This is a genomic window from Pseudoclavibacter sp. Z016 (assembly GCF_002931215.1).
GTDB lineage: Bacteria > Actinomycetota > Actinomycetes > Actinomycetales > Microbacteriaceae > Pseudoclavibacter.
The window spans coordinates 1-55,814 of the sequence record NZ_PSTU01000013.1 but is presented as its reverse complement, the minus strand read 5'-3'; the positions used below and the strand labels follow the sequence as shown (position 1 = coordinate 55,814).

Sequence of the window (55,814 nt, the reverse complement as noted above, 5' to 3'; positions counted from 1 at the left end):
AGGAAGTGCTCTCGGACAAGTGGGGGGTCTTCTACCCGCATGCCTGAGCACCGCGGAGTGCCGTGGAGTTTGTTGCCGTCGACTCGAGGGCATCGTGTGATCTTGTCTTCGTGTTGAGATCAGTCTGACCACGGCCTGCGAAGGCGAGCGAGCCTCGAGGAGCATTGCTGATGCTCCTCGAGGCTCGCTCGCCTTTGTCTCGTTCTCCGGCCTCGCACACCCCCACCGCGACGTGAACGAAGCAGGCTGTGGCCAAAAAGTCGCAACCCTGAGTCCGGGCCGTGCGCCGTCATTACGTTTGTGAGCTATCAGTAACTTCCCCGGGAAGTGCAACGTGAACCAAAGGAACATGAAACCGATGTCGCCAGTCGAACGCAGGACTTTGCAGACGGGAGCCGCGAGGACGTCGCCCGTCTTTGCCAGACCCATCACCGAACCGCTCTCAGCCGCGTCAATGAGAGTCGTCGACGGTGCGTCTGCGTCCAGCAACCGGCCACTCGGAGCGCCTGAGGAGACCAATTCGGCTGAGTCGGGACGAACATGTGCCCTCGCGGACGACCACGCGAGTACCGCGAGCGGCATCGCAACGGGACTCACCTTCGACATCCCGGGCGCCGCATAGGAAGACTGGAGAAGCTGGCGGACCGACGCGATGATCGCCCCTGTCCCAGCGGGCGACGAGGGGTGTGCGGCTCGAGACTTCTTGGCTGACGCCCGCACCTCGCCAAGCCACTCACCGCGACCAGCGTGGTGTCGAGCTCTCGCTCGTGTGCCCCACGGTTGTTCGGAGCGGCCCGCGCGGAACGCTCACGCACGTGACTGGTCCCCAGCGATCTGAGCAGGCTCATCGTCATGCTCACGTGGCCGCACAACTCGGTCGGATAACCACACGACAAGGGCTCGACTCTCGCACGTCGATGAGCGGGGCGGGCCATTTCACGTCGTGCCGCAGTCAGAGTACCGAACCCGGCAGCTGGTTCTGTGCTCCCTCAGGCATGACCGCAGTTCTCGTCGCTGAACGTGATCTGCAGGAGAAGCGATAGGGGTGACGCTGATATGAGTGAGCGCTCATATTTTTCAGAGATTCACGGCTGGCAAGCCTTGCCAGGGCTACGTGGGTACGAGAATACGTTCGTGGGAACACTGCCCGAAGATGCATTTGAATCTTCCGGAGTTTTTGTCCGCGAATATTACGAACCGGCCCACTCGGAGGTGCAGCTTCTCCGGTTCAACAATTTCCTCGTGACGAGGCTCCGAACGCGTCCCGTCGTTCTGGAATGGCCTCGCACACGTCTGCCCGCAAGACGGCGATTCGCATTCGTCCTCGTCAACCAAGGCGAAGTCGCGTTCGCTGGTGACAGCCTGAAGGGCACCCCAAGCGCCACAGGTGTTGGCATGGCGCTCCCGGGGCACGAGCCACTCACCATTGAGGTGGTCGGCGTCACGGAGATGATCCTCTTCACGTTCGACCAGGACGAGATCTCGCCGTTGCAGGCGAATCGGGTTCCCAATGTGACGGACGTTTCCAGTTCACCACTCTTCACGGCGACCTATCACTTCCTGAGCAGGCTCCTCAGCCAGTCTCCCGACGCCGACCAGATGACAGCGAACTCCATTCGCGAGCTGCTTCGCTCCTTCGCCCGCGCACTTGTTGTGGAGTCGACCCGAGAGAACATCGAGGAACCGGATGATCTCTTCGAGCGCGTCAAGGAGCTGGTCAGCTCTCGGTCCTCCAACCTCGACTTCGGACCCCCGGAAATCGCGAGGGAGCTTGGCGTCTCGACGAGGTCGCTTCAGCGAGCCGCGGAAAGGCACGGAGCGAGCGTCGCCAAGATGCTGAGGTCAGCGCGAGCAGACCGGGCTCGGCATCTGCTCCTCACTCGACCGCAACTCAACCTCGATGTGGTCAGCAAGATGAGCGGGTTCAACTCCGTCGGATCGATGCGTCGTGCCCTGCTCAGCACCCACGGGATGACTCCGAAGGATGTGCGAGCGCCTGATGTCAGCGCACCTTCAGCTGATCCGCCTTCGGACCCGCCTGCTGACTTCGTGCTCTGACCGCGGGGCGGCGTGAGGCCGCCGGCTCCCTGCTCCGCGTGGTGACGGAGCAGGGAGCCGGCGGAAGAGGCTACTCCCAGCTGATCGTGACGACACCCGGGAGGCCGTAACCGCCGCTTGCGGTTGCTGATCCGGAACTGATGGTCGAGGTGAGCACGGCCGCGCCAGTGGTGCCGCCAACGTAGTTCGAGCCTGCGCCGCCGCCGCCGCCGGTTCCGGCCGGCCCCTGCGGGGAACTGGAGCCGTAATAGATGGCTCCGCCGCCGCCGCCGCCGAAGTAACCGCCACCACCCCCTCCGCCGGAGGCCCCGTCTCCGGTGCCGTAGGCGTCGCCGCCAGCGGAGCCGTTGCCGGGGTTCCCTGTGCCGAATCGGGTGGGGCTTCCGCCAGAGGGTGTCCCTCCCGCGCCACCGGCGGTGGCATTGCCCGCACCGCCGCCTTCCGCCGCGGCCCCGCCTCCACGCGTTCCGCGTGTGCCGGCTGCAGGTGGATTTCCGCCACTGCCGCCAGCGCCAGCAACTGCCGTCTGCGCACCCGAGGCTATTTCGGAGCCGGCTCCACCACCACCGCCGGCGACGACCACGGGGCGCCCACTCAGCACGATCGCCGAGCTCCCGCCACCGTTTCCGCCATCGTTGTTCGGGTCTCCTGTGCGGGCTCCGCCGTAGGATCCGACGCTCCAGCCGTCAGTCCGGTTGCCCCTGAGGGTGCCCCGCCCTGCGCCCCCGCCTCCGGCGACAAGGGTGAGCGTTGTGGCGACACCACCGAGGTTTAGTGTCCCGGTGATGACTGCGCCTCCACCGCCGGACTTCGAGGTAGGCCCGCCAGCGCCGCCTCGAATGGTGTACGTGACGTTGCGGGCACCCGCAGGAATGCTGACCGTGAGGCGGCCTGCAGACGCTGCCGTTGCGTTGACAGTCGCCGTTCCAGGGTTTCCGGACGCTGCGCTGATTGGGGCAGCGACTGCGCCCAGGATCACGGGTGCCGACCATGCGGCCCCTGCCAGGAGCCCGCGGCGATCAAGCCCCGCTTTCTCCGCATCCTTCTCGTTGTCCATTTCTTCAATCCTCCAGGGGTGCGCTGATGATCGTTAGATTCCGTGACGAATCACTCGAGGGCGATCACAAGGTCGTGACCAGAAACTTCTGGCTTTTCGGGGGTCATCTGGTTTGTCAGGGTCAAAGAGCGCGAGTTCACGTCGCGCGGTTCCGGAACGCGTGGTTTCGGCGTCATGCGTCGTCTGCTGAAAAGGGGTCACCAGTCGTCGCATGTCGACATCAAGCTAGGTCCTGCCCAGTAATCACGCCCTGGCTGTCGCCACATGGAACAGCATTGTCGTGATATGGCTCAAGGTCGGACATCGATCATTTTCTCGGAGCAGCAGAGCGCGTTCCGAGATGGAAGAGCATCGCAACTGAGACGACCAAAGGATGGAGCGCGAGGGACGCCAGCAGGAATGAGAGCCCGCTTCGGAAATGTGCGGCGCGGTGACCCCAGATCACCGCGCCGCACGGTGGGGTGCCGTGCACGCCATCCCCCGATAGCTCAGTCATCAGCACCCACATCGCTCACTGTAAGAGCACAATTCGCCGACCGAAGGCCCTGACGGAATCTAGAGCGAAACTGTCGCATTTCGAGACGTGAAGGTACTGGGTTGCCGGAGACTCCACGGATCCTCGTCGGGCCGCTTGGTCCAGTCGGTCATGACGGTCATGATGGTCACCACCAAGATCAACTCGTCATCCGTCGCGGAGTGTGGGTACACTTGCCCGTCTTCAGCCCCATTGAGCCCCCGGGGATATCTGCCACCGAGGTGCGCGCGTCAAACCCGCGGTCGAGATGACTGCGCGTCACGAGTAGTTTTCGCGACGCTCCGTATCCCGGTCACGCGCCCATTCCATCGGAGGAGCGGCAGCCCACGGTGCTCACTGGCGTCTGATTTCTCTTAGCGGATTCGGCCGATTGGCCCGACTCGAACGATCGGAGCAGCATTGGATTCCGCACATGTTGTGGGTCTCGAGAACGATGAGGCACTGCAGTGGCTGCAAGAGCAGGGGTGGGAAGTTCGAGTTGTCGGCACGAAGGTCCGTGTCCACGCGGACATCATCGGGACCCCAGCCTTCACTCTGGGACGCATCTGGCAAACCGCGACGGGAGTTGACCCGGGATCTGGCTCCTACAATCCGGATCTTGTTTATGTGAATTTCGTCCTGACGGGTCATCTCATGGTTCAGAGCGCTGGCGGGCCGATGAGGAAGGTCGCTGCACCGCACTTCTACACGCATTCAGCACGTCGGCCGGCGAGCGTCTCGTCGACGGAGCCTCATTCGTGCCTGTTCATCGCGATTCCCAGGGAGCGCCTCGCGGAACTTCCATGGGTCGAGAGTCAGGCGCCAGGCCCGTTCGTGACGGAAAATGCTTTCCGGAGAGTCTTCATCGCGGCGGCAAACGCTTCGCTGGACGCGAAGATTCAAGAGCAGCAGCATGGCTTCAGCTACTGGAGGCGTGGAGTCGAAGAGCTGCTGCTCGCTGCGCTCACGGAGACCAGAGTTCATGAGGATGTGAAAGTCAGTTCACCGCGAGACCAGCATCTCGCGCGTGCTCACCTGCTGATCGAGGAAAACTACCGGGATGCGGGCTTCTCGACCCAAGAGCTCGCGCGCGCTCTGAATATCTCCATCTCGCAGTTGCACCGCATATTCGCGGCCGAGGGGAAAACGGCAGGGGCAACTCTTCGAGCCAGGCGGGTGCATCGGGCCCGCACTCTTCTCGGTATGAGTGCGAACTCGAAATCCGAACTTCTCGGAATCGCACAGGAAAGTGGATTCCGATCCGTGCGAACCATGCGTCGACTCCTGAGAGAGGAAGATGCGGAGCGGTCGTCTGGTGACGCCTGATTCCAGAAAGGCGGACGACGGGCCAAAGGCCCGACGTCGGTTGCTCAGACCAGCTTCCTGATCTCGGTGACCGTCCGCAGCAGATGCGGCACGATGTCCTGGATCTTCTCCGGCGTCATCTCGTGCTCGAGGCCCGAGGTGCTGACGCCTCCGATGACGGAGCCATCCGCGGATCGGAGGGCTGCGCCGACGCATCGGATCCCGAGCTCGTTCTCCTGGTCGTCGATCGCCCATCCGCGCTCGGAGACGACGCGAAGCTGCGCCTGGAGCTCCCGCTTCGACACGATGGAGTGGACCGTCCGTCTCGTGAGCTCAGCTGACATCAGCAGTTCGGAACTCAGCTCGGGGGAGAGGGCGGCGAGGATCGATTTGCCGATGGCTGTGGACCACAGCGGGATGGTGTCTCCGACGCGTGAGCGCATCTGGTAAGCAGCCGGTCCGTCGATCTTGGCGACGTACATGAGCGTCGTCTGCCGGAACCGCGCCATGTGCACCGTGCAGCCCACCTCGTCGCGAAGTCGCTGGAGCAGCGGGAGGGCTTTCTGCGTCGCGCGTTCGTCGCGCTGCACGCTCGCAGCGAAGAGGTGCGTGCGGGCTCCCGGGCGGTAGGTGCGGTCTGCGCCGTGCTCGATCCAGTCATGCTCGACGAGGTCGCTGAGCACTCGGTGCACGGTGCTGACGGAGAGACCTGTCGCGGTCGCGAGGTCGGAGATGCGATGGTGCTCGGAGACGGCCTCCATGAGCGTGAGGCCCTTCATCAGGGCAGAGAGCGGGGGCTCCGAGTTCTCGGGCGATGGTGTCATGTCCTCATCCAATCGCGGCCGCTTGAGATTCCGCACTCCATCGAGTGGGCGACGGCGGCCGGGACGCGCTGTCGATTCGACTCTTCCTTGAGTCAGGTCAGTAGTTCGCACCCTAGCCTAGTTTCCGCTCTACAGAAAGTGCTTTCCATAGAGCCGAAAACTTGTAGTATCGCCACCATCGACGCAGAGAGGCGTCGGCTCCCCGGGTCGGGGGATTGACATCAAGGAGGATGTAATGACTACGAGAAGGCACAACGCAAAGGTGGCGCTCGCGCTAGCCGTCGGCGTCACCGTTGGCCTCACGGGGTGCGCCCCCGGAGAGGTCGTCAGCGGCGACGGCGGTGCAAGCGGGCCGTTGGAAGTCCAGGAGATCAACCCGGCAGACTTCGCCGGCGAGTCGCTGAGCTACGTCTACTTCACCGACGGTCCCGACGAGGCGGCAACACGCGACCTCATCGCATCGTTCGAGGAAGAATACGACGTCACCGTGAACCTCGAGATCCTCCCGTACGCGGACCTCGTCACGTCCGTGCAGGCGCGGCTCTCGGGAGGCAACGCGCCCGACGTCGTGCGCCTCACGGGCCTCGGCGACTTCCAGAACGACCTCCTCGATCTGCGCACGTACCTCGGCGAGGACTACGCGTCCGAGTTCGTCGACGGCCCGGTCTCCGGTGCCACGACCGACGACGGGCAGCTCATCGCGGTCCCATCCGACCTCACCCTCAACGGTCCGTTCATCAACACCGACCTCTTCGAGCAGGCCGGCGTCCCGCTCCCCGATTCGAACGATCCATGGACCTGGGACGAGATGATCGACGCGGCCACGAAGGTCCAGACGGCGACAGGCACCGAGTACGCGTTCGCCATGGACAAGTCGGGGCACCGACTCTCCACTGTGCTCAGCCAGTACGGCACCGCACTCGTCGGCGACGGCGAGGTCGTCCTCGACGAGGCGAAGGCCGAAGCCGCCTTGCAGCCGCTCGTCGACATGATGGCCGACGGCCGCATGCCCCGAGACTTCTGGCTCGGCTCAGGCACTCGATACGAGGGTGCGAACGAGATCTTCCTCGCGCAGGACACCCCCGTCTACCTGTCCGGCAACTGGCAGGTCGGCCAGTTCGCCGCCAACGCGGACTTCAACTGGGCAGCAGCCCCCAATCCCTGCGCTGAAGAGTGCGGCGGATTCCCCGGCGGCAAGTACATGGCTGCGCTGAAGGAAGGCCCCAACCCGGCGCTCGCCGCGTTCTTCGTCCAGTACATGAACACCGCGGAGTCGCAGGAGAAGTTCGTTGCAGCAGGCGGGTTCCTCCCCACCCGCGCGGACCTCACGGAGCAGGGCGTCACCTACCCGGACCGTCAGGCCGACATGGATACGTTCCAGGCTGACCTCGCCCGCACTCCGGACCTCGGCTACGCCGCGAACGGCGACGTCGCCTTCAACGGCAGCGCCCTCGAGCTCGTCGACCAGCTCTCCCGAGTCGTCGCCGGCGAGAAGGATCTCAAGACCGCGGTCGCAGACGTCAAGTCCAACGCGCAGTCGCTCGTGGAGGAGCTGCACAAATGACGTCAGAGCGCACGGTCGCTCGGCGGAAGGTGATCGGGGGCAAGTCTCGGAAGCCCTTCAGCCTCCGCTCGGCGCCGTACCTGTTCCTCCTGCCCAACATGGCGATCTTCGGGCTGTTCACGATCTGGCCCGCCATCAACGGCTTCAACATCTCGATGTACTCGTCGTCGAACGGACGCACCTTCGCGTGGGAGGGGCTCGGCAACTACCAGACGATCCTCTCCGACACGGAGTTCTGGGGGATCGTCTGGCAGACCGTGGTCTACGCGGTGGCCTTCGTGCTCCTCTCCGTCGTCCTCGGCACGCTGCTCGCCGTCCTCGTCGAGCAGCAGCGGAGGGGGCGCTCCTTCTTCCGGGCGGTCTTCTTCATCCCGGTCCTCATCTCACCTGTGGTCGCGGGCCTCGTGTGGAACTGGATGCTGGAGCGTCAGGGGGGAATCGTCAACGCGTTCCTCGGCCTCTTCGGCGTCGCCCCGGTCCCGTGGCTCGTCGAGGGCCCCCTGGCCATGCTCTCGGTGATCGTCGTGGGGACCTGGATGCAGGTGGGCTTCTACATGCTCATCCTGCTCGCAGGCCTCCAGAGCATCGACCCGTCGCTGTACGAGGCGGCGCAGCTCGATGGCGCCTCCAGATGGAAGCAGTTCACGAACGTCACGCTGCCCCTGCTGCAGCCGAGCATCCTGGTCGTCGTCGTGCTCGCCACGATCCACGGCTTCCAGGCGTTCGACTTCATCTACACCCTCACGGGCGGTGGACCGGTCGGCGCGACCACCCTCATCGTCCAGTACATCTACGAGAACGGCTTCGTGTCGCCGATCCGCTACGGGCTCGCCTCTGCGGGGAGCGTGCTGCTCTTCATCGTCATCTTCACGATCACCATCGTGAATTACCTGATCGGACGAAAGCGGGACGCGGTATGACCACCGAGACGGCAAGCAATTTCATCGCCACGCAGGAACCGCGCCGGAGCTGGACCTCCACTGGGTCGAAGAAAGTCACCTCGACGGACGCACTGCGCGTCGTCATCCTGGTCACGGCGACGCTCGTGGCGCTCATCCCGATCGTCTGGCTCGTCCTCGGCTCGTTCAAGTCGCCCGCCGAACTGGCGATGCGGCCACCCGCGCTGCTGCCAGAGACCTGGGGGTTCGGCAACTACACGGAAGCCCTCTCGCGGTTCAACTTCGCCGGGTACTTCCTGAACAGCGTCGTGGTCACGATCGGGGCGACCGTGCTCACGCTTTCCGTCAACTCGATGGCGGCGTACGCACTCGCGAAGTACAACTTCCGGGGGAAGAACTTCCTGTTCATCCTCACCCTGGCGACCATCATGATCCCGCTGCAGGTGATCCTGATCCCCGTCTACCAGGTCGTCGCATCCATGGGGCTCGTGAACACGCTCTGGGGCCTCATCATCCCGGCAGCAGCGACGCCGACGGGGGTGTTCATCCTCCGCCAGTACATGCTGTCGATCCCCGACGAGCTCATCGAGGCGGCGCGGATGGACGGCGCGGGCGAGTTCCGCATCTTCGCCACCATCGTGCTGCCGATGTGCCGGCCCGCGCTCGCGGTCGTCGCGATCCTGTCGGTCATGTGGCGGTGGAACGACTTCCTGTGGCCGCTCGTCGTGGCGCAGAGCGAATCGGTCTACACGCTGCCGGTGGCACTCGCCCGATTCACGGCGGAGGAGACGGTCCCGTTCAACCTCATCATCGCGATGAGCGTGGTCAGCATCGTCCCCGTCATCATCCTCTTCCTGTTCTTCCAGAAGCAGGTCACGACGGGTATCGCGAACACGGGCCTCAAGTAGCCCGTCACTCACCATCGATCTTGGACAAGGAAACACACGGAGCATGAGTTCTTCACTCACAGTCACCAACCGGACCGTTCACCTCGCCGACGCAGACGGCACGATCAGGGATTGGCTGGTCTCACCGGCCTGGGCAAGCAGCTGCGACGACCTCGACGCGTTTCTCTCCGAAGACGGGGAACCGTGGGGAGACGGCAGATGGGTGCTGACGAACGGACCAGACGTCGGCGAGCTGAAGCAGCGGCTGTACGCCGCGCACCAGCTCGACGATGCACAGGACCTCCCGGAGGTCATTGAGGGCGGCCCGGTCAGCTGGGCCGCCAACGGGCAGAGCTCGAGCGCCGAGTGGGCGCGCGTGCACACCCCGGCCGACGGCTTCGTCGACTGGTCGGCGTTCTGCTTCACCCCGGAGTACCGGGCGTCCCTCGCGGCCACGGCGGTGGAGGTCGACCAGAGCGAGTGGCGGACGATCGAGGTGCACACGACGGGCCCGTTCGTCCTCTGGGTGGGAGGCGAAGTCGTCCTGCGGGGCGATCAGGTCTCCTACATGGAGCCGCTCACCTCCTCGGTACGGGTGCGTCTGCCATCGGGGGTCACGCCGCTGCACCTGGCGACCTGGCAGGTCGCATTCCGGGAGTGCAGGCACATCGTGCGCGTCCGGGTCGAGGGGCTGCCGGTTCGCGTGGTCATCCCCTCGCCCGGTGCCGACGAGCACGCCGGCCGTCTCGCAGAGCAGGTGCTGAATCGGGTCGCGTCCACGAGCTGGGCACTGGAGGGGCCGGTCGCCGCCTTCTCCGCGCCGCGCGGTGTGCGGTTCCGCGTCCGAACGAGCGACCACGAGGACTGGCAGCTCGTGGAAGCGGACGAGCAGGGCAAGGTCCGCTTCCGCGTCGGCGGGGTCGCCGAGGAAGACGCCTTCGCGGAAGGCGACGCAGCCTCAGCAGGCGCCTCCATGCTGAGCACGGGGGAGAGCATCGTGCAGATCGGCCTCGATGACCCCCGGTGCCCGCAGCTTCGTCGCATCCGAGTCGCCGTCGTTCCGCCGGACAGCAGGGAACAACCCCACGGCGATCCTGCGCTGTGGCGTGACGAGGTGCTCCGCTTCGTAGCTGGCCTCGAGGACGACACCCCCACCGAGGCCGGGCTCGCCGGCCTCCTCGCTCGCCACGAGCTGCTCGGCGACGTGCGCGTCGAGCCTTCTGACCTCGCGTCTGCGCTGCACCGGGTCGAGACGCGCGGCGACTGCGCCGACTTCGAGGTGCTCTCGATGCTGCTCGCCTGGCACCGGGTGCCGAGCGATGCCTGGTCCGTCGGGCTGCGCGACCGAGTGCAGGGCGCCGTGACGGGCATGAAGTACTGGATCACCCAACCCGGCCTCGACGCCATGTGCTACTTCACGGAGAACCACCAGTTCGTCTGGCACGTCGCAGAGCTGCTCGCCGGGGAGACCTTCCCGGACGAGGTCTTCTCCGTCGACGGGCGAACGGGTGCCGAGCATGCGGACGAGGCGCGCATCCGCGCCGCCGGATGGCTCGACCGCAAGCTGTCCGGCGGGTTCAGCGAGTTCGACTCGAACGCGTACCTCGCCATCGACAGCTACGCCCTCTGCATGCTGATCGAGCTCGGGGTCGACGACCGTCTCACCGAGGCCTCGCGGGTGCTCCTCGACAAGGTGCTCTTCACACTCGCCTGCAACTCGTGGCGCGGCACGCACGGAGCGGCGCACGGGCGCTCGTACGTGCACACGCTGCGCAGCTCGCGCTTCGAGGAGACCTCGCCCATCCTGCGCCTGCTCGCCGGAGTCGGCAGCCTCAACGACGCCGTGCTGCCGGTGACCACGCTCGCGATCTCGCGGAAGTACGCCGTGCCGGCCATCATCCGCAAGCTCGCCGGGGAGCCGCCCCGCGATTGGTGGGGCACCCAGGTCTACCGCGGGAAGCTGGCGTTCGAACGGGACCTCCTCAGCAGGCCGTACCGCTCAGACCTCCGCGTCTGGAAGACCCCGGACGTGATGCTCTCGAGCGTGCAGGACTACCGAGCCGGGCTGCCCGGCCTCCAGGAGCACATCTGGGGAGCCACGCTCGCCCGCGAGTTCCAGATCTTCGTCACGCATCCCGCGAACGCGGATACGGGGTCGTCGGCGAGGCCCAACGCGTGGGCCGGCCACCGAGTCCTCCCGCGCGTGCATCAGCACCGGAACGTGGTCGTCCATCTCCAGCGATTCACGAGCAGCGACCCCATCACGAGAACGCACCTCTGGCTGCCGTCCGAGCAGGCGGACGAGCTCGTCGTCGGCGGCGAGTGGATCGCCGTCCGGCGCGGGGACGGATACGTCGCCATCGCGACTCCCGGCGGCGTGCGCCCCATCGCGACCGGTGAAACCGCTCAGCAGGAGTGGATACCGGCCGAACACGGCGCGGTCTGGGTCGCCGTCGCCGGACGAAAGGAGTCGGACGGCGACTTCCAGACGTGGGCCGCCGGCCTGCGATCCGCGACCCTCGACTGGAACCCGAGCGGCGCCGACGACCCCGGCGTCCGGTTCCAGCTGGGATCCGGACCGAAACTGGACGTGACCTTCTCGAGCGCGCTGCTCGTCGACGACGTGCCAGAGGGCTTCAGCGATGGCAGCATCGTCGAGGAACAGCACCTCCAGAACCCGGCGACGAGCAGCGCGTTCGGTGACGCCGAGATCATCGCAGAATGGGACGGCGAGAGGCTCCAGCTGCCCGTCGAGCGCGTCCGTCAGGGACTCGCGCAGATCGGCGGTGACGCACATGGCCGGTGAGGACACCTCCTCGGCGGACCTCGCTCCGCCGCCGCTGCCGCCATTGGCGAAGGCCGCGGCCGGAACCGGATTCGCCGAGCTCGAGGGCGATCTCCTGCGCGGCACCCTCGCCATGGGCGTCGACAGATGGTTCTGGGGCGAGGGGGTCTGCCTCCTTGCGACGTGGCGCGCCGCCGAAGCTCGCGGGGCGACACCCCCGCAGCTCGTGCTCGACTACATGGGACGCCACGCGACGCGTCTCCCCGTGCTCGAGCACGTCAACAACATGGCACCGGCCGCCACGGCAGCCGAACTGCTGCGCGCATCCGGTGATCCAGGTGCTCGACGCCTCGTCGATGCCTGCCTGGCCTGGTACCAGGACGCACCGGAAGCGACCAGGGCCTCGAACGGCGCGCTCGAGCACTGGCCGGGCGGAGTCTGGGCTGACACCGTGTACATGGCTGGCGAGTTCCTCCTGCGGGCCGGGCGCGCGCTCGAACGCCCCGAGCTCACGCGGGAGGCGGTTCAGCAGTGGCTCGCCCATGCCGAGCAGCTGCAGGACACGAGCACGGGCCTCTTCGCCCACGGCACCAACCAGGGAACACGGATCGACTGCTTCTGGGGGCGCGCCAACGCGTGGATCGCGCTCGCGGGTGCGGACCTGCTGCACCTCGCGGGCGACGATCCGGCCATCGGCGAGGTCCGGGAACGACTCGCCGTGCAGCTCCAGACCCTCGCTGCGCTCCAACCGGACCACGGCGTCTGGGACGTCCTCGTGGACGGCCCCATCGAGACCAGAGGAATCCTCGAGACGTCCGCGGCAGCCGGGATCGGGGCCGCGCTGCTCCGTGGAAGCGCGCTCCTCGAGCAACAGCTGCCAGTCGCCGACCGGCCCCTGCGGCGAGCCGGTGAGCGCGCTGTCCTCGGTTCGCTGGCGTACGTCGACGACGGTCGACTCACCCGAGTGAGCGCTGGAACCGTGCTCCAGCTCATCCCCTTCGGCTACTCCGTGATCCGAGACGACCGCGTCCAGCCGTGGGGACAGGGCCTCGCCCTGGAAGCGATCGCCGCCTGGAACGAGACGACAGCACCATCATCATCAGCCCCCGAACCAGAGGAGCACTCATGACCATCACCAAGTACGCCCACAGCCCCAACGCCGTCGCGGCGATGAAGACCGACGAGCTGCGTTCCTCGTTCCTCATGGAGGAGCTGTTCGCCGCGGGTGAGGCGCGAAGCGTCTACCTGCACCACGATCGGATCCTCGCGTTCGGCGTCGTGCCGCTCGACGAACCGCTCGAGCTGCCCACGCCCGACCAGGTGCGTGCCGAGTTCGTCCTGCAGCGCCGCGAGGCCGGTGTCATCAACGTCGGCGGACCGGGCACCGTGCACGTCGGCGGCGAGGCCCACGAGCTCGCGCACGTCGGCACGATGTATCTCGGACGCGGGGAACGCGAAGTGCGGTTCTCCTCGGCCGACCCAGCGAACCCGGCCGCGTTCTACGTGTTCACCGCGACCTCGCACCAGGACCTCCCGACGACCAAGATCACGCCGGACATGACCAACGTCGTCGAGCTCGGCGACCCCGAGAACGCCAACCGCCGCACACTGAACCAGTGCATCTACGAGGGCGGGACCCGCAGCTCGCAGATCGCGTTCGGGTTCACGCAGGTTCACTCGGGCAGCGCCTGGAACACCCTCCCAGCGCACACGCACGACCGACGAACGGAGTGCTACCTGTACTTCGATCTCGCGCCGGAGCACCGGGTCTTCCACGTCATGGGGGAGCCGCAGGAGACCAGGCACCTCGTCGTGTCGAACCGTCAGCTCGTGGTCTCGCCGAGCTGGTCGGTGCACTTCGGTGCGGGTACCGGCCCGTACACGTTCGTGTGGGCGACCGCGGGCGAGAACACCACCTACAACGACATGGACCCCGTCGACACCACGCTGGTGCGGTGAGCAGAGCGAGCCCTGCCGTCGGATGACGGCAGGGCTCGCTGCCCTGGTGAGACAGGATCGACGTGTCCCTCTCGCCTGATCGTCTAGGTTTATCCGGATGATGATGATGTCGAGGTGGGCAGCGAGTGTGCTCCTCGTGTCGGTTCTCGCGGGGATCCTCGCGGCAGTGTTCGCCGCCATGCGGTCCGACTGGGCGACTGGGCTCGCAGCGCTCATCGCGCTCGCGGCCGCATGGGCCTCGATCTGGCTGGTGCTGCGCGAGCATGCGCGCGACCGTGCGCGGCTCGAGGAGGTCACCGAGCTCAGCACGAGGCGGGCTGACCAGGCATCGGTGCTGAGCCACGAGCTCCGCACGCCGCTCGCAGTCATCCAGGGGGCCGGGGAGCTCCTCGCGGAGGAGAAGGCTGGCCCGCTCACGGAGAAGCAGGCCGTGTTCGTGCATCGCATCGTCGACAACGCCGTTCGGATGCACAACTTCTCGGAGCAACTGCTCACGAGGGCCCGCCTCGAGGCCGGCCTCGTGTCGATCGAGCGCTCTCGGGTCGACCTGAGAGTGCTGTTCAGGGGCGTCGTCGAGGAGCTGTCGGAGATCTCCGATGTCACGGTCGTGCTGGATGCCCCTGGCGCCCCGGTCAGCGCATTCGTCGACCCGCAGCTCACGAGGCAGGTCATCACGAACCTCGTGAACAACGCGGCGAGGAGCGAGTCGGCGGGCGGTCGCGTGGAAGTGCGTATCGTTCCTGGGGACGACGAGGTCATGATCTCGGTCAGCGACGGAGGGACGGGGATGACGGAGACGCAGCGGGAACGCCTGTTCAGCCGGTTCTCGAGCGGCCGCCCGCTCGGCAACGGCACCGGCATCGGGCTCTTCATCTCGCAGCAGTTCGTGGAGCTGCAGGGTGGCCGCATCCACGTCGACACGATCTCGGGAAAAGGGACGACGATGATGTTCACGCTGCCGCTTGCCGACCCAGCCGTCGCGAGGCGTCGACGATGACGGCGCCCCACAGTCTCGCGTTCGTCGTCGACGACGAACCGGCGATGCTCGACATCGTCACGTTCGCGCTGGAGACGCAGGGGTTCACGACGGAGTCGTTCCGCTCGGCAGAGACCGCGTGGACGGCCCTCGAACGCTCACGCCCGGACCTCGTGGTGCTCGACATCATGCTGCCGGGCATCTCGGGCATCTCGCTGTGCCAGCGCATCAAGTCCCGCTGGGACCTGCCGGTGATCCTCGTGACCGCGAAGGGCGAGGTCTCCGACCGGATCGCGGGGCTGGAGGCGGAGGCCGACGACTACGTCGCGAAGCCGTTCCACCCGCGCGAGCTGGCACTCAGGGCGCAGCGGCTCGTGCGGCGGCCGGAGTCGTCGCGTGCCGTCGTGACCTCGGGGGTCCGCCTCGAGCTCGACCCCGCGAGCCACGATGTCATCGTCGCCGCGGAGCGGGTCTCGCTCACCAACACCGAGTACAAGCTCCTCGCCGCCCTCATGGCGCATCCGAACTCACCGCTCGACTTCTCGCAGCTCCTCCTCATGTGCTGGGGCGAGTACGACCGCCACGGGGACCGGGAGATGATCAAGGCCGCGGTCTATCGGATGCGGCACAAGCTCGAGGCGGCCGTCACGGGAAGCGCGGCGGCGATCGAGAGCGTGCGGGGCACCGGCTACCTGCTCCGCGCCGACCGCACCTGAGCCTCGTCCGTCACCAGGGTTCCCGCCCAACTCGGTGACAGAGCTGTCACCGAGCATCACCGAGCTGTCACGGGCGCGCCCGCATCCCGCTCGTAGCGTTGGCAACGTCGCGCACAGCTCGCTGATGCTCGGCAGTTCGAAGACCAGGACAAAGGAGTTCTCCCGCATGCAACGCACACTGCTTCCCTTCGCGGTCGCGGCAACAGCCGCCACCGCTCTCCTCGCCGGCTGCTCGGCGGGTGCGGGCACCGAGGCGGGCGCCTCGAGCGAACCGGTCACGTTCATCTGCACCCCGCAGGAGGACTGGTGCCAGGTCATCGCCGCCGAGTTCACGGCGGCCTCCGGCATCCCGGCGAACTACGTGCGGCTGAGCGGCGGCGAGGCCGTCGCACGCCTCAGCGCGACAGGAGACACCCCGGAGTTCGACGCCTGGTTCGGCGGCGGCGCCGAGGGGCATCTCGCGGCCGACGAGTCCGGCTTCCTCGAGCCGTACACCTCACCGAACGCCGAGCAGATCCCGTCGGAGTACAAGGACGCGGATGGGCGCTGGACCGGTGTCTACGTCGGCGCGCTGAGCTTCTGCTCGAACACCGACGTGCTCGAGGAGATCGGTGCCGAGGCGCCGACCTCCTGGGCGGACCTGCTCGACCCGAAGTTCAAGGGGAACATCGCCATGGCGCACCCCGGCACCTCCGGCACGGCGTACCAGGCGCTCTGGACCGAGGTCGAGCTCAACGACGGCGACCAGGATGCGGCCATCGGCTTCTTCGGCAAGCTGCACTCGAACATCCTCCAGTACTCGAAGAGCGGCAGCGCGCCGGGCCAGATGGCAGGCCGCGGTGAGGTCGCCACCGGCGTGATCTTCGCCCAGGACTGCCAGAAGTTCGTGAACGAGGGCTTCACGAACCTCGAGACGACCTTCCCCTCCGAGGGAACCGGCTACGAGGTCGGGGCCGTCTCGCTCATCAAGAACGCGAAGAACCCAGAGGGCGCCAAGGCGTTCATCGACTGGACCCTCACGGCAGAGGCGCAGGATCTCGCCGCGACCGTCGGCAGCTACAGCGTGCCGACGAACCCGGACGCGGTCGTCACGGAGGACATGGTCGACTTCGACACCGTGAAGCTCGTGCACGCCGACATCGACGCCGCGGGGCAGGCGCGCAACGAGCTCACCGGACGGTTCGACTCGGAGGTGGCGCCTGCTCCCAAGGAGTAGAAGCGCGGACGAACAATGACCTCAACACTCGAAGCAGTCGCTGGCGGCGCCACGCCGCCAGCGGCCCCCGCCCCCGTACGAGGACGCGGTTCGCGCTCGGCGCCGCGGTCACGAGCCCGCGCCGACCGCAGCGTCGTGATCCTCGGCACGGCCGTCGCCGTCATCCTCCTGCTCCTCATCGGCTACCCGGTGATGAGCCTCCTCTCCGCAGCGTTCGCCCCGGATGGGCTCGCGGTGCTCGCGAGCATCGTGACCGACCCCGTCAATCATCGGATCGTGCTCAACACACTGGTCCTCGGGCTCATCGTCGGGGTCCTGGGCACCATCATCGGCTTCCTGTTCGCCTTCGCCCAGGTCCGCATCGCGTTCCGCGGCAAACGAGCGCTGCACCTGCTCGCGATGGTCCCGATCGTGGCGCCCCCGTTCGCGGTCGCCACCGCCGTCATCACGCTCTTCGGCCGCAACGGCGCCATCAGCAACGGCATCTTCGGCATCAAGGGCGACATCTACGGGCTCTCCGGCCTGGTGCTCGTCCTCGCCCTGTCCTTCTTCCCCGTCGCCTACATGAACTTCAAGGGCATGCTCGAGTCGCTCGACCCGAGCCTCGACGAGGCCGCAGCTGGCCTCGGGGCGAGCAAGCTCAAGGTGTTCTTCTCCGTCACCATCCCCATGCTCGTCCCCGGCTTCGCCGGGTCCTTCCTCCTGCTGTTCGTGGAGTCCATCGCCGACCTCGCGAACCCGCTGGTCCTCGGTGGCGACTACACGGTCCTCGCGAGCCGGGCCTACCTCGCCGTCACCGGCGACTACAACACGAGCGCGGGCGCTGCCTACTCGCTCACAATCCTCGTGCCCGCCCTCCTCGTGTTCCTCGTGCAGCGCTACTGGGTCTCGAAGCGCAGCGTCGTGACCGTGACGGGCAAGCCGACGGGACGATCCGAGCAGATCACCGCACCGAGCATCAGGGTGCCCATCCTCCTGCTCGTCGGCTCGATCAGCGCGCTCATCGTCACGATCTACGTGACCGTCCTGACCGGTGGCTTCATGAAGGTGCCAGGGGTCAACAACGAGTTCACGCTCGACCACTTCACCTTCGTCCTCACGGGCATCGGCTCGAAGGCCATGATCGACACGGCCACCCTGGCCCTCATCGCGGCCCCGATCGCCGGCGTGCTCGGGATGCTCATCGCCTGGCTCGTCGTTCGGAAGCTGCGTCGCACCTCCGGGCTGCTCGACTTCGTCGGCATGCTGGGGCTGGCCGTACCCGGCACCGTCCTCGGCATCGGCTACGCGCTCAGCTACATCACGCCGACCACGATCTTCGGCGTGCAGATCCTGCCGGCCCTCGCCGGTGGAAGCGCGGCGTTCTCCGGCGGCATCGCGATCGTGATGGTCTACATCACCCGCTCGCTGCCATCCGGCCAGCGCTCGGGCATCGCGGCGCTCAACCAGATCCATCCCGCCATCGAGGAAGCCTCCACGTCGCTCGGCGCCGGGTCGGGGACGACGTTCCGCAAGGTGACGCTGCCGCTCATCCAGTCGGCCCTCCTCACCGGCCTGACCTTCGCGTTCGCCAGGTCCATGACGACGCTGTCGCCCATCGTGTTCCTCACCACCCCAGGCATCAAGATCATGACCTCGCAGATCCTCGCCGAGGTCGACTCGGGGCGCTTCGGGAACGCGTTCGCGTACTGCACGGTGCTCATCCTCATCGTGCTGACGCTCATCCTCATCATCAACTTCCTCGTCCGAAAGGTGATCTTCCGTGGTCGCACACACCGTCGTTGACTCCGTCGATGGCCTCGCCGAGGCTGTCGGCATCGACCCTGAGGCCGCACTCGGCCGCATCACCCTCCGCAAGCTGACGAAGCGATACGGAGGCAAGGCCGACGACCCGCTGGCCGTCGACTCCGTCGATCTCGAGATCGAACCTGGCGAGTTCATCACCCTCCTCGGCCCCTCCGGCTGCGGCAAGACCTCGACGCTGCGGATGATCGCCGGGTTCGAGGAGCCGACCTCGGGGGAGCTCGAACTCGACGGGGCCGACATGATCCGCGTCGCCCCGAACCAGCGGCCCATGTCGATGGTCTTTCAGTCATACGCGCTCTTCCCGCACCTGTCGGTGCGCGAGAACGTCTCGTACGGGTTGAAGCTCAAGAAAATGCCGGCGGCGCGGATGCGCGAGGAGGTCGACACGGTCCTGACGATCATGAACCTCATGAACTTCGCCGACCGGGCGCCCCACCAGCTGTCCGGAGGTCAGCAGCAGCGCGTCGCCCTCGCCCGTGCGCTGGTCATGCGACCGAAGGTGCTGCTCTTCGACGAGCCCCTCGAACCTCGACGCGAAGCTGCGCGTCCTGATGCGCAACGAGATCCGCCGCCTGCAGCGTCGACTCGGCATCACGAGCATCTTCGTCACCCACGACCAGGACGAGGCGATGACGCTCTCCGACCGCATCGTCGTCATGAACCGCGGCCGGATCGAGCAGGTCGATGTCCCGGACACCGTGTACCGGCGCCCGGAGTCGGTGTTCGTCGCCGACTTCATCGGCCGCGCGACGTTCCTCGACGCCACCCTCCTCGCCGAGCCGGCGAATGGGCGGGCCCGGGTCGTGGCGCTCGGCCGGGAGTTCGAGACGGACTGTCAGGACGGCGTCACGATCGACACGGAGGTGCTCCTCATGATCAGGCCGGAGTCGGTGCGACTCTCCGGTCGAGTGGAGGCCGCGGAGGTCCACGGGGACGTCGGACGGGTCCTCACGACCATCTTCCACGGCGACAGCGTCGAGTACGAGATCGAGACCGACACCGGGACGATCGTGGCGCAGGTCTCGGACCCATCCGTCGAGGACATCCTGCGCCCCATGGACTGCGTTCGCGTTGGCATCGCCCCGGAACGCGGATGGCTGCTGCCCAAGACGGGCGACGAAGGCGACGACACGGCGGCTCACTAGGCGCCTGAGCGGTGTGCGGTCCCGGGTCACTTCCTTCTCGAAGGCGGTGGCCCGAATCGTGCGGCGGGGAAGAACTCCGACGCCGTCGGCCTAGGCCGATGGCCCTCGTGATCGGACTGCCAGCGACATCCGGAATCCTCGAAGCACGAGCCTGCCAGCGTCTCGAGGCGCCTATTCTCGCTTCCGTTGCGAGTAGGCGACGGCGGCTGCGGCAGCGAGGGAGCCGCCGATAGCGACGAGCACACCGCCGCCTCCTGTGATCGGAGTGAGGAGCCCGGCCCCGGCGGGAATGACGGACTGTGCGAGCCTGTTGCCGACGAGCCGGAGTGAGAGAGCGAGGCCGCGCTGGTCGACCGGCGCGACATCCGTGAGCCAGGCCATCGTGATGGGCTGGGTGACGCCGATGGCGAAGCCGTACAGCACGGCCGAGATCACGAGCCAGACGGGACCGATAGGGAGCCCGGTGAGCGCGAGCGTGACGGCGGCGACCCCCAGCGAGATGAGGAGGAGCAACCGTCGCGACAGCCGTCGGCTGAGTGCGGGGAGGGCCGCTCGCGATGCAAGCGTGGCGAGCGCGCGGCTCGTCAGCATGAGACTCACGAGGGCGGCCGAGACGCCTGGCTGCGTGCTCAGCGCAGGCCAGAAGGCGAGCGTCACATCGACGGATGCGATGGCGATGCCACCCGCGACGACGGCGCGGAAGGCACCGGGCTCCTGCAGGATGCGTCGGCTCGAGTCGAGCGATCCCGGCCGCTTGGACGTCGTCTCTCCGCGTGAGCTGCTCCCCAGGAAGACGCTGGCGATGCCGAGCAGGACGGCCGCCACCATCGCCGACCCGAAGACGAGGGGGAGGTTCGGGCCAGGACCAGAGGGGCTCGGGACGGCGAGGAGCAGCGGGCCGAGGGTCTGGCCGATGGACGCGGAGAGCGTGTAGAGGCCGAACGCCGACTCTCTTGAGCCGCTCTTCGAGCGATTCGCGACTGCGGTCTGCTCGCTGATGATGCTCAGCAGGTGGCCGACGCCGAGCACGAGCGCCGCGATCATGAGCCCGCTGACACTCTGCACGGAGACAAGGGCGATGCCGATCGCGGCGATCAGGAGGACACTGCCCAGCAGTGCGATGGTTCGCTCGCCGCGTCCGTCGGTGAGCCTGCCTGCGGGGAGGGCGAGGAAGAGCGCCGGGAGCGCGAACGAGGTCGCGAGCAGGCCGATGACCGCTTCCTGCCCGCCCGCTTCGAGGACCGCGAACGAGAGCCCGGGCCGGACTGCGTACGTCAGGACCTGGATGAGCACGGCGTGGATGATGATCCACGGCCACTTCGAACCGTTCGCGCCGGCCATTCAGCCGAGCCCCGCCAGGTGGGTCACTCCGCGGTTCCGCTGCGTGGCGCTGTGCTCGTCTCGAGGGCACCGATCGCGCGGCGCGCGAGGCTGTGCGTGATGTGGGCGTGGGAGAGCTCGCGGGCTCGCTCGGCGTCGCCCGCCACGATCGCATCTCGGAGTGCGCTGTGCTGGCGGTGCACCCTGGCGCGGTCCTCAGGTGTGGGAGTCCAAGCTCGAAGGGCCCGTTGGCGGTAGAGGTCGGTCTTGTCCCAGAGTCCATCGAGGATGCCGAGGAGCGTGGGGTTCGCTGCTGCCCGGTAGATCGAGCGGTGGAAGCGACGATGGGCGTCGAGCGCTTCTGCGGAGGCAACGCCGGTGAGCGGCTCCAGCTCGCCGAGCGCTGCCTCGATGCGGGTGAGGTCGGAGTCGTCGCGACGTTCGGCCGCCAGGGCGCAGGCGAGGGGGTCGGCGGCGGCGCGGACCTCGTAGAGGTTCTGGGCCTCCGCCTGGGAGAGCGGGATGACTCGAGCGTCCCGGTGCGTGCCGAGGTCGACGAGCCCCTCGGTCGAGAGGCGCTTGAGTGCTTCTCGAAGTGGTGTGGTGCTCAGGCCGAGCTCTGCGGCGAGCTTCGTCTGGCCGATGACGTCACCTGGTGCGTAGATGCCGGTCAGGATGCGGCGGCGGAGTTCCTCGTAGGCGAGCTCGCTCTTGCTTCTGAAGAGCGGCCGCGCTGGGGAGGCAGGGGCTGGCATGCACTGATCGTAGCAAGCGTCCCGGCATCGTGTAGCATCGAGCCTATAACCTACAGAGCAGTAGGAGACGGAGGAAGCATGCTGACGGACACCGGAGCGACGACGAGGGTTCTCGCCACCGCCTACGGCGACCTCGAGATCTGGCCCATCGGAGCCGTCCCCGGGGCGGAACGGCTGCCGTTCGCGCACCGCATCATCCTCGAGAACCTGTTGAGACATCACGACGGTGAGGTCGTCACCCGGAGAGACATCGACGCGCTCGTCTCCGGGGGTGCTGGCACACACGACATCGCGTTCCATCCCGCTCGCGTCTTCCTGCACGACACGAACGGCGTGCCCGTGCTCACCGATCTCGCGGCCATGCGCGATGCCTTCGCTGCACGCGGCATCGATCCAGCGCTCCTCGATACTGAAGTTCCCGCTCAGCTCACCGTCGACCACTCGGTGGTCACGGACTTCTTCGCGAGGCCGGACGCCCCCGCCCTCAACGTCCGCCGCGAGTACGAGCGCAACGCCGAGCGGTACCGGTTCATCAAGTGGGGGCGTGAAGCGTTCTCCGGGCTTGAGGTCGTGCCGCCCGGTGCCGGGATCATGCACCAGGTCAACGTCGAGTACCTCGCCGACGTCGTGACGGTGCGCGACGGCTGCGCGTTCCCCGACACCGTCGCCGGCACCGACTCGCACACCACGATGGTCAACGGCCTCTCCGTCCTGGCATGGGGCGTGGGCGGCATCGAGGCGGAGGCCGCCATGCTCGGCGAACCCGTCACGATGCTGATTCCGCCCGTCGTGGGTGTCGAGCTCATCGGACGCCTCCGACCAGGCGTGACGGCGACGGACCTGGTGCTGACACTCACCGAGCGGATGCGGGCCCTCGGTGTCGTCGGCAACATCGTCGAGTTCCACGGTCCAGGAGTCGCCGAGGTCTCGCTCGCGACACGATGCACGATCGCCAACATGAGCCCCGAGTTCGGCTCGACATCCGCGATCTTCCCGATCGACGAGGCGACGATCGAGTTCCTGCTCATGACGGGGCGAAGCGAGCAGCAGGCGAGCCTCGTGGAGACCTACGCGCGAGCCCAGGGGCTCTGGAGCGACCCAGGCAACCCGGCCGAGTACGACCGTCGGGTCGTCGTCGACCTCGACGGCATCACGCCGAGCCTGGCCGGCCCGCGGCGGCCACAGGACCGCATCGAACTGGCGGATGCGCCCGCCGCGAGCGCGCGAGCCCTCGCGGAGGCGCACCAGGTCGCGCCGCTCGCCTCCGGCGAGGGGGAGCGTGCCGTTCCCGATGGCGCCGTCGCGATCGCGTCCATCACCTCCTGCACCAACACGTCGAACCCCGCGGTCATGATGGCGGCCGGGCTGCTCGCGCGAAACGCCAGGGCGCGCGGCCTGCGGTCCAAGTCGTGGGTGAAGACGAGCCTCGCCCCCGGGTCTCGAGTCGTCACCGACTACCTCGCGAAGGCCGGGCTCATGTCGCCGCTCGAGGAGCTCGGCTTCGGGCTCGTCGGGTTCGGGTGCATGACCTGCATCGGCAACTCGGGCGACCTCCTCCCCGAGGTGCTCGCCGGCATCGAGCAGGATGGCATCGTCGTCGCCTCCGTGCTGTCGGGCAACCGCAACTTCGACGGCCGCATCAACAACGACGTCGGCATGAACTTCCTGACCTCGCCCCCGCTCGTCGTCGCCTATGCGCTCGCCGGCACGATGCACGTCGACCTGACCCGCGACCCAGTCGGGCACGACGCGGCGGGTGCCCCGGTCCACCTCGCCGACATCTGGCCGAGCGACCAGGAGATCCAGCAGGCCGTCTCGAGTTCCATCGACCCCGAGATGTACACCGACGCCTACTCGACCATCTTCGACGGCGACGAGAACTGGCAGGGGCTGGATGCTCCCGGCGGCGACGGCTTCGCCTGGGAGGCGGCCTCGACCTACCTGCAGCGGCCGCCCTTCCTCGAGCTCGACGCCGCGGCAGGCAGTGCCGACGTCGAGGGCGCGAGAGTGCTCATGTTCCTCGAGGACTCGGTGACGACCGACCACATCTGCCCCGCCGGCCGCATCCCGGCCGCCAGCGCGGCGGGCAGGCACCTGACCGAGCTCGGGGTCGGTGCCCGCGACCTGAGCAGCTACGCCTCGCGGCGCGGCAACTGGCGGGTCATGAAGCTCGGCGGGTTCACGAACACCCGCCTCGTCAACCGCCTGGTGCCAGCGGGCAACGGCGGGAGCACCCGCGACTTCCTCGCGGGGGAGCCCGCGGTGATGGCGCCCATCCGCGAGATCCACGCCGTCGCAGACGCCGCGGCCGACGCGGGGGTACCGCTCATCGTGCTCGCAGGGCGTGAGTACGGAACCGGGTCGTCCCGGGACTGGGCCGCGAAGGTCACCCGCCTGCTGGGAGTCCGGGCCGTGATCGCGCAGTCCTTCGAGCGCATCCACCGCTCCAACCTGGTCGGCATGGGCGTGCTCCCGCTGCAGTTCGAGGACGGGGCGAACGCCGACACGCTCGGGCTCGACGGCACCGAGAGCTTCAGCATCCGCGGCCTCGCGGCCGACACCGACGTGCCCGACCGCCTCGAGGTGGTCGCGGTGCATCCCGAGACCGGCAGCACCACTTCGTTCGTCGTGCGCGCACGCGTCGACACCTCGCTCGAGCAGCGCTACCTCCGTTCGGGCGGCGTGCTGCCGTACGCGCTCGACCGCGCCGCTGCGAGACACCAGCAGAAGCCGACAACCTCCGAGAAAGGCGAATGAAGATGGCAGGCAGCACCCACGTGAGCACAACCGATCTCGTCGACCAGTACGAGGACAGCATCCAGTCGTGCGACCTCCAGCTCCGCGACCTCGGCGGGTTCCTCCGATTCTCCGGGCGCATCGCGACCTTCCGCTCTCCCGTCGACAACCTCCAGCTCAAGGCCATCGTCGAGGAGCCTGGCGACGGCCGCGTCCTGGTCGTCGACGCCGGCGGCTCGCTGCACGCGGCCATGGCCGGCGGGAACATGGTCGCGAGGGCCGCGGCCAACGGCTGGGCGGGGCTCGTCGTCAACGGCGTCGTCCGAGACGCCGAGGAGCTCGCCGCGCTGCCCATCGGCGTCAAGGCGATCGGCACCAACCCGCGGCGGTCGACGAAGGACGGCCTCGGTGAGCGCGATGTCGCTGTCGAGTTCGGCTCGGTCGTCTTCCGTCCGGGCGAGTTCCTCGCCGCCGACGAGGACGGCGTCGTCGTCCTCGCCACCTCAACGGGCTGAACCGCCCACGCCACCTCCCTCACAGGAAACAACGGAGTTTCATGTCAAAGACACCCAGATCAACGCTCCGACGCGTCGTGAACGTCGTCGTCGGAGTCTGCGCAGTGGCGATCGTCGCCTCGGCAACGGCGCTGTCCATCAGCCGCTCATCGGCGGCCGAGGACGTGAGCGCGAACCTCACGCTCATCGCTCCCGCTGGCCCCGGCGGCGGCTGGGACGGGTTCGCCCGCGAGCAGCAGCAGGCGCTGCGCGCGACGGGCCTCGTCGGCAACGTGCAGGTCGTCAACATCCCGGGCGCCGCCGGAACCATCGGACTCGGCACCTTCACGACCATGACGGGTCGCAGCGACACCCTCCTCGTGACCGGGTCGGGCATGACCGGCGGAATCGCGCTCAACGACTCACCGGTCGGCTTCGACGACGTGCGACCCGTCGCGAAGTTCGCGGAAGACTACGACGTCATCATCGTGCCAGCCGACTCCCCGCACACGACCCTCCAGGAGCTCGTGGATGCGTGGGCCGCCGACCCGAAGTCCATCCCATGGTCGGGCGGCTCCGCAGGCACCATCGACCACCTGCTCATCGCCGAGCTCGCGCAGGCCGCAGGCATCCCGCCAGCCGAGCTGACCTACATCCCGAAGTCGGGCGGCGGCGAGGCGATCCAGGCGCTCCTGAACGGCACGGTGGATGCGGTCGCGACCGGCTACAACGACGTCTCCGACCAGATCGAAGCTGGCAGAGTCCGCGCCCTCGCGGTGAGCGGGGCTGAAGAGCTGGAAGGCGTCGACATCCCGAAGATCATGTCGCAGGGCTACGACGTCGAGGTCGCCAACTGGCGCGGACTCCTCGCAGCCCCCGGGGTGAGCGACGAGGCCTTCCAGCAGCAGCTCGAGATCTTCAGCGAGCTCCGGGAGAGCGACGAGTGGCAGGAAGTGCTGACTCGTCTGAGCTGGGAGGACTCCTGGCTGACGGGACCGGAGCTCGACGCGTTCCTCGTCGAGGACATGGCCCGCACCGAGGCACTACTTGAGGAGCTGGGACTGTGACCGCACACACCGAGACGCATCTCGACGACTTCGACACCGGGGAAGCCCAGCCGAGCTGGTGGACCGGACGATCCGGGCTCATCTTCCCCGCCATCCTGGTGGCCTTCGCGAGCTACCTGCTCTACGGCCAGGTCACGATGGACGTCGCCCCGGACACGGATCCCCCCGGACCAGGGTTCTTCCCCGGTGTGATCATCGCGCTCCTCTACCTGTTCGCGGTGCTGCTGGCCATCGGCATCATCCGCAAGCCGCAGCTGCCGGAGGACGTGCACAGCGATCTGCGCACGGCCGAGATCAGCGTGCGCGGCCAGGGCGGTCCGCGCTGGTACAGCGACTGGTCTCGCGTCGCGTGGGCGGTCGGCGGGTTCGTCGCCTTCATCTTGTTGCTCCAGCCGCTCGGCTGGATCCTCGCGGCCGGCCTGCTGTTCTGGACCATGGCGCGTGCGTTCGCGTCGCCCAGCCCCGTGCGGGACATCCTCGTCTCGCTCACCTTCTCATCAGTGCTGTACCTGCTGTTCGCCGGGCTCCTCTCGGTGAACCTGCCAGCCGGAGCGATCTTCGGCGGAGGGATCTGACATGGACATCATCAACAGCCTTCTCGGCGGCTTCGAAGGGGCACTGACCCCGATCAACCTCATGTGGGTGTTCATCGGCTGCCTTCTCGGCACCGCTGTCGGCGTGCTTCCCGGTCTCGGCTCATCGATGGCAGTCGCGCTGCTGCTGCCGATGACGTTCGCACTCGACCCGACCGGGGCGTTCATCCTGTTCGCCGGCGTCTACTTCGGCGGCCTCTTCGGCGACTCGACGATGGCCATCCTCATGAACACGCCGGGCTCGTCGTCGGCGATCGCCTCGACCTTCGAGGGGCATGCGATGGCGAAGGCCGGACGCGCGCCGCAGGCGCTCGCGACGGCGGCCATCGGCGCGTTCATCGGCGGGTTCGTGTCCTCCATCGCGGTCGTCTTCCTCGCGCCGGCGCTCGCGGAGCTCTCGTCGAACTTCGGGCCCGCCGAGTACGTGGCGCTTGCGCTCTTCGCCTTTATCGCGACCTCGTCGATCGTCGCCGACTCGGTGGTGGCCGGACTCGCGAGCCTCACGCTTGGCCTCGGCATCTCGGTCATCGGCATCGACTCGGTGACGGGCACGGAGCGCTTCACAGCTGGCGTGCCCGAGCTGTTCGACGGCATCTCGCTGGTCACGGTGACCGTCGCCGTGCTCGCGCTCGGCGAGGTCTTCCGTGTGGCGTCCCGGGCCCGCCGCGAGCCGGCGAGCGTCTCGATGATGTCGAGCCGCACGCCTCGCCTGTCTCGCGTCGAGTTCTTCAACGCACTCCCCGCGTGGATCCGAGGCACGGGCATCGGCCTGCCCTTCGGTGTCATCCCCGTCGGCGGCTCTGAGGTGCCGACGTTCATGGCGTACAGCCTGGAGAAGAAGATCGACGGGCGCCGCAAGGATCCGGAGTTCGGCAAGGGCGCCATCCGCGGTCTCGCCGCGCCGGAAGCGGCGGGCAACGCGACGACGGGCACCGCCATGGCATCGCTGCTCGCTCTCGGGCTCCCGGTGTCCTCGACTGCCGCGATCATGCTCGCCGCCTTCCAGCAGTACGGCATCCAGCCTGGGCCGCTGCTCTTCGAGCGTGCGCCCGACCTCGTCTGGGGCCTGCTCGCGAGCTTCTTCATCGCCATGGTCGTGCTGCTGCTGCTCAACCTGCCGCTCGCCCCGCTCTGGGCGAAGCTCGCAGACATCCCGAAGCAGTACCTCTACCCGGGCATCGCCGTGTTCTGCGCGATGGGCATCTTCGCGACGTCCGCCTCGATCTTCGACCTGTGGATGCTGCTGCTCCTCGCCCTGCTCGGGTTCGCCATGCGCCGTTTCGGGATCCCGCTCGCTCCGCTCATGATCGGCATGGTGCTCGGGCCCCTCATGGAGACCAACGTCCGTGACGCCCTGCTGAGCTCGGGCGGTGACTACTCGGTGTTCTTCGCGAGCCCGATCGCCGTGGCGCTCTACGTCGTGCTGGCCGGGGTCGTCGCCTTCACCATCGTCGGACGGGTGCGCTCGTACCGACCGAAGAACGTCGAGTTCCAGACCACGCGCGAGACGAACTTCGAGGTGTCGGGCAAGAAGCGCCGCGACTAGGTCTCGTCGGCCCGGGGCGCCGCCGGTCAGCGTCGGCGCGCGGCTCGGACGCCGTTCAGGATGACGAGCAGCTCCGCGGCTTCGTGCACGAGCACGACCCCGGCGAGGCCAAGCACGCCGAACAGCGCGAGCGGGAACAGGACCACGATGATGGCGAGCGCAAGCGCGATGTTGACGGTCATGATGCGACGTCCGCGTCTGGCGTGCGCGAACGCGCTCGGAAGCAGCCTGAGGTCGCTTCCCGTGAAGGCGATGTCCGCGGACTCGATCGCCGCGGCGGACCCATGGGTCCCCATGGCGATCCCGACGGTTGCCGTGGCGAGCGCCGGGGCGTCGTTGATGCCGTCGCCGACCATCGCGGTCGGCGTCTTGGACGCCAGCCGTTCGATGACGCGGGCCTTGTCCGCCGGAAGCTGCTCGGCGTGCACCTCGGCGATCCCCGCCTGCGATGCGAGTGCCTGCGCGGTCTGCGTGTTGTCGCCGGTCAGCATGAGGGAGCGGATGCCGAGCCGGGAGAGCTGATCGATGGCGTCCGCAGCATCCGGGCGCAGCTCGTCGCGGACGCCGATCAGGCCTGCGATGCTGCCATCGACCTCGACCACGACGACCGTCATGCCATTGCCCGCCAGCGTCTCGGCCGCGACCTCCATGCCGAGCGGCGGGAGCCACCTCGTGTTGCCCACTCGCACGGCCGCGCCATCCACCTGGCCGGCTATGCCGAGCCCCGCGAGCTCCTCGACGTCGGTGGCGGTCAAGGGGGCCTCACCCGCCGCAGTGATCGCGCTGGCGAGCGGATGCCCGCTGACGGCCTCGAGGGCAGCCGCGAGGTCGACGACACCCTGCCCGGTCCAAGCGGCCCCCGGAACGACCTCGACGACGCGCGGGTCGTTCATGGTCAGCGTGCCCGTCTTGTCGAACGCGATGGTTCGGATCGTTCCGAACTGCTCGAACGCAGCACCGGATGTGATGACCACACCGAGCTTCGAGGCGGAGCCGATCGCGCTGATCACGGTCACCGGGACGGCGATCGCGAGGGCGCAGGGAGAGGCGGCGACGAGCACGACCAGGGCACGCTCGGTCCAGAGCGCCGGATCTCCGACGAGGAACCCGAACGCCACGATGAGCAGCGCCAGCACGAGCACCGTCGGCACGAGCGGGCGGGCGATGCGGTCCGCCAACCGCGCGCGGTTCCCCTTCTTGGCGTGGGCTTGCCGGACCAGCTCGACGATCTGGGTCAGCGAGTTGTCCCGACCGTCGGCCGTGGCCTCGATGCGCAGAGCGCCGGAGATGGCGATGGTCCCGGCCGCGATCGCGTCTCCCGGTTCGAGCTGCACGGGGATGGACTCGCCCGTGACCGCCGACGTGTCGACGTTCGATCGGCCCTCCCGCACGATGCCATCCGTGGCGGCGCGGTCACCGGCGCCGAGCTGCAGCACATCTCCGCGACGCACCTCGCTGGCCGGAACGGTCGCGGTGCCGCCGGTGCGGACCACGATCGCCGTCTCCGGGAGCAGCGCGAGGAGCGCGCGCAGCCCATCCTTGGCCCGCGACATCGCGCGGCCCTCGAGCGTCTCCGCGAGGGAGAAGAGGAACGCGAGTGCTGCGGCCTCGCCCACGTGCCCGAGGAGCACGGCACCGATCGCGGCGATCGTCATGAGCAGCCCGACCCCGAGGCGGCCCCGCGCGAGGCGACGGAGCGTGTCGGGGACGAAGGTCGAGGCCCCGGCCAGCAGGGCGATGGCATGGAAGGCGACCGCGGCGGCGGGCGTCCCGCCCCATTCGAACCCGTAGCCGACGATCAGCGCGACGCCCGACACCGCGGACGGCAGGAGCGCCCGATCCCGCCACCAGGGCGCGGCGACGGGCGGTCCGCCCGTCGGCTCGGCTGCGGAGGCCGGTGAGGTCGCCGAAGCCAGTGTGGCCGCCGACGCCAGCCGAGGTCCGCAGCAGGCATCCCCGTCGTCGTCTCCGCATCCCGCAGCGACGACCGGCGACGGAGGAAGGTTGTCGGAGGCGGGTGACGGCCCCGAGCGGAGCAGCAGCGGCCGACGCGGGGCGCCTCCTCGCGGGGGTTCGGCCGGGCCGCAGCATTCCTCGCTCACGCGGGACCAGCCGCTTCCGAGGCGCACGCCGCGCAGCTGTCGCAGTCGGACCCGCACGGGACGCCCTCGTCGACGGCCAGGACGGTCTCGATCAGCATGCCGAGCGCGCGGGTGATGTGCGAGTCGGCGATCTCGTACCGCGTCTGCCTGCCCTCGGGGCTCGCGACGACGATGCCGCACCCCCGCAGGCAGGCGAGGTGGTTCGAGACGTTCGTGCGAGTGAGCCCCAGCGACTCGGAGAGACGCGCGGGGTACCCGGGGCCGGAGAGGAGCGCAAGCAGGATCCTCGATCGGGTGGGATCCGCCATCGCCCGGCCGAGCCTGTTCATCACGTCGAGCCTCGAAGCAAGAGTCAGCATGGAGTGAATATACAGCGAAGAGTGACCTTTTTCACATGTCCCGAACGCCAGGTCCACGAGTATCGAGCCGGCGCCCTGGAGGTTCAGGCGAGCCGACCGCGGTACTGCCGCATCTTGCTCCGCGCACCGCACGTGTTCATGTCACACCAGGTGCGCGTCCTGGATCGGGAACTGTCGAAGAACACCCACCGGCACGTGTCCGACGCGCAAGTCCTGAGCCGCAGCCCCGAGCCGGTCAAGCCGGAGAGCAGCAGTGCTCGGACCGCCGCGCCTGCTGGCGACGTCGTCCGTGCGCTCGACGGGGTCAGCGAAAGTCGACCGTCATCGTCGACGTGAGGGCTTGCCCAGTGCTCCTGAGCGAGCCGATTCAAGGCCGATCGCGCTGACGCGTCGCTCCGGTCGGCGAGGAACGCGCGGATGACCTCGCGCGCGCCGCGCAATGAGGCGAGGTGCTCGAGCGTGCAGTCCCCGTCCCATCCGTGCTGGACCATCCACTCCCGCCCGCTACGCAGAGTCGCCAGGGTGTCGGTGCCGTGCAGCAGCGTCGCGCTGTTGCAGAACTCTTCAACGACGCGCAGCTCCTCAGGCACGACTGACTGCACGGTGCTCACGTGCTCAACAGTCTGAGGAGTTCGCCCGGCTGGTCCTCCGGGACCATGTGTCCGGCTCCGTCGACGAGAGAGAACCGCGCGTGATCCGGAAGTGCCGTCATGAGTCGCTGGGCGTAGTCGACACCGAGCCACGAGTCGTCCGCACCCCAGATCACGTGGACCGGGATGTCCAGCAGGTGGAGTAGCCCCTGGAGCTCGTCGGTGTTGTCCTCGCCACCCTGCGCGTACTGCTGGTAGAACGCCCGTGCACCTTCTGTCCCTGCCCACTGGTCCGTGTACGAAGCCAGCGCCTCCGAGCGGAGACCCGTGTGGCTGCCGGACCGGATCTTGGCGTCGATGAGGGCAGCACTGGCCCAGGCTGGAAGCGCCTCGAAGGCCGCGGGGTGCTGGTGGATGGTCTGGAAGAATCCCCCGGAGCCCCAGCCGCTCACCGTGGCGGCATCGATGAGTGTGAGTGACTCGAAGGTCACGTTGTGGAGAAGTGCGGCGCGCAGTGCGACCGCGCCGCCGACATCGTGTGCCACAACCTGAGGTGCGGAGACGCCCCAGTGTTCGAGAAGGTCGACGAAGATCACCGCTTGCTGCCGAAGGCTCACGTCGGGTGCGGTGCGGGTCGACTGCCCGAATCCGAGCATGTCCCAGACGTGGACCCGGTGATCACGAGCCAGCACCGGAACGACGTCGCGCCAGATGAATGACGAGAATGGCGTGCCGTGCAGCAGGACGAGCGGGGGCCCGTCGCCGAACGAACCCCATCGCACCGTGCCGTCGCCGACCTCGAACCGCTCGGGAAGCGCCCAATCGCTCATTTGTCTCCCTTTGTTGTTACTGTCTAGTCTGATTAGACGGTAACAGAGGTGACGCAGCATGGTGCGGTTGGCGCCACCGTCGACCTCCCCGCCACGAGCCTGAATGTCCGAGGTCGACGGCCTCAGCGCCAGCAGCAGTCAGCGACCGGCCCACTCGCCGCGCACGTGCCCGATGTGCTGTGCCACCAGCTGCTGCATCCGCGCTCGGTCGCGGTCGAGCGCCGCCTCGATCATCTGGTCGTGCTCGAGCGTGGACGCGGTGAGCTGGCCGGCTTCGGCGAGCGGCAGGAGGTTGTGGAGGCGGCTGCGCTCGCGGGCACGCCGCACGATCTGGACGAGCTCCGGGTTGCCGTGGAGTGACAGGAACGAGGTGTGGAACTCGGTGTCGGCCGTCAGGTAGGCGACCATGTCGTTCGCCGCCTCAGCTCGCTGCATCGCCTCGACGAGGGGGCTCAGCGAGCGGATGCGCGCCGCGTCCTCGTCGCTGTGCTGCTCGGCGATGTCGCCCATGACGGGCACCTCGAGCAGCCGGCGCACTTCGGCGAGGTTGTCGAGCTCGGCGCGCGTGACCTCCGTCACGCGGAACCCCGTGTTCGGCAGCACCTCGACCATCCCATCACGCGACAGCTCGAGCATCGCCTCCCGGACCGGGGTCGCCGAGGAGGCGAAGCGGGTGGCGAGCGCAGGCGCCGAGTAGACCTGCCCAGGGGTGAGCTCGCCGCCGATGAGTGCGGCTCGCAGTTCCGCGGCCACGCGCTGGCGCACGGAGTCGCGACGGCCCGGGCTGGGCCGCGCACCGGCGGGGGTGCTCATCGGCGACGCTCGTCTGCGTCGGCGATCGCCCGGGCCAGCACGAGGTCCTCCCACGACATTCCGGCGCTCTTGAACACCACGGGGCGCCTGCCGAGCGGCCGGCGGGTGCCCTGCACGAGATCGGCCATCGGGATCAGGTCCCGCGCGTCGAGGTCGCCCTCGCCGATGGCCATGATGACGTCGCCGCACTCGCGCAGCGCCGCCGCGACGTCCTCGACGATCACGTCGGACCGGCCGAGCAGGGCGCCCGGCAGCTCGCGTGCATCCGGCGAATGCGAGCCGACCGCCACGACCACGGCGTCGTCGCGCACGAGCTCGTCGGGGAAGAGCGGGGTCGAGGCTGTCGTCGTGCACAGGATGAGCCCGGCCGCGCGGGTTGCGCCCTCGGCCTCCTGGCTACCCGCCGCGACCACGGCGTCGAAGTCCTCGCTCGCGGGGACGCGCTCGGGGGAGCGGACCACCGACGTGACGCGGCCGACCTGCCGTGTGCCCTCGAGCACGGCCCTGACCGTGCGCACGTGCGCTCTCGCCTGCGGGCCGGCGCCATAGGCGACGACCTCCAGCGGGCCGGAGTCTCGCTCGAGCGCATCCTTGACCGCCGCCACGGAGACGGCCGAGGTACGAATATCGGTGAGGGCCGGCCCGTCGATGAGGGCGCGAGGCGTGAGCGTGTCCGCGTCGAACAGCACGTAGAGGCCCTGGATGCGGGCGAGTCCCCGCGCCGGGTTGTCCGGTGCGATCGTCAGCAGCTTGATGCCGGCGCTGTCCGCGGTCTCGGCCGGCATGAGGAGGAACTCGCCGTGCTCGAGCGACTCGAAGATGCGCGCGTGGTCGGTCTCGGGACGGAACCCGTCGGCGAGGGCGCGCCGGAGCGCATCGACAGCCGCCGTCGGGGAGAGGAGCGCCGCGACGTCATCGGCGCCGAGGTAGGGGATGCGCGCGCTCATCGCAGCACGAACCCGGGCGTCATCTCGTCACGAGGGTCGACCTCGAAGACGTGCTCGCCGGTTTTGTGCGCCATGCCCGAGACCTGCGTCGTCGTCGCGCGGCGCCCGGCCTCGACGCCCTCCGCGACGACGCGGGCGAGGAAGCGGGAGCCGACGATGGAGTCGTGCACGAGCTCGGACCCGACGGGCAGCGCGCCCTGCTCGGTCAGCGTCGCGACCCGGGCGCACGTGCCGGACCCGCAGGGGGAGCGGTCGAGCTCACCGTCGGCGAACACCGTGGCGTTGCGCTGGCGGACGACGCCGTCGGCGCTGTGGTCGGAGAAGAGGATCGTGCCGTAGACCCCGCTCAGTCGTTCGTCGTTCGGATGCTGGGCGTGCGGCGAATCGTTCAGGAGCCACTTCACCTCCCGCCCGAACGCGATGATCTCGCTCACGTCCTCCGGCTCGATCGACAGCCCGACGGCGCTCGCGTCGACCTGCGCGTAGATGGCCCCGGCGAAGGTGAGGTCGGCGAGCACCGCGCCCCTGGATGTCGAGACGGGGACCTGCCGCGCGAGCACGTAGCCCGGAACGTTGATGAAGTCGGCCCCCGTGACGGTGCCATCTGGGTCGGTGTGGACCCTCGCGGTCACGCGCCCTGAGGGGACGTCGATGATGACGTCCGTCGTGCCGCTGGTCTCGGCGGCGACGAGGCCGCTCTCGATGGCCCACACGCCGAGCGCGATCGTGCCGTGCCCGCACGCCGTCGAGAACCCGTCCTTGTGCCAGAAGAGCACCCCGAGGTGGGCGCCGTCGTCGTTCGGCTCCACGATGAAGCCGCCGTACATGTCGGCGTGCCCGCGCGGCTCGAAGCAGAGCAGTTGGCGGACTCGGTCGATGGCGGGGGAGGCCATGGCGAAGACGCGCTTGCTGGCCACGTCTGCGCCCTCGATCGGGATCCCGAGCTCCGGCACGATGCGGAACGGCTCGCCGGCCGTGTGGTAGTCGATCGTCGTGCAGCGCTCGCGCATGAAGCCTCCAGAGAGATTGCAATTGCAATCACACTAGGGCACGGCGCGCGCGACCGACAGGGTGGGCGCAGACACGCGACTCGCGCGCCACTCGAACCCTGCCTAGAACATAGGTACGATGGCGGGGTCATGAACTCGTACCTGCTCCATGCCGACGCCGACTCCTTCTTCGCATCGGTCGCCCTGCGTGACCGGCCGGAGCTCGCAGCCAAGCCCGTCGCCGCCGTGGCGCACCTGTTCATCGCCAGCGCCAACTACCCGGCGCGGGAGTTCGGCATCCACGCCGGCATGCTCGTCACCGAGGCACGTGAGCTGTGCCCACGCATCCTGCTCGTCGAGGCCTACCGCCAGGAGATCGAAGCGGTCGGGGATGCGCTCTACGCGCTCTTCGACTCGGTCGCGCGGGGCATCGAGCCCGGCTCGATCGAGGAGGCGTTCCTCGACGTCGGGGCGCGCACGCCGGAGGAGGCGCAGAGTGTCGCCCATGAGCTCCGTCGGCGCGCGGCGACCGAGCTGCGCATCCCCGTCAGCGTCGGCATCGGCCGCACGAAGCTCATGGCGAAGCTCGCCTCGAGAGCGGCGAAGCCCGACGGCGTGCACGTCATCGACGAGGCGCGCGAGCTGGAGCTGCGCACCGAGCTGCCCATCGGCGAGGTGTGGGGCATCGGGGCACGCACCGAGGCGCGGCTCATCAAGCTCGGCGTCGCCCGCATCGGCGATGTCGACGTCATCCCGCGCGATGAGCTGCTGCGGGTCTGCGGCACGGGGATGGCCAGGCGGCTGTGGCGCATCCGCGCCGGCACCGACGATGCGATGATCTCGCCCATCCGGCACCGCACGAGCCTCACCTCGGAATCGTCGACCTCGGGGTACGCGCGGGCCGACCGCACGCCGGAGGAGGTCGTCGAGGGCTGCGTCGAACGCGTCTGCCACCGCGCGACTCGGGCGGGGCTCAGCGCGACGGGCATCAAGCTCGAGCTGCGCCCCGTCGGGCTCGGCCCGGTCAGGGAGAAGTACCAGGGCATCGACTCGAGCGCGTCCTTCGACGTGTGGATGCCCGTCGCGAAGAAGCTGCTCGTCGACTCGAGCACCTCGGAGCTCGAGTCCGCGAGCGTGACGCTCACCGGGCTGGTTCCGGTCGAGATGGTGCAGCCGACGCTCTTCTGACGATCCCGCCCCGTGGTTTCGTCTGCTGGTGCCCTGCCTCTACGCTGAACTGCAGATCGCGGGATGCGCGAGCGGACGAGACGAGGACCCCGACGATGAGCAGCACTCTCGAGCCGCGCGAGGGCATCCTGCGCCCCATCTCGGCGGGCGTGGTCTCGGCGCTCGTGGCGTTCACGAGCTCGTTCATCGTCGTGCTGACGGGCCTGGCCGCCGTGGGGGCGAGTGCAGATCAGGCGTCGAGCGGCCTCCTCGCCGTGAGCGTCACCATGGGCGTCGGGTGCATCCTGCTGGCGGGATGGACTCGCCTGCCCATCACCGTCGCCTGGTCGACACCGGGCGCGGCCCTGCTCGCGGCGACGGGCACCATCGATGGCGGCTGGCCGGTCGCGGTCGGCGCGTTCCTCATCACTGGACTTCTCATCGTCGTCACGGGGCTCATCCCGCAGCTCGGAGCGCTCGTCGCTCGCATTCCCGTCTCCGTCGCCCAGGCCATGCTCGCGGGCGTGCTCTTCCAGCTCTGCCTCGGCCCGATCACCGGCATGGCGGAGAACCCGCTCGCCGTCGCGCCCGTCGTCATCGCCTGGCTGCTCGCGCTGCGCTTCCTGCCTCGATGGGCCGCGCCGATCGCGTTCCTCGTCGCGGCGATCGTCATCGGCGTGCACATCGTCGCCTCCGGCGCCTCGATCCAGGCCGCCGACCTCGCCCCGCGCCTGGAGTTCACCGCTCCGGAGTTCTCGATCGCCGGCATGATCGGCATCGCACTGCCCCTCTACCTCGTCACCATGGCATCTCAGAACGTGCCGGGGGTGGCCGTCATGAAGGGCCTCGGCTTCGAGGTGCCGTGGCGGCGGTCGCTCATCGCGACCGGCATCGGCACCGTCGTCGGCGCCCCCGCCGGAGGCCACGCCATCAACCTCGCCGCGATCAGCGCGGCCCTCGCCGCGGGGCCGGAAGCGGGCGAGGACCGTTCACGGCGCTGGGTGGCGAGCGTCACCAACGGAGTCGTCGTCATCGTCCTCGGCGTGGCATCGGCCGCGTTCGGAACGCTGGTGCTGCTCGCCCCGGCCGGCGTCATCGCCGCAGTGGCGGGGCTCGCGCTCATCGGCACGCTCGCCGGCTCGCTCAAGGCGGCGCTCGCCGAGACGGGCGAGCTCGTGCCAGCCGTCGTGACCTTCGCGACCGCCGCATCCGGCATCGCGATCGGCGGGGTCAGCGCCGCCTTCTGGGCACTGCTCGCGGGCCTCGTCGTGCGCTTCGTCGTCCGACCGCGTCGCCCATCCACCGAGAGCTGAGTTGTGGTCGTTTCCGGCGACGAATGACGACCACAACTCAGCTCTCGGTGGATGCGCGACCCGATGCGCGGCCCGAGGCGCAGCCCGCGCTCAATCGTTGCGGGGCGCCGTGATCCGAACGATCACGAGGTAGACCGCGAGGGAGACGACGGCGCCCACGATCGCCGAGGTCCAGTTCGGCAGCGAGAACGGGTCGCTCGTGCTGCTCCAGAACAGGACGCTGCTGAGCCAGCCGCCGAAGAGCGCGCCGAGCGCGCCCACGAAGAGCGGCGCGATCCAGTCGTCGCGCCTGCGGGTGGGCAGGAAGCGCTTGGCCAGCACCCCCAGGAGAAGGCCGATGGCGAGGAAGGCGAAGTAGCTCACGCGTGCTCCAGAGGTTTCGGGGGAGAGGACGAGGCTTCCAGCCTAAGAGCCCGCGGCCACCGCGCAGACCTCATCGCCGACGCCGCCCACGATGAGGCCGCGCTCGCGGAACGCCTGCAGCCAGCCGACCATGGGCCACTCGCCCCAGCGCTCGCGGAACACGTTCGCGTTGCGCGCGATGTCGGCGACGTGCTGCACGGGAGGCGAGGACGTCGGATGCCACTGGTGGTAGGCGCGGGCGCCACCCACCCAGGCGAGCCCAACCCCGGCGTCTTCCGCGAGTCGCGCGAAGTCGGTGTCCTCCCCGCCGTACCCGTCGTACCCCTCGAAGAACCCGCCGATCCGCTGCCAGGTCGCTGCGGTCGTTGCGAACGACAGCGACCAGAACAGGTTCCTGTCCTCGCCACCGACCACCGCTCCTGGAGACGGGGCGGGCCGGGCCGGGTGCGGGGCATCGAGCAGCTCGATGCGCTCGCCGTCGTAGCCGACAGGTCCCGGCTGCTCGAGGTAGGTGACCGGCCCGCTCAGCAGTGCCCCAGACCAGCGCGCATCAGCCGCAGCAGCGTGATACGAGGCGACGAGACCACGGCCGGGGATGCAGTCGACGTCGAGGAAGATCAGCAGCTCGGCGCCGCGCGCGAGGGCGACTCGAGCGCCCTCGTTGCGGGCGGCGGCGAGCGGGAGGGCGCTCGTGTCCGCGGCGACATCCACGACGATGCCGGCGAGGCGATCGGCGGCGGCGAGCCGTCCCAGCTCGGGATCGTCCATGGCCACCACGACCGTGTCGTCCGCGGGGTGGGACTGGCGGAGCAGGCCGGCCCGCAGCGCCCTGAGGTGCGAGTGCCTCCCGTGCGCGATCGTGATCACCGCGGTTCTCATCTGCTCGCCATCCGGTCGAGCAGGGCCGCGGCGCGCAGCGCGCCGGCCCCGTCGTTCCAGCTCGCCCAGTTGCGTCCGTCGAGACGTGCCGCCTCGTCGAGCAGTGCGGCCCAGTCGTCGCGCTCGAAGCTGTTCGTGACGATGACGGGCAGGCCGGGGGTGGCAGCGAGGACCCTGGCTGCGGCCGCCTGCTCGTCGTGCGGTCGATCCTGCGGGACGACGACGGCGGGAACCTGGGCGGCGGCGACGTCGGCGATCGCGCCCTGCCCCGCGTGCGTGAGGACAAGCGAGGCTTCGCGGATGCGCGGGCCGGGGTCGGCGACCCGGTTCCCGGGAGTCGTGCCGATCTCGTCCCATTCGACGCCGGGCGTCTGCCGCTTGGCCTCACGGATCTGCGCGGAGCTCATGCCGCCGCCGCCGCTTCCCGCGAGCACCAGGACTCGCGTGATGGGGCCGGGCCCGCGGCCCGTCGAGCGCTCGGCTGCGGAGATCGCGCCGACCGCGTGCAGGCGAGCCAGCACCCGAGCGGATGCGCCGGGCAGCATGCCCTCCGCGCTCGCGGGCCAGGCGGCGAGGACGGCATCCGACAGCCCGAATCCGAGGGTGTGCGGCGCGTCGGTGCGCACGCCGGGCAGCGCGACCGAGACCACGGGGACGCCGTGCAGGCGGGCGAGTGCCGCGACCTCCACCGACACGTCGGAGACGAAGAGGGTGGGCGCGGCGTCGGCGATCCAGGCGGAGATGCGAGCCATGCGCCGCCGCATGCCCTCGTCATCGACGGGGGCCCAGTGCAGTGCGCCGTTCGCCGTGGGCTCGAGCGGCGAGACAGCGAGATCGTCGCGCTCGAGCCGGATCCAGGGGCCGAGCCAGGCCTCGGGTTTCGGCAGCGTCGAGAGCCCCGTCACCGGGGTCGTGCACTCGCGTGCGATGGCGAGCGCACGTCGCGCGTGCCCGCCGCCTCGGTGGTGCACGTAGTAGCCGATGCTTCCCGTCTCGGACGAGCCTGTGTCGCTCATGCCGCTTCCTGCCTCTCACTCTGTGCGCCGCCGAGCAGCGCCTCGTACTCGTCGACCATCCGCTCGAGGGAGCAGAAGGCGACCGCGCGCTCCCGCGCACCCTCGCGGGGCAGCCTCGCGGCCTCGAGCAGCGCGGCGGCGAGAGCCGGCACGTCGTCGCGGGCCGCGAGCCTGCCGCTGCGCTCGTCGATGATCTGCGGCAGCGCGCCCCGATCGAAGGCGGCGACGGGCGTGCCGGCGGCGAGCGACTCGGCCGCGACGAGGCCGTACGGCTCGTCCCACCTCGGCGTCACGAGCGTCACGCTCGCCCGCCCGAGATGCTCGAAGAGGGTGGCCTGCTCGAGGTGCCCGAGGTACCGGATGCGCCCACCGAGTCGGGGGCGGATGCTGCGCTCGAAGTACTCGGGGTCGAAGATCGGCCCGGCGATGTCGAGGTCGACCTGCGCGAGCTCGGCGGCCGCGATCGCCAGATCCAGTCCCTTCTCCGGCACGATGCGACCGGACCAGAACGCGGCACCGCCGCCCGGCCCAGGCAGGAGACGGTCGGTGTCGACGCCGTTGAGGATCACGGTGCTCTCGACGCTCCCGGCCCAGGCGTCCCGCATGTGCGAGCTGACGGCGATGAAGGTTCCCGTGGACCCGCTGATGCGGACGGCCGACTCGATCCACCCGACGGGCGGTGTGTGCAGCGTCGTGAAGAAGGGCACCCCGAGCAGTCCGGACATGGCGACGGGAAGGTGGTGGATGCTGACGTTGAGCACCGCGTCGAAGCGCGCCGTCGCGGTCTGGGCGAGGTCGAGCATGAGCGCCAGGTACGCGTGGTGCTCGTGCATCCATTCCACGGGCATCGCGCCCACGTCCTGGCGTGCCGTCTCGCTCATCGTGAAGCTCTCGACGGCGAGGTGCTCGACGCCCAGGGCGGGGTCCGAGCCGGGGGCCGCGAAGAGCGTCACCTGGTGGCCGCGACGCTTGAGCGCCAGGATCAGGGCATGGGTGTGCGACTCGAGCCCGCCGGCGAAGGGCTCGCTGATGGGGAAGCGGGAGGGGCCGATGACACAGATTCTCAACTCGCTACACGCTCCAGGCTCAGGACGGACGTGTACACGTCGTGGTGCGCGGCCGCGATCCGGCTGCGTTCGGCGGCACGCGCCTCGGGGTCGGGGCGTCGAGTCTGCGCGCGGGCTGCTGCGAGCACCGCGGCCTGTAGCGAGCCGACGTCGAGGGTGCCGGTGGGGTCCCGGTGGTACTCGAAGACGGGACCCTGATCGGCGAAGTAGCCCACGTCGGGCGCGATGACGGCCGTGCCGAGGTCTCGGCACGCCTCCATCCAGCCGGAATGCGTGCCGAATCGGTAGGGGAGCACGGAGGCGTCGAGCGACGCCAGGTAGTGCCACAGCTCCGTGTCGCTCAGGTAGTCGTGGATGCGCAGCTGGATGCGCCCAGCGTCGGCGAGCTCGCGGAGCCGGGCCGAGAGCTCCGGCTCGAACTTCGCGCCGGTGGGGTCGAGGAGCTCGCGGTGCCCGTTGACGAGCACGTCGAGGGTCTCCTCCCGAGCGCTGAGGTCGACGAGCGCCTCGATGACGGGCAGCGGATCCAGGCTCGCGCGCAGGCTCTTCGCGTGCACGCCGACGCGGAACCGTCCGGCGGATGCGGCGCGCCCGTCGATGGCGGCCTTCGCTTCGTCCGGCTCCACGATGTGCGGGTGCGGCACGACGACCGGGCGGCGCCCCCAGCGGTGCTCGATCTCATCGGCGGCGCCTGCCGTGAGCGTGATGAGCCCATCCGCGGCCGGGATCAGGATGTCCAGGTGGGCGGTGTGCGCGTCCGGGGTGTCGTGGTGCGGGTTCGTGAGGTCGTGCACCGTGTAGACGAGCGGCTTGCCGTGCCTGAGCAGGGCCTCCACGATCGACCGGAGGGAGGCGGGGGAGAGGGCGTCGAAGCCGAAGTGCACGTGGAACACGTCGAACTCCGCGGCGTGCTCGTCGATCCAGTTCGAGTCGAGCATGACCGGTGGCCACCAGCGATCCGTGGCGGCTCGGCCGGACCCATCAGGGTGCGGGTCTGCAAGGCGGACCACCCGATGTGAGGAGGGCGCGGAGGAGACGGGAGCGAGGTGCCTGACGTAGACGTGTCCCGAGGGGACGCTCGCAACCCGGATGGTTCGGCTCGTGTCGCCGAGGAGTTCTGAAGTGCTGAGGGATGCCACTTATCCACATAACCAGGACAAGCGGAGGAGCGTGCGACTCTTGACAGTCCTCGGCCTCCGTGCATGCGTCGGCGGCTTCGTGCCGCTGACGGGTCAGTCGCCCGGGTACGGCTCCACGACCACGATGCCGACCCCGGGGCCGACCAGCAGGTTCGCGGGCTCGAGGCGTCCCTCGCCGCGGTCGCCGCGCACCCAGAACCATTCGCCGGCGGCCACTCGGGCGAGGATGTCCTCGCGGAAGGCGTCGACGTCGGCGACGAGCTTCGAGAACGTCTCACCCTGGTAGAGCAGCTCGATCCTGGTTGACGTGCTCATGTTCATGAGGTCCTCTCTGCGGGTTCGGCGATGACGGCGAGGCCCGCCTGCGAGTTGGCGCCCTGCACGAGCGCCTCGACCCACGAGCGGTTGATGTGCACCTGCCTGCTGCCGAGGAACTTGAAGCGGATGGGCACGGCCGGGTGCATCCATACGGTGCTCCGCCCGTCCCCGCCGGCGTTGTTGTCCTTCCAGCTGAAGAAGAACGACTCTCCGCGGCGCAGCTTCGTGCCGATCGCGAGCTGGAGGTGTGCCAGCAGGCGGTCCTCGAAGTCGACGGTGACCTCGGAGTTGTAGATGAACTTCCCCACGCTGGATCCTGCTTTCTTGTCACTGGCACATGGTGTGCGCCGTCCATTATCACTCGCAGAGCGCCGACCTGTGGCCAGGGCGCCCGATCAGAGTTCGTCGAGCCAATCCGGATGGGGCACGCGCGGGTCGTTCGAGGAGCCTTCCTCGACGAGCCCCTCTGGCGCGTAGCTCTTGTTCTCGAGCTCGGCGCGCAGCTTCGTGAAGGTGGCGAGGGCCTGGCTGTCGTCGAACTCCGGGACCTCGGTGTCGACCGTCTCGGTGGCGATCTGGCTCGACGGACCGACGAGCACGGAGAGCATGTTCGAGGTGCCGTCCGCGTGCCGCACGGGGATCTCGACGATCCCGGCCTGGTGCACCTCGGCGAGTGCCGCCGCATATCCCACGAGCTCTCGCGCGATCTTCGTGCTCGTGAAGTAGACACCACCTGCGTAGTGAAGCTGATCCATCGTTCCCCCAGACGGTCGCGGGCGTGCGTAATTTCCTGAGTCTCCCAGCCCCACTTGGGTGTGCTCGGAGTATTGCATTCTGATTCGTTGTATGAAGCTGATTCCGGGCTTTGCCAAATCGAAACCTGGCGTTCATTGCTCCGCCGCTACGCTCAGTGAAGTTCCTATGTATCGGCAGTGCCTGATTGGAGTCCGTGATGTCTACCCCTCAGCTCGACGCCCCGCTCTACCCACCGCTCTACGGAGCCAGCTTCGGGCAGGCGGTGAAGCGCTTCTTCAAGAAGTACGCCGTCTTCTCCGGCCGCGCGAGCCGCAGCGAGTACTGGTGGTGGTGGCTCTTCGGCGTCATCGTCAACGCCGTGTTCTTCCTCATCGGCTCGCTCACCGGCACGACCTCGGTCGACACCACAGAGGGATTCTCGGCGGCGACCCTCGGCAACCCCGTTGTCACGGTCATCCAGTCGATCTGGGGTCTCGCGATCCTCATTCCTGGCCTCGCCCTGCTCTTTCGGCGCCTGCACGACACGAACCGCTCCGGCTGGTGGTGGCTGATCCTGCTCGTGCCGCTGGCCGGTCCGATCATCATGCTCGTGTTCCTGATCGGCGACTCGCGTCCAGAGGGCGCACGGTTCGACACCCAGTAGCCTCCCGCCCCGCAGAGACACGAAACCGCCGCCCTCGTTCGAGGGCGGCGGTTTCGTCGTTCGAGGCGGGAGGCGTCAGATCAGCGTTCGGGGTTCACGGCCTCGGCCACGGCGCCGAACCGGCCAAGAAGCCCGGAGAACACGCGTAGCTCGTCCGGCGTCCAGTCGCGCAGCACGGCGTGCAGCCGGTGCCGGTTGCGGGCCCGCACCTCGGTGACCCGCTCGACCGCAAAGGCGGTTGGGGTGAGGATGCGCGCGCGCCCGTCGTTCGGGTCCGCCCCGACGGTGAGCAGCTCGAACTCCTCGAGCATCCGAACCTGGCGGCTCATGACGCTCTTGTCGATTGCGAGCTGCTCGCCGAGGGTGCCGACGTGCGCGGTCTCGTGCTGCACGAGCGCCGAGAGGATCTTGTAGCCGATGGGCTGCAGCGAAGGATGCACGGCGACCGCGGACTCGCTCCACGTGGTGCGAACGCGCCGGTAGAACGTGCCGAGCTCCGACTCCACCGAGGCGATCGCCTCGGCGAAGTCGGCGTCGTCGGGTGACTCAGGCATGATGGCCATCCTAGGTGCGGTCTGCCTGCCGTCCCGAGTCCCCGAGGATCGGGATGGCGCCGGTGCGCGGGATGCCGACCATCGCCTCAGCGACCTCGACGAGATCCTCGGAGGTCGACTCCGCGGCCTTCTCGCGGGTCTGCGGCGACGCGTCCGCCTCGCTGCCGGAAGGGGAGGTCTCCTCGCCCTTGGCCCGCTGCACGGCGTTCTGCGTGCCGAGCTGGGCGTTCGGCAGGAAGGAGACGGCGATGAGCGTGACGATCGCGAGCGGCAGGGCCGCCAGGAAGATCGCGCCGACCGAGGTCCCGTAGGCGTCCTCGACGAGGACCCGCAGCCAGTCGGGCAGCGTCGCGAGCTGCGGGATGCTGCCACCCGCGAGCGACTGCGCGGCCGCGGCCTGCTGCTCCGGCGGCAGAGCGCGGACGCTCGTGGAGATCGTGTCGGCCACGACGGTTCCCAGGATCGAGCCCATGACGGAGACGCCGATCGTGCCGCCCAGGCTGCGGAAGAAGGTGACGGCGCTCGTCGCGACGCCCATGTTCTTGACCTCTGCCTTGTTCTGGACGACGAGGACCAGGTTCTGCATGACCATGCCGACGCCGGCGCCGAGCGCGAACATCGAGACGCCCACGTACAGGTAGGGCGTGTCGTAGTGGAGGCGGCTCAGCAGGAAGAGCCCGACGACCATGAGCGCGCTGCCCGTGACGACGAACGCCTTCCACTTGCCGCGGCGGCTGATGAGGTTGCCCACGATGGTGGACGCGACGAGGAGACCCGCCATCATCGGGATCGTGAGGATGCCGGACTCGGTCGGGGTCGCACCGCGAGCGAGCTGCATGTACTGGCTCAGGAAGACGCTCGTGCCGAACATGGCGACGCCGACGGAGACGCTCGCGATGACGGCGAGCGTGAACGTGCGGTCGCGGAAGAGCGTGAGCGGGATGAGCGGCTCCTTGACGCGGAGCTCGACGAGGATCGCGATGACCAGGAGGAGGACGCCGCCGCCGACCATGAGGTACGAGGGCAGGGAGTTCCACTCGAACTGCGTGCCCGCGAGGGTCACCCAGATGAGGAGCAGGGACACACCGCTCGAGATGAGCACGATGCCGTAGTAGTCGATGCTCACCTTGCGCTTCTTCGGCTTCGGCAGGTGCAGGGTGACCTGCAGCAGGATGAGCGCGATCACTGCGAAGGGGAGGCCGACGAAGAAGTTCCAGCGCCACCCGAAGGCGTCCGTGATGACGCCGCCGAGGAGGGGGCCGCCGACGGTGGCCAGCGCCATGACGGCGCCGAAGAAGCCGGCGTAGCGGCCGCGCTCGCGCGGGCTGAGGATATCCGCCATGACGATCTGGCTGAGCGCGCCGAGTCCGCCGGCGCCGAGGCCCTGGAAGACGCGCATGGTGATGAGCATCGCGGGATCCTGCGCGAAGCCGGCGATCGCCGAGCTGACGACGAAGATGACGAGCGCGATCTGCAGGAGGAGCTTGCGGTTCGTGAGGTCGGCGAGCTTGCCCCAGATCGGGGTGGAGACGGTGGTCGCGAGCAGGGTTGCCGTGACGACCCAGGTGAACGCGCTCTGGTCGCCCTTGAGGTCGCTGATGATGAGCGGCAGCGAGGTGCTCACGACGGTCGACGCGAGCATCGACACGAACATGCCGAGCATGAGGCCGGAGAGGGCCTGCAGTACCTGACGGTGGCTCATTCCGGATTCGGTGAGCTCAGCGGCTGGCTTGGAGCTGGATCTGGGGTTCTTGCTGGACGACATCGACGCGGGGCCTCCTGGTAGTTGACAACGGTCAACCATACTCAGATGGTTGACCGTCGTCAACTACCAGAAAGGGCCCCGCGAACGAGGCCCTTTGCTGCATGCTCGAGACGCCGGAACGTGGCGTCTTGAGAGGTACTGCTAGTCGATCTTGCGCTTGAGGTTGTCGAGGCCCTCCTTGGCGGCGTCCTTGACGTCCTCGATCTTCTCCTTGAAGCCCGCCTTCGTCTGGTCGGAGCGGCCCTCAGCCTTCAGCGACTCGTCTCCGGTGACCGCGCCAGCGGCCTCCTTCGCGCGTCCGCCGAGGTCTTCTGACTTGTTCTGAATACGATCGTCGATTCCCATGAGGGGATGCTCTCAGGCGAACTTGGACGCCGCCTGTGGTGGAGTGGGGCTCAAGGCTGCGCGTGCCGATCCGCGGTGATCGACAGGGCCTCGAACACGGCGGCGACCGCCTCGTCGTCGCTCACGCTCAGCTCACGCGCCTCGACGGCGAACGCCCTCGCGGCCGCCGTCAGTCGCACATCCCCGTTCCTGCCGTCCGCGGTCACGAACGTGCCAGCGCGGCCGCGGCCGACGACGACGCCCTGCTCCTCGAGGGCCGTGTAGCACTTCGCCACCGTTCCCGGCGCGACGCCGAGCGTCTCCGCCAGCGCACGCACCGGCGGCAGCCGCTCGCCGGCGAGCAGGTCGCCTCGCTCGACGGCGTCGATGATGGCGTCCCGCAGCTGCCGTCCTGGAGGGCTCGATGTGTCGCCCCCGAGGGTCAGGGAGGCGAAGAAATCAGCGGCGCTCACTGGCGCGGCCGCTTGCCTGGGCTCGTGTTCTCGTCGACGGCGGTGTCGGAGCCGAGCGAGATCTCTTCGTCGTCGTCCGGGTCGACGAGGTCGTCGAACATCGCAGCACTCGCCGCGTTCGCCGCCAGGTCGTGCTTCTTCTCGCGCTGGGGTCCGAATCCGAGCCACTTGCGTGTCGGGTAGTGGAGCTTCTCGCGCCGCCACCACAGCGTCGCGAGCACCAGCGTCGCGACGCTCGGCAGGAGCGCAAGCCACGCGCCGTAGGCGATCGGGTACTGGCCGTTCGCAGCATCCACGCGGAGGGTCGCGAAGGCGAAGAGGAACAGGATCCCGAGTGTCGCGAAGGCGGCGTAGAGCTGGAGGATCTTCGCGGAGATGACCGCGACCCCGGAGATGCGGAGGATCAGGACGACGACGAGCCCGATCAGCGGCAGCGTCGGCACGAGGCCGAAGAGGAACGTGCCGAACCAGTTGTAGCCGAGCGCCTCATCCATCTGGCTCAGTCCCGTGCCGGCGACCAGGAGCTGCCAGCCGTTCAGGGTCGGCGCGATGCGGTTGAGGGGGATCTCGGAGTTCCACCATGGGAAGAACATCGTCACGACCAGCAGGACCGCCAGTACGCCGAAGGCGATCTGCTTCGGGCGGTAGGCCGGGTACGACGACATCGCCGCCGTGTCCTCGACCAGCGAATCGTCCTCGTGCGCAGTAGCCATGCCCCCAGCCTACGAGGCAGGTTCGCAATCGTGGCTCCGAACGCGCAGACTGGATGCGGTCCGCACGGGCCAGCAAGGCGCAGTCGGCGAGAGGGGCAGCATGACGCAACGACACCACAGGCCCGTCCGCGTGCCATCGCAGGCGTTCGAGGCGCTCGTCGGCGCCGACGACCCAGCAGCGGTGAGCCGCGTCGCACACGACACGGCCCGGGCGCTCCTGCAGCGAGCCCGTGGCGAGGGCGACCAGGCGGTCGTCGCGCGCCTCGTGGCCTACGCCGACGAGAACGGCATCGACGAGATCGCCGAGCTCTGGGCCGGTGCCACCTCGCGTTCCCTGCCAGGCGCGCTCTGGCGCCTCTACCTGCTGCGGCAGGCCGTGCGCGCCAATCCGGCCGAAGCGAGCTACCTCTTCCGCCGAGGCTACGAGGTCGACCGCTCCATCAGCTCCGTGGTCGCAGGTGCCGCGACCCCCACCGGGCCGGAGGAGGTCGTCGCCCTCGCCGACGTCATCCTGCATGGCGCCTTCTCCGGCGACTTCGCCATCGCTCTCGAGCGAGCCGCCGCGTTCTGCCGCGTCATGTCGCAGGGGGCGACGAGCCTCGCGAAGGACGAGGAGAGCGTCGTGCCAGCCAGGGCGCGCCAGTCGACGCGACGTGCAATCCGGTACCTGGAGATGGGCGACGACCTGCACGCCTCCGCGGGTCTCTGGCGCATCGACGCGCTCGACTGAACGATCGGCCGAGGCGCCTCGTCGCGGCTAGGACTCTCGGCTCAGCGTGACCGCCTGACGTTCTGCGCGGTTGCCCGAGCGGAGTCCGCGCGCGAGCTCGACGGCGGCAGCGGTGAGTCTCGTCACCTCGGCCCAGTCCTGCTGGTCGACGGCAGACGGTGGGAGCATCCACGAGCCGCCCACGGCGAGCACCGCCGGGATGGCGAGGTAGTCGCCGAGGTTCGCGGCGTTCACTCCGCCGGTGGGCACGAATCTCACGTCGCCGAACGGCGCGGAGAGGGCGGCGATCGCCTTGGCGCCCCCATTCGTCTCTGCGGGGAAGAACTTCACCGTCTCGATGCCCAGCTCCAGGGCGGCCTGCACCTCGGTCGCGGAGGTTGCGCCAGGGAGGACCGGGATGTCGTGGGCCCTGCACCGCTCGACGACGGCACGGCTCAGGCCGGGGGAGACGATGAACGAGGCTCCCGCATCCACGGCGATGTCGACCTGTGCTGGGGTGAGCACCGTTCCGGCGCCGACGAGCACTCCGCCGCGGGCGGCGAGAGCGGCGATCGTCGAGGCGGCGGCGCTCGTCCGGAAGGTCACCTCGGCGACCGGGAGCCCACCGTCGGCGAGTGCCTCCGCGATGCCGAGGCCCTCGGCGGTGGTCTTCGCGGAGACCACGGGAACGATCGAGTGCTCGGCGAGACGAGCAAGGATTTCGTGCAAGAGAACCTCCGTTGGCTGCCTTGTGTTCCCAAGTGGAACCCAATGATCATATTATTGGAGATCCTACCGAGAGTCGCCACCGCGCACGGCCCCGATCGGCAACGACGCCCACGAGTGGAGCAGAACCATGAAGATCCTCGCCCTCGAGTCCAGCACCACGTCAGCGAAGACGCTGATCTTCGACTCCGACACCCAGGAGGTGCAGGTGCGGACTCGGCGATTCGAAGTCGCCGGGCCCGACCCTGCCGTCCGCGACGCGGAGGGCATCTTCACCCAGCTCATCGCCCTCGCCCGTGAATCCGTCCGCGGGCACGACGTCGACGCCCTGGTGCTGTCGAACACGTACCACGGCCTCGGGCTCGTGACCCAGGACCTCCAAGCGGCCACGCCCGTCTACGAGTGGCCCTTCACGGGAGCCCAGGGGCTCTGCGCCGAACTGCGCGGCGATGCCGAGCTCACCACCTGGTTCTACGAGCGCACGGGGTGCATGGTGAACGCCAGCTACCCCGCCTTCAAGCTCGCCTACCTGGCCCGCCAGGGCGTGGAGATCGCCGGGCGCAAGGTCATGGACCAGGGGAGCTTCAACTTCCTGAGGCTCACCGGCCTCCCGTGGACGAGCTACTCCCTCGCCTCGGGAACCGGCCTGCTCAACGTCCGCACCTCCGACTGGGACCTCGAGATCCTCGAGACCCTCGGCGTCGCCGGCGTCGACTTCCCCGAACTGCACGACAGCGAGGAATCCGCCCCGCTGCTCGCCGACGTCGCGACCTACCTCGGCATCCGCCCCGGAATTCCCGTCCTCGTCCCCGGACCGGATGGCGGCCTCAGCCAGGTCGGCGACCTCGCCGGGCTCCCCGGCGACATGACGTTCTCCATGGGAACCAGCGGCGCCATGCGGTTCGCGACCCTCGAGCCGTCCCTCTCCCCGCGGCTCAGCACCTGGGCCTACCGCTCCCCGCTCGGCTGGCTCAGCGGCGCCGCCACGAGCGGATGCACGAACTGCGTCGACTGGGCGAAGGACAGGTTCTTCGGCTCGGACGCCCAGTTCTCCGAGATCGAACCCCAGCTCGTTCAGGGACGGGACGAGCTGCCGACCTTCCTGCCCTTCCTCTACGGCGAACGGTGCCCAGGCTGGCAGGACCAGCGGCTCGGCGGGTTCGTCGGCCTCGAGCCCCGGCACGGGCGCGTCGACATGTACCAGGCCGTGCTGCAGGGAGTTGTGCTCTCGCTCTACCACTGCTTCCGCGAGCTCACCGCGATCAACGGCATGCCGACCCGCGTCCTCCTCTCCGGCGGAGTCCTCTCCTCGCCGTTCTGGACCCAGATGACGGCAGACGCCTTCGGGGTCGAGATGGAGGTGTCGTCGCTGCAGCACAGCTCGGTGGTCGGCGCCGTTCGCCTCGGGCTCCGCGCCGCCGGACTCAGCGAGGACCAGCCGGCGTTCCGCAACACGAAGACGCAGCGAGTCATCCCGAACCCCGCCATGCGGGACTACTACGACCGCGCCTTCGCCAAGTACCTCGACGCCTACGACCGCACGAGCACCGCACCGGATGCGCGTGCTGAGTCCCTCACTGGAGGCAACGCCTGATGCGCATCCTGATCACCCCCACCTCGCTGAGCCGAACTCGGGACGCCGACGTGCTCGCCCCGCTGCGGGACATGGCCGACGAGCTGATCTTCAACACGCTCGGGCGCCCGCTCACCTCCGGAGAGCTCGCTGAAGCCCTGCCCGGGATCGACGGCGTCATCGCCGGCCTCGACACCTACGACGCGGCGGCGCTCGCGGGCGCCGACCGTCTCCGGGTGATCTCCAGGTACGGTGTCGGCGTCAACAACGTCGACCTGGAGGCCGCAGCGGGGAAGGGCATCCACGTCACCAGGACCCCTGGGGCGAATGCCTCCGCGGTCGCCGAGCTCGCGATCGGCCTCGCCTTCGCCGTCGCCAGAGAGATCCCCAGGCTGCACGCGGAGGTCGCAGATGGCGGCTGGCCGCGAGGCAGCGGCATCGAGCTCGGCGGGCGCACCTTCGGGGTCGTCGGCTTCGGCGCGATCGGCCGGATCGTCGCCGAACGAGCCCGCGGCATCGGGATGCACGTGCTCGCCTACGACCCCTTCGTGCCGGCCGCCGCCATCGCCGAGACCGGAGCTGCGCCAGCCAGCCTCGACGAGCTCTTCCGAGCAGCCGACGTCGTCAGCCTGCACGTGCCGCTCCTCGAGAGCACCCGCCACGTCGCCGACGCCGCACGCATCGCGGCCATGAAGCCAGGGGCCATCCTGCTCAACACCTCGCGCGGTGGCCTCATCGACGAGGCGGCTGCCCGCGAGGCGCTCGACGCCGGGCACCTCTTCGGGGTCGGCCTCGACGCCTACGAGACGGAGCCGCCGCAGGACTCGCCGCTGCTCGGCCACCCGAGGGTCGTCGCGACGCCGCACAGCGGGGCGCACACGGCCGAGGCGGTCGCCCGAATGGCGAGCGGGGCCATCCAGAACCTCGTCGAGGAGCTCTCCGGACGGCCCAGCGTGCATCGCGTCTAGGGCGTGTCGGCTGTCTCCGACTCGAGCTCTGGGGTCTCGCCGATGGCTGCGTCGTGGATGATGAGCACCTCGCCCAGGATCGTGTCGAGGTAGCCCTTCGAGTGCCTCTCGGCGGCGAGGGGGTCGCCGTCCGCGATCGCCTGCGCGGTGAGCACGTGGTTGTGCAGCGCGTCGTGCAGCGGCCTCGCCGGCGTGAGGCCCAGGTTCGCGCGGCCGGCGAGCACCTGGGCGATCGGCTCCTTGACGGCCGCGAGCAGCGCGTTGCCGCTCGCATCCAGGATCAGGTCGTGGAACTCGATGTCTGCCTGCAGGTACTCGGGGGAGTCGCCGCGCTCGTTGGCACCGAGCGCCTGCAGCTGCGCGGCGAGCTCGAGCAGGCGAGTCCGCTCGTGCTGCGAGGCCCGCGAGGCGGCGAGCTTCGCGGCGACCGGCTCGATCGCCGATCGGAGCTCGGTGAGCGCGACGAGCTGCTGGCTGCGGCTGTTCCCTCGCAGCCGCCAGCGGATGAGCGTCGTGTCGAGCGCGTTCCATTCGCGCGTGGGCTGGACGGTGATGCCGACTCGTCTCCGCGAGACGAGCAGTCCCATGGACTCCAGCACGCGGACGGCCTCGCGCACGACGGTGCGGGACACCGCGTAGTGGTCCTCGAGAGCGGCGAGGGTGAGGACCTGGCCAGCCTCGAGCTCGCCTCCCGCGATGCGGACGCCGAGGTCGTCGAGCACCGAACCGTGCACTGCCTGCGCCATTCGCACCTCTCCTCGCTCACCGCAACGATATAGATATGATCACAACTTGAAATAAGTATGATCATTATGCGAGGCTCGAACCACACTGAGTGTCGCCAGAACCCGCGTTCCGAATCATCGCAGATCGCGAACGGCCTCACCCTCACGGCACCGCTGCACGGTCGCACGGTCCGAATTCCAGAAATCGACGGAGATCACCATGGAAGAAGAATGGACCCAGACACTGGGCACCGCACCGCTGCTCGGCATCGCAGCAGGAGCCATCGCGCTCATCCTGATCCTCATCATCCGCTTCAGGCTCCACGCGTTCCTGACCCTGGTGATCGTCTCGCTCCTCACGGCGCTCGTCGCGGGCGTCCCCGTCTCGGCAGTCGCGAGCACCCTCACCGGCGGCTTCGGCAGCACCCTCGCGACCGTCGCGCTCCTCATCGGCTTCGGCGCGATGCTCGGCCGCCTCATCGAGCACTCCGGAGGCGCCAAAGCCCTCGCTGACAAGCTCGTCGACGTCTTCGGCGAGAAGCGAGCCCCCTTCGCGCTCGGCATCGCCTCGCTCATCCTCGGCTTCCCGATGTTCTTCGACGCCGGCCTCATCATGATGCTGCCCATCGTCTTCGCCGTCGCGCGCCGAGTCTCGGGCAACAACGTCCTCCTCTTCGGCATCCCCGCAGCGGCCGCCTTCTCGGTCATGCACGTGTTCCTCCCGCCACACCCCGGCCCCGTCGCCGCCACCGAGCTCTACGAAGCCAACCTCGGCGTCGTGCTCCTGCTCGGCCTCATCATCGTGTTCCCGCTCTGGTACGTCTCCGGTTACCTGTGGGGCAAGTTCGTCGCCAAGCGCATCCAGCTCCCCGTCCCCGCCCTCTTCGGCGACCTCGACGAGGACCAGCCGAAGAACCCGCCGAAGGTCTCCACGATCATCCTGCTGCTCCTGCTGCCGATGGTCCTCATCTTCCTCAACACCGGCATCTCGGCCCTCGCCAGCGCCGGAGTCGTCGACGGCGACGCGATCTGGGCCCAGGCCGCGGTCCTCCTCGGCAACTCGCCCATCGCGCTCCTCATCGCAGTCGTCACGGCCAGCATCGTCCTCGGCACGCGCCGCGGCGAGAACGGCACCGCGCTCGAGAAGATCCTCGACTCCTCCCTCGGGCCGATCTGCTCCGTGATCCTCATCACCGGCGCCGGTGGAATGTTCGGCGGCGTCCTGCGCGCCTCCGGCATCGGCGACGCGCTCGCCGACACGCTCAGCGACCTCGGCCTCCCGCTCATCGTCGCGGCCTACGTCATCGCCGTCGTCCTCCGCGTCGCCCAGGGCTCCGCGACCGTCGCCCTCGTCACCGCGGCGGGCCTCATCGCCCCCGCGGTCGTCGTCGCCGACCTCAACGACTTCCAGGTCGCCTCCATCGTGCTCGCGACCGCAGCTGGCTCGGTCTTCGCCGGCCACGTCAACGACTCCGGCTTCTGGCTCGTCGGTCGCCTCATGGGCATGGATGTGAAGACGACGCTCAAGACCTGGACGGTGCAGCAGACCATCGAGTCGGTCACGGCGTTCGCGTTCGTGCTCGTCATCTTCTTGGTCGCGTCGCTCTTCTGAGCCTGACCCGGAACGCCCCGTCTGCGTGACACCACCTCACAGAGTAGGAACAGCATGGATCTCTTCACCCTCACGGGCAAGCTCGCCCTCATCACCGGGTCATCGCGCGGCCTCGGCCGTTCGCTCGCCACGGCGCTCGCCGACGCTGGCAGCACGATCATCCTCCACGGTCGGGACACCGAGGCGCTCGCGACGGCAGCCGCCGAGCTCGAGGAGCGCACGGGACGCCCCGCGCACATCGTCTCCTTCGACGTCACCGACGCGGCTTCCGTCGAGGCCGGAATCGCGGCCCTCATCGCCGAGCACGGGGTGCCGGACATCCTCGTCAACAACGCCGGGCTCCAGCGGCGAGCGCCGTTCGCGGAGTTCAAGGTCGAGGATTGGGATGCGCTCGTCGCCGCGAACCTGAGCGGCGTGTTCTACGTCTCCAGGTTCCTGGCCCCCGCCATGATCGAGCGCGGCTCCGGCAAGATCATCAACATCGGCTCGGTGCAGTCGCTCCTCGCCAGGCAGACGATCGCCCCGTACTCGGCCACGAAGGGCGGCGTCGCCCAGCTGACGAAGGGCATGGCGGCCGACCTCGCCAGACACAACGTGCAGGTCAATGCCATCTCGCCCGGCTACTTCGCGACCGAGATGAACCGAGCCCTCGTCGAGGACGAGCAGTTCAACAGCTGGCTCATCAACCGCACCCCGGCGCAGCGCTGGGGCGCGTTCGAGGAGCTCGCTGGCACCCTGATCTACCTCAGCTCCGACGCCTCGAGCTTCGTGTCGGGGCAGAACATCTTCGTCGACGGCGGCATGACCGCGGTCGTCTGACCCGGTCACCGCCGACCACCTCGCACCAGGACACGCAGGAGACACCATGCGCGCAGCGTTCATCGAAAGCAAGGAAGCACTCGACCTCGCCGAGGTCGACACCCCGGAGCCGGGGGAGGGGCAGGTCCGGATCCGCGTCGACTACGTCGGCATCTGCGGCTCCGACCTCCACTACTACTTCGAAGGCGTCAACGGCGCGTTCGTGGTGCGGGAGCCGCTGGTCCCAGGTCACGAGCTCTCCGGCAGGGTCGACCACGATCCCCTCGACGAGTTCGCGACCGGTGCCCCCGTCACCGTGCATCCTGCCACGTTCGGCACCCCGAGCCGCGAACTCGAGGACTCGCCGCACCTCTGGCCAGGCGGCGCCTACCTGGGCAGCGCATCCACGACCCCGCACACGCAGGGCGCGCTGAGCGAGTACCTGCTCGTCGACCGCGGCATGCTCCGCAGGCTCCCAGCCACACTGCCGGTCCGACGCGCCGTGCTCGCCGAGCCCCTCGCGGTCGCCCTCCACGCCGTCACCAAGGCGGGAGACCTGACCGGCAAGCGAGTGCTCGTCACGGGGGCCGGCCCCATCGGCCTCCTCACCATCGCCGCAGCCCGCGTCAAGGGCGCAGCGCACATCAGCGCGACCGACGTGCTCGCCGGCCCGCTCGCTCGCGCCTCCGCCATGGGAGCCGCCGAGGTGATCGACGTGAGCCGCGAGCAGGTGCCCGCCGACAGCTTCGACGTGGTCTTCGAATGCTCGGGCGTCGCTGTCTCCGTGTCGAGCGCGTTCGCGGCGGCCAAGCCCGCGGGAACCGTCGTGCAGGTGGGCATGGTCCCGAACGAGCCACGACCCATCAACCTCGCTCCGTTCATCTCCAAGGAGCTGCGCGTCTTCGGCACGTTCCGCTTCAAGGACGAGATCGACGAGGCGATCGTCATCCTCGACGCGCATCCCGAGATCGAGCAGGTCATCACGCACGAGGTGCACGCCGACGACACCGTCACAGCCTTCGGCCTCGCTCGGAACTCGGAGGAGTCCGGCAAGGTCATCGTCGCTGTCTGGCCAGAGGGCTGAGCCGCCACGCCGCCTGTTCGCCGTCAGCCAACACGGTGCACAGCGGCCGTCGATCCCAGTAAACTCGACGACGCCGGGCCGCAGTAACCCCGGGCTCCAATATTCGCCGCTGCGAGCGGCCTTCCGCCGAGAGGCGTTCCTGCGGCCTGGCTTTTCTTCTGCCTCCGCGGCCCCGGCGCAGGCCGGCGGCCTCGCCCGGCCCTCGCCCGGCCCTCGGCCGCCCTCGCCCGGCCTCGCCTCGCTCTGGCCCGCGCCCCGCGCCCCCGCACCCCCGCAC

Annotated in this window: 54 protein-coding genes and 1 pseudogene (1 of these 55 running past the window's edge); 29 read left to right on the top strand and 26 right to left on the bottom strand. The window is 68.7% G+C overall.

Annotation, left to right across the window (positions count from 1 at the left end):
• Window positions 1–47, top strand: partial view of a hypothetical protein gene (locus C5B99_RS19500; protein WP_104307116.1) — the end only. It extends 307 nt beyond the left edge of the window; only the last 47 of its 354 coding nucleotides appear in the window; its start codon lies off the left edge, out of view; the stop codon is at window positions 45–47.
• 1,009 nt (window positions 48–1,056) lie between these two features.
• On the top strand, window positions 1,057–2,058 hold the full coding sequence (locus tag C5B99_RS12060; protein WP_104242412.1) for a helix-turn-helix domain-containing protein: 1,002 nt from the start codon (window positions 1,057–1,059) through the stop codon (window positions 2,056–2,058).
• 70 nt (window positions 2,059–2,128) lie between these two features.
• On the opposite strand, the gene C5B99_RS19770 is transcribed toward C5B99_RS12060, so the two are convergent.
• Entirely contained in the window at window positions 2,129–3,115 is a 987-nt protein-coding gene (locus C5B99_RS19770; protein ID WP_146081994.1) for a hypothetical protein, read from the bottom strand.
• A 952-nt stretch (window positions 3,116–4,067) separates the two neighbouring features.
• Here C5B99_RS19770 and C5B99_RS12055 point away from each other — a divergent pair.
• Window positions 4,068–4,955: a helix-turn-helix domain-containing protein gene (locus C5B99_RS12055; protein WP_104242410.1), complete on the top strand. Its 888-nt coding sequence runs from the start codon at window positions 4,068–4,070 to the stop codon at window positions 4,953–4,955.
• A 44-nt stretch (window positions 4,956–4,999) separates the two neighbouring features.
• Here C5B99_RS12055 and C5B99_RS12050 read toward each other — a convergent pair whose 3' ends face one another.
• On the bottom strand, window positions 5,000–5,758 hold the full coding sequence (locus C5B99_RS12050; RefSeq protein WP_104307113.1) for an IclR family transcriptional regulator: 759 nt from the start codon (window positions 5,756–5,758) through the stop codon (window positions 5,000–5,002).
• A gap of 235 nt (window positions 5,759–5,993) precedes the next feature.
• Here C5B99_RS12050 and C5B99_RS12045 point away from each other — a divergent pair, with 235 nt between their 5' ends.
• From C5B99_RS12045 to C5B99_RS19665, 12 genes and pseudogenes are all read left to right on the top strand, one after another.
• Window positions 5,994–7,322: an ABC transporter substrate-binding protein gene (locus C5B99_RS12045; RefSeq protein ID WP_104242405.1), complete on the top strand. Its 1,329-nt coding sequence runs from the start codon at window positions 5,994–5,996 to the stop codon at window positions 7,320–7,322.
• The gene (locus C5B99_RS12040) at window positions 7,319–8,242 is read left to right on the top strand and encodes a carbohydrate ABC transporter permease (protein WP_104242403.1); all 924 of its coding nucleotides are present in this window, start codon (window positions 7,319–7,321) and stop codon (window positions 8,240–8,242) included. Before C5B99_RS12045 ends, C5B99_RS12040 begins: the two co-directional genes overlap by 4 nt.
• Window positions 8,239–9,129, top strand: coding sequence for a carbohydrate ABC transporter permease (locus C5B99_RS12035; protein ID WP_104242401.1), 891 nt, complete (start codon window positions 8,239–8,241; stop codon window positions 9,127–9,129). The genes C5B99_RS12040 and C5B99_RS12035 overlap by 4 nt, the downstream gene beginning before the upstream one ends.
• 43 nt (window positions 9,130–9,172) lie before the next feature.
• Window positions 9,173–11,914 (top strand): hypothetical protein, encoded by a 2,742-nt coding sequence (locus tag C5B99_RS19325; RefSeq protein WP_181064999.1) that lies wholly within the window; start codon window positions 9,173–9,175, stop codon window positions 11,912–11,914.
• Window positions 11,904–13,022 (top strand): glycoside hydrolase family 88 protein, encoded by a 1,119-nt coding sequence (locus C5B99_RS12030; RefSeq protein ID WP_181062975.1) that lies wholly within the window; start codon window positions 11,904–11,906, stop codon window positions 13,020–13,022. Before C5B99_RS19325 ends, C5B99_RS12030 begins: the two co-directional genes overlap by 11 nt.
• Window positions 13,019–13,852, top strand: coding sequence for a 5-dehydro-4-deoxy-D-glucuronate isomerase (kduI, locus tag C5B99_RS12025; RefSeq protein WP_104242397.1), 834 nt, complete (start codon window positions 13,019–13,021; stop codon window positions 13,850–13,852). The genes C5B99_RS12030 and kduI overlap by 4 nt, the downstream gene beginning before the upstream one ends.
• 97 nt (window positions 13,853–13,949) lie before the next feature.
• Window positions 13,950–14,849, top strand: a complete 900-nt coding sequence (locus C5B99_RS12020; RefSeq protein WP_104242395.1) for a sensor histidine kinase KdpD — start codon at window positions 13,950–13,952, stop codon at window positions 14,847–14,849.
• Window positions 14,846–15,544 carry a response regulator transcription factor gene (locus C5B99_RS12015; protein ID WP_104242393.1) on the top strand — a complete coding sequence of 233 codons (699 nt, stop codon included), beginning with the start codon at window positions 14,846–14,848 and terminating at the stop codon, window positions 15,542–15,544. The genes C5B99_RS12020 and C5B99_RS12015 overlap by 4 nt, the downstream gene beginning before the upstream one ends.
• A gap of 166 nt (window positions 15,545–15,710) precedes the next feature.
• Complete coding sequence (locus C5B99_RS12010) at window positions 15,711–16,760, top strand: ABC transporter substrate-binding protein (RefSeq protein ID WP_104242391.1); 1,050 nt, start codon at window positions 15,711–15,713, stop codon at window positions 16,758–16,760.
• Between the two features lie 15 nt (window positions 16,761–16,775).
• Window positions 16,776–18,545: an iron ABC transporter permease gene (locus tag C5B99_RS12005; RefSeq protein WP_104242389.1), complete on the top strand. Its 1,770-nt coding sequence runs from the start codon at window positions 16,776–16,778 to the stop codon at window positions 18,543–18,545.
• A pseudogene (locus C5B99_RS19670) lies at window positions 18,523–19,029 on the top strand (ABC transporter ATP-binding protein); the annotation flags it as partial. The gene C5B99_RS12005 and the pseudogene C5B99_RS19670, both read left to right, overlap by 23 nt.
• An 88-nt stretch (window positions 19,030–19,117) precedes the next feature.
• Window positions 19,118–19,711 carry an ABC transporter ATP-binding protein gene (locus C5B99_RS19665; protein ID WP_258063233.1) on the top strand — a complete coding sequence of 198 codons (594 nt, stop codon included), beginning with the start codon at window positions 19,118–19,120 and terminating at the stop codon, window positions 19,709–19,711.
• Between the two features lie 171 nt (window positions 19,712–19,882).
• Here the strand turns inward: C5B99_RS19665 and C5B99_RS11995 are convergent, their stop codons facing one another.
• Complete coding sequence (locus C5B99_RS11995; protein WP_104242387.1) at window positions 19,883–21,052, bottom strand: MFS transporter; 1,170 nt, start codon at window positions 21,050–21,052, stop codon at window positions 19,883–19,885.
• A gap of 23 nt (window positions 21,053–21,075) precedes the next feature.
• Window positions 21,076–21,786, bottom strand: a complete 711-nt coding sequence (locus C5B99_RS11990; RefSeq protein ID WP_104242385.1) for a GntR family transcriptional regulator — start codon at window positions 21,784–21,786, stop codon at window positions 21,076–21,078.
• Window positions 21,787–21,864: 78 nt separating this feature from the next.
• Between C5B99_RS11990 and acnA the strand changes: the two genes are divergently transcribed.
• From acnA to C5B99_RS11965, 5 genes are read left to right on the top strand one after another with little or no spacing between them, the layout of a single operon-like run.
• Complete coding sequence (gene acnA / locus C5B99_RS11985; protein WP_104242383.1) at window positions 21,865–24,543, top strand: aconitate hydratase AcnA; 2,679 nt, start codon at window positions 21,865–21,867, stop codon at window positions 24,541–24,543.
• A 2-nt stretch (window positions 24,544–24,545) separates the two neighbouring features.
• Entirely contained in the window at window positions 24,546–25,037 is a 492-nt protein-coding gene (rraA, locus tag C5B99_RS11980) for a ribonuclease E activity regulator RraA (RefSeq protein WP_104242381.1), read from the top strand.
• A gap of 41 nt (window positions 25,038–25,078) precedes the next feature.
• A complete protein-coding gene (locus C5B99_RS11975; protein ID WP_104242379.1) occupies window positions 25,079–26,083 on the top strand; it encodes a tripartite tricarboxylate transporter substrate binding protein in 1,005 nt (334 codons plus the stop codon).
• The gene (locus C5B99_RS11970; RefSeq protein WP_104242377.1) at window positions 26,080–26,658 is read left to right on the top strand and encodes a tripartite tricarboxylate transporter TctB family protein; all 579 of its coding nucleotides are present in this window, start codon (window positions 26,080–26,082) and stop codon (window positions 26,656–26,658) included. The genes C5B99_RS11975 and C5B99_RS11970 overlap by 4 nt, the downstream gene beginning before the upstream one ends.
• A gap of 1 nt (window position 26,659) precedes the next feature.
• On the top strand, window positions 26,660–28,222 hold the full coding sequence (locus tag C5B99_RS11965; protein WP_104242375.1) for a tripartite tricarboxylate transporter permease: 1,563 nt from the start codon (window positions 26,660–26,662) through the stop codon (window positions 28,220–28,222).
• Between the two features lie 26 nt (window positions 28,223–28,248).
• Here the strand turns inward: C5B99_RS11965 and C5B99_RS11960 are convergent, their stop codons facing one another.
• The 7 genes from C5B99_RS11960 to C5B99_RS11930 form a co-directional block, all read right to left on the bottom strand.
• Window positions 28,249–30,156 carry a cation-translocating P-type ATPase gene (locus C5B99_RS11960; protein ID WP_181059431.1) on the bottom strand — a complete coding sequence of 636 codons (1,908 nt, stop codon included), beginning with the start codon at window positions 30,154–30,156 and terminating at the stop codon, window positions 28,249–28,251.
• Between the two features lie 164 nt (window positions 30,157–30,320).
• Entirely contained in the window at window positions 30,321–30,683 is a 363-nt protein-coding gene (locus tag C5B99_RS11955; protein WP_104242373.1) for a helix-turn-helix transcriptional regulator, read from the bottom strand.
• Between the two features lie 83 nt (window positions 30,684–30,766).
• Window positions 30,767–31,294, bottom strand: coding sequence for a CGNR zinc finger domain-containing protein (locus C5B99_RS11950; RefSeq protein ID WP_104242371.1), 528 nt, complete (start codon window positions 31,292–31,294; stop codon window positions 30,767–30,769).
• Entirely contained in the window at window positions 31,291–32,103 is an 813-nt protein-coding gene (locus tag C5B99_RS11945) for an alpha/beta fold hydrolase (RefSeq protein WP_181064998.1), read from the bottom strand. Before C5B99_RS11945 ends, C5B99_RS11950 begins: the two co-directional genes overlap by 4 nt.
• A 138-nt stretch (window positions 32,104–32,241) precedes the next feature.
• Window positions 32,242–32,916, bottom strand: coding sequence for a GntR family transcriptional regulator (locus tag C5B99_RS11940; RefSeq protein WP_104242367.1), 675 nt, complete (start codon window positions 32,914–32,916; stop codon window positions 32,242–32,244).
• Complete coding sequence (locus C5B99_RS11935; protein WP_104242365.1) at window positions 32,913–33,863, bottom strand: ornithine cyclodeaminase family protein; 951 nt, start codon at window positions 33,861–33,863, stop codon at window positions 32,913–32,915. The genes C5B99_RS11940 and C5B99_RS11935 overlap by 4 nt, the downstream gene beginning before the upstream one ends.
• Complete coding sequence (locus tag C5B99_RS11930) at window positions 33,860–34,873, bottom strand: proline racemase family protein (RefSeq protein ID WP_104242362.1); 1,014 nt, start codon at window positions 34,871–34,873, stop codon at window positions 33,860–33,862. Before C5B99_RS11930 ends, C5B99_RS11935 begins: the two co-directional genes overlap by 4 nt.
• A 129-nt stretch (window positions 34,874–35,002) precedes the next feature.
• Between C5B99_RS11930 and C5B99_RS11925 the strand changes: the two genes are divergently transcribed.
• Window positions 35,003–36,040: a DNA polymerase IV gene (locus C5B99_RS11925; protein ID WP_104242360.1), complete on the top strand. Its 1,038-nt coding sequence runs from the start codon at window positions 35,003–35,005 to the stop codon at window positions 36,038–36,040.
• 95 nt (window positions 36,041–36,135) lie between these two features.
• The gene (locus C5B99_RS11920) at window positions 36,136–37,332 is read left to right on the top strand and encodes a benzoate/H(+) symporter BenE family transporter (protein WP_104242358.1); all 1,197 of its coding nucleotides are present in this window, start codon (window positions 36,136–36,138) and stop codon (window positions 37,330–37,332) included.
• Window positions 37,333–37,422: 90 nt separating this feature from the next.
• Here C5B99_RS11920 and C5B99_RS11915 read toward each other — a convergent pair whose 3' ends face one another.
• From C5B99_RS11915 to C5B99_RS11880, 8 genes are all read right to left on the bottom strand, one after another.
• On the bottom strand, window positions 37,423–37,695 hold the full coding sequence (locus C5B99_RS11915; RefSeq protein WP_104242356.1) for a GlsB/YeaQ/YmgE family stress response membrane protein: 273 nt from the start codon (window positions 37,693–37,695) through the stop codon (window positions 37,423–37,425).
• A 42-nt stretch (window positions 37,696–37,737) separates the two neighbouring features.
• A complete protein-coding gene (locus C5B99_RS11910; protein WP_104242354.1) occupies window positions 37,738–38,574 on the bottom strand; it encodes a glycosyltransferase family 2 protein in 837 nt (278 codons plus the stop codon).
• Window positions 38,571–39,590: a glycosyltransferase gene (locus tag C5B99_RS11905; RefSeq protein WP_104242352.1), complete on the bottom strand. Its 1,020-nt coding sequence runs from the start codon at window positions 39,588–39,590 to the stop codon at window positions 38,571–38,573. Before C5B99_RS11905 ends, C5B99_RS11910 begins: the two co-directional genes overlap by 4 nt.
• Entirely contained in the window at window positions 39,587–40,657 is a 1,071-nt protein-coding gene (locus tag C5B99_RS11900) for a glycosyltransferase (RefSeq protein ID WP_104242350.1), read from the bottom strand. Before C5B99_RS11900 ends, C5B99_RS11905 begins: the two co-directional genes overlap by 4 nt.
• A complete protein-coding gene (locus C5B99_RS11895) occupies window positions 40,654–41,595 on the bottom strand; it encodes a glycosyltransferase (RefSeq protein WP_374953470.1) in 942 nt (313 codons plus the stop codon). Before C5B99_RS11895 ends, C5B99_RS11900 begins: the two co-directional genes overlap by 4 nt.
• A 294-nt stretch (window positions 41,596–41,889) precedes the next feature.
• Window positions 41,890–42,111: a hypothetical protein gene (locus C5B99_RS11890; RefSeq protein ID WP_104242346.1), complete on the bottom strand. Its 222-nt coding sequence runs from the start codon at window positions 42,109–42,111 to the stop codon at window positions 41,890–41,892.
• Between the two features lie 2 nt (window positions 42,112–42,113).
• Complete coding sequence (locus tag C5B99_RS11885; RefSeq protein ID WP_104242344.1) at window positions 42,114–42,422, bottom strand: ATP-dependent DNA ligase; 309 nt, start codon at window positions 42,420–42,422, stop codon at window positions 42,114–42,116.
• A gap of 87 nt (window positions 42,423–42,509) precedes the next feature.
• Entirely contained in the window at window positions 42,510–42,869 is a 360-nt protein-coding gene (locus C5B99_RS11880) for a hypothetical protein (RefSeq protein ID WP_104242342.1), read from the bottom strand.
• 197 nt (window positions 42,870–43,066) lie between these two features.
• On the opposite strand from C5B99_RS11880, the gene C5B99_RS11875 reads away from it, so the two are divergent.
• Complete coding sequence (locus tag C5B99_RS11875; RefSeq protein WP_104242340.1) at window positions 43,067–43,513, top strand: DUF805 domain-containing protein; 447 nt, start codon at window positions 43,067–43,069, stop codon at window positions 43,511–43,513.
• Window positions 43,514–43,593: 80 nt separating this feature from the next.
• Here the strand turns inward: C5B99_RS11875 and C5B99_RS11870 are convergent, their stop codons facing one another.
• From C5B99_RS11870 to C5B99_RS11850, 5 genes are all read right to left on the bottom strand, one after another.
• Window positions 43,594–44,067 carry a MarR family winged helix-turn-helix transcriptional regulator gene (locus tag C5B99_RS11870; protein WP_181057920.1) on the bottom strand — a complete coding sequence of 158 codons (474 nt, stop codon included), beginning with the start codon at window positions 44,065–44,067 and terminating at the stop codon, window positions 43,594–43,596.
• Between the two features lie 10 nt (window positions 44,068–44,077).
• A complete protein-coding gene (locus C5B99_RS11865; RefSeq protein WP_104242782.1) occupies window positions 44,078–45,769 on the bottom strand; it encodes an MDR family MFS transporter in 1,692 nt (563 codons plus the stop codon).
• A gap of 204 nt (window positions 45,770–45,973) precedes the next feature.
• Window positions 45,974–46,177: a CsbD family protein gene (locus C5B99_RS11860; RefSeq protein ID WP_104242336.1), complete on the bottom strand. Its 204-nt coding sequence runs from the start codon at window positions 46,175–46,177 to the stop codon at window positions 45,974–45,976.
• A gap of 50 nt (window positions 46,178–46,227) precedes the next feature.
• Window positions 46,228–46,629: a GntR family transcriptional regulator gene (locus C5B99_RS11855; protein WP_104242334.1), complete on the bottom strand. Its 402-nt coding sequence runs from the start codon at window positions 46,627–46,629 to the stop codon at window positions 46,228–46,230.
• Entirely contained in the window at window positions 46,626–47,342 is a 717-nt protein-coding gene (locus C5B99_RS11850) for a hypothetical protein (RefSeq protein ID WP_104242332.1), read from the bottom strand. The genes C5B99_RS11855 and C5B99_RS11850 overlap by 4 nt, the downstream gene beginning before the upstream one ends.
• Window positions 47,343–47,442: 100 nt before the next feature.
• Here C5B99_RS11850 and C5B99_RS11845 point away from each other — a divergent pair, with 100 nt between their 5' ends.
• A complete protein-coding gene (locus tag C5B99_RS11845) occupies window positions 47,443–48,072 on the top strand; it encodes a DNA-directed RNA polymerase subunit beta (RefSeq protein WP_068495464.1) in 630 nt (209 codons plus the stop codon).
• A gap of 27 nt (window positions 48,073–48,099) precedes the next feature.
• Here C5B99_RS11845 and eda read toward each other — a convergent pair whose 3' ends face one another.
• Entirely contained in the window at window positions 48,100–48,780 is a 681-nt protein-coding gene (gene eda, locus C5B99_RS11840) for a bifunctional 4-hydroxy-2-oxoglutarate aldolase/2-dehydro-3-deoxy-phosphogluconate aldolase (protein ID WP_104242330.1), read from the bottom strand.
• A gap of 127 nt (window positions 48,781–48,907) precedes the next feature.
• On the opposite strand from eda, the gene C5B99_RS11835 reads away from it, so the two are divergent.
• Both C5B99_RS11835 and C5B99_RS11830 read left to right on the top strand, forming a co-directional pair.
• Window positions 48,908–50,371, top strand: a complete 1,464-nt coding sequence (locus tag C5B99_RS11835; RefSeq protein ID WP_104242328.1) for a gluconokinase — start codon at window positions 48,908–48,910, stop codon at window positions 50,369–50,371.
• Entirely contained in the window at window positions 50,371–51,318 is a 948-nt protein-coding gene (locus C5B99_RS11830) for a phosphoglycerate dehydrogenase (RefSeq protein WP_104242326.1), read from the top strand. The genes C5B99_RS11835 and C5B99_RS11830 overlap by 1 nt, the downstream gene beginning before the upstream one ends.
• On the opposite strand, the gene C5B99_RS11825 is transcribed toward C5B99_RS11830, so the two are convergent.
• On the bottom strand, window positions 51,315–52,064 hold the full coding sequence (locus C5B99_RS11825; RefSeq protein WP_104242324.1) for a FadR/GntR family transcriptional regulator: 750 nt from the start codon (window positions 52,062–52,064) through the stop codon (window positions 51,315–51,317). The two genes, C5B99_RS11830 and C5B99_RS11825, sit on opposite strands and share 4 nt — an antisense overlap.
• A 199-nt stretch (window positions 52,065–52,263) precedes the next feature.
• Here C5B99_RS11825 and C5B99_RS11820 point away from each other — a divergent pair, with 199 nt between their 5' ends.
• The 3 genes from C5B99_RS11820 to C5B99_RS11810 are packed head-to-tail and all read left to right on the top strand — an operon-like array spanning window position 52,264 to window position 55,537.
• Window positions 52,264–53,655 (top strand): GntP family permease, encoded by a 1,392-nt coding sequence (locus C5B99_RS11820; RefSeq protein WP_104242322.1) that lies wholly within the window; start codon window positions 52,264–52,266, stop codon window positions 53,653–53,655.
• Between the two features lie 54 nt (window positions 53,656–53,709).
• Window positions 53,710–54,474: an SDR family oxidoreductase gene (locus tag C5B99_RS11815; RefSeq protein WP_104242320.1), complete on the top strand. Its 765-nt coding sequence runs from the start codon at window positions 53,710–53,712 to the stop codon at window positions 54,472–54,474.
• Between the two features lie 46 nt (window positions 54,475–54,520).
• Window positions 54,521–55,537, top strand: a complete 1,017-nt coding sequence (locus tag C5B99_RS11810; RefSeq protein WP_104242318.1) for an L-idonate 5-dehydrogenase — start codon at window positions 54,521–54,523, stop codon at window positions 55,535–55,537.
• Window positions 55,538–55,814: the final 277 nt, after the last annotated feature.

What these genes read in the sequence shown, in the direction of transcription:
- C5B99_RS12060 (WP_104242412.1), top strand. Translation starts at nt 1,057, where the DNA reads ATGAGTGAGCGCTCATATTTTTCAGAGATTCACGGCTGGCAAGCCTTG.
- C5B99_RS19770 (WP_146081994.1), bottom strand. Translation starts at nt 3,115, where the DNA reads ATGGACAACGAGAAGGATGCGGAGAAAGCGGGGCTTGATCGCCGCGGG.
- C5B99_RS12050 (WP_104307113.1), bottom strand. Translation starts at nt 5,758, where the DNA reads ATGACACCATCGCCCGAGAACTCGGAGCCCCCGCTCTCTGCCCTGATG.
- C5B99_RS12045 (WP_104242405.1), top strand. Translation starts at nt 5,994, where the DNA reads ATGACTACGAGAAGGCACAACGCAAAGGTGGCGCTCGCGCTAGCCGTC.
- C5B99_RS12040 (WP_104242403.1), top strand. Translation starts at nt 7,319, where the DNA reads ATGACGTCAGAGCGCACGGTCGCTCGGCGGAAGGTGATCGGGGGCAAG.
- C5B99_RS12035 (WP_104242401.1), top strand. Translation starts at nt 8,239, where the DNA reads ATGACCACCGAGACGGCAAGCAATTTCATCGCCACGCAGGAACCGCGC.
- C5B99_RS19325 (WP_181064999.1), top strand. Translation starts at nt 9,173, where the DNA reads ATGAGTTCTTCACTCACAGTCACCAACCGGACCGTTCACCTCGCCGAC.
- C5B99_RS12030 (WP_181062975.1), top strand. Translation starts at nt 11,904, where the DNA reads ATGGCCGGTGAGGACACCTCCTCGGCGGACCTCGCTCCGCCGCCGCTG.
- kduI (WP_104242397.1), top strand. Translation starts at nt 13,019, where the DNA reads ATGACCATCACCAAGTACGCCCACAGCCCCAACGCCGTCGCGGCGATG.
- C5B99_RS12020 (WP_104242395.1), top strand. Translation starts at nt 13,950, where the DNA reads ATGATGATGATGTCGAGGTGGGCAGCGAGTGTGCTCCTCGTGTCGGTT.
- C5B99_RS12015 (WP_104242393.1), top strand. Translation starts at nt 14,846, where the DNA reads ATGACGGCGCCCCACAGTCTCGCGTTCGTCGTCGACGACGAACCGGCG.
- C5B99_RS12010 (WP_104242391.1), top strand. Translation starts at nt 15,711, where the DNA reads ATGCAACGCACACTGCTTCCCTTCGCGGTCGCGGCAACAGCCGCCACC.
- C5B99_RS12005 (WP_104242389.1), top strand. Translation starts at nt 16,776, where the DNA reads ATGACCTCAACACTCGAAGCAGTCGCTGGCGGCGCCACGCCGCCAGCG.
- C5B99_RS19665 (WP_258063233.1), top strand. Translation starts at nt 19,118, where the DNA reads ATGCGCAACGAGATCCGCCGCCTGCAGCGTCGACTCGGCATCACGAGC.
- C5B99_RS11995 (WP_104242387.1), bottom strand. Translation starts at nt 21,052, where the DNA reads ATGGCCGGCGCGAACGGTTCGAAGTGGCCGTGGATCATCATCCACGCC.
- C5B99_RS11990 (WP_104242385.1), bottom strand. Translation starts at nt 21,786, where the DNA reads ATGCCAGCCCCTGCCTCCCCAGCGCGGCCGCTCTTCAGAAGCAAGAGC.
- acnA (WP_104242383.1), top strand. Translation starts at nt 21,865, where the DNA reads ATGCTGACGGACACCGGAGCGACGACGAGGGTTCTCGCCACCGCCTAC.
- rraA (WP_104242381.1), top strand. Translation starts at nt 24,546, where the DNA reads ATGGCAGGCAGCACCCACGTGAGCACAACCGATCTCGTCGACCAGTAC.
- C5B99_RS11975 (WP_104242379.1), top strand. Translation starts at nt 25,079, where the DNA reads ATGTCAAAGACACCCAGATCAACGCTCCGACGCGTCGTGAACGTCGTC.
- C5B99_RS11965 (WP_104242375.1), top strand. Translation starts at nt 26,660, where the DNA reads ATGGACATCATCAACAGCCTTCTCGGCGGCTTCGAAGGGGCACTGACC.
- C5B99_RS11955 (WP_104242373.1), bottom strand. Translation starts at nt 30,683, where the DNA reads ATGCTGACTCTTGCTTCGAGGCTCGACGTGATGAACAGGCTCGGCCGG.
- C5B99_RS11945 (WP_181064998.1), bottom strand. Translation starts at nt 32,103, where the DNA reads ATGAGCGATTGGGCGCTTCCCGAGCGGTTCGAGGTCGGCGACGGCACG.
- C5B99_RS11940 (WP_104242367.1), bottom strand. Translation starts at nt 32,916, where the DNA reads ATGAGCACCCCCGCCGGTGCGCGGCCCAGCCCGGGCCGTCGCGACTCC.
- C5B99_RS11935 (WP_104242365.1), bottom strand. Translation starts at nt 33,863, where the DNA reads ATGAGCGCGCGCATCCCCTACCTCGGCGCCGATGACGTCGCGGCGCTC.
- C5B99_RS11930 (WP_104242362.1), bottom strand. Translation starts at nt 34,873, where the DNA reads ATGCGCGAGCGCTGCACGACGATCGACTACCACACGGCCGGCGAGCCG.
- C5B99_RS11925 (WP_104242360.1), top strand. Translation starts at nt 35,003, where the DNA reads ATGAACTCGTACCTGCTCCATGCCGACGCCGACTCCTTCTTCGCATCG.
- C5B99_RS11920 (WP_104242358.1), top strand. Translation starts at nt 36,136, where the DNA reads ATGAGCAGCACTCTCGAGCCGCGCGAGGGCATCCTGCGCCCCATCTCG.
- C5B99_RS11910 (WP_104242354.1), bottom strand. Translation starts at nt 38,574, where the DNA reads ATGAGAACCGCGGTGATCACGATCGCGCACGGGAGGCACTCGCACCTC.
- C5B99_RS11905 (WP_104242352.1), bottom strand. Translation starts at nt 39,590, where the DNA reads ATGAGCGACACAGGCTCGTCCGAGACGGGAAGCATCGGCTACTACGTG.
- C5B99_RS11895 (WP_374953470.1), bottom strand. Translation starts at nt 41,595, where the DNA reads ATGCTCGACTCGAACTGGATCGACGAGCACGCCGCGGAGTTCGACGTG.
- C5B99_RS11890 (WP_104242346.1), bottom strand. Translation starts at nt 42,111, where the DNA reads ATGAGCACGTCAACCAGGATCGAGCTGCTCTACCAGGGTGAGACGTTC.
- C5B99_RS11880 (WP_104242342.1), bottom strand. Translation starts at nt 42,869, where the DNA reads ATGGATCAGCTTCACTACGCAGGTGGTGTCTACTTCACGAGCACGAAG.
- C5B99_RS11875 (WP_104242340.1), top strand. Translation starts at nt 43,067, where the DNA reads ATGTCTACCCCTCAGCTCGACGCCCCGCTCTACCCACCGCTCTACGGA.
- C5B99_RS11870 (WP_181057920.1), bottom strand. Translation starts at nt 44,067, where the DNA reads ATGCCTGAGTCACCCGACGACGCCGACTTCGCCGAGGCGATCGCCTCG.
- C5B99_RS11865 (WP_104242782.1), bottom strand. Translation starts at nt 45,769, where the DNA reads ATGAGCCACCGTCAGGTACTGCAGGCCCTCTCCGGCCTCATGCTCGGC.
- C5B99_RS11860 (WP_104242336.1), bottom strand. Translation starts at nt 46,177, where the DNA reads ATGGGAATCGACGATCGTATTCAGAACAAGTCAGAAGACCTCGGCGGA.
- C5B99_RS11850 (WP_104242332.1), bottom strand. Translation starts at nt 47,342, where the DNA reads ATGGCTACTGCGCACGAGGACGATTCGCTGGTCGAGGACACGGCGGCG.
- C5B99_RS11845 (WP_068495464.1), top strand. Translation starts at nt 47,443, where the DNA reads ATGACGCAACGACACCACAGGCCCGTCCGCGTGCCATCGCAGGCGTTC.
- C5B99_RS11835 (WP_104242328.1), top strand. Translation starts at nt 48,908, where the DNA reads ATGAAGATCCTCGCCCTCGAGTCCAGCACCACGTCAGCGAAGACGCTG.
- C5B99_RS11830 (WP_104242326.1), top strand. Translation starts at nt 50,371, where the DNA reads ATGCGCATCCTGATCACCCCCACCTCGCTGAGCCGAACTCGGGACGCC.
- C5B99_RS11825 (WP_104242324.1), bottom strand. Translation starts at nt 52,064, where the DNA reads ATGGCGCAGGCAGTGCACGGTTCGGTGCTCGACGACCTCGGCGTCCGC.
- C5B99_RS11820 (WP_104242322.1), top strand. Translation starts at nt 52,264, where the DNA reads ATGGAAGAAGAATGGACCCAGACACTGGGCACCGCACCGCTGCTCGGC.
- C5B99_RS11815 (WP_104242320.1), top strand. Translation starts at nt 53,710, where the DNA reads ATGGATCTCTTCACCCTCACGGGCAAGCTCGCCCTCATCACCGGGTCA.
- C5B99_RS11810 (WP_104242318.1), top strand. Translation starts at nt 54,521, where the DNA reads ATGCGCGCAGCGTTCATCGAAAGCAAGGAAGCACTCGACCTCGCCGAG.